The organism is Isoptericola halotolerans, assembly GCF_003003075.1.
In the GTDB taxonomy this organism is placed as follows: domain Bacteria; phylum Actinomycetota; class Actinomycetes; order Actinomycetales; family Cellulomonadaceae; genus Isoptericola; species Isoptericola halotolerans_A.
The window spans coordinates 57,672-113,466 of record NZ_PVTX01000004.1; the positions used below are offsets into that span (position 1 = coordinate 57,672).

Annotated in this window: 55 protein-coding genes and 3 tRNA genes (2 of these 58 only partly in view); 25 read left to right on the forward strand and 33 right to left on the reverse strand. The window is 73.3% G+C overall.

Annotated elements, in window-relative coordinates; genetic code table 11:
* The 3 genes in view from trmB to BCL65_RS07170 are tightly spaced (at most 55 nt apart) and all read right to left on the reverse strand, a layout consistent with a single transcriptional unit that may run on beyond the window.
* A protein-coding gene (gene trmB / locus BCL65_RS07160) for a tRNA (guanosine(46)-N7)-methyltransferase TrmB (protein ID WP_106266580.1) crosses the window boundary here: on the reverse strand, positions 1 to 528 show its 5' portion. 279 nt of this gene lie to the left of the window's left edge; the window shows 528 of its 807 coding nt (coding positions 1-528); the start codon lies at positions 526 to 528; its stop codon lies off the left edge, out of view.
* Positions 529 to 552: 24 nt separating this feature from the next.
* Positions 553 to 960, reverse strand: coding sequence for a pilus assembly protein CpaE (locus BCL65_RS07165; RefSeq protein WP_106266582.1), 408 nt, complete (start codon positions 958 to 960; stop codon positions 553 to 555).
* A 55-nt stretch (positions 961 to 1,015) separates the two neighbouring features.
* A complete protein-coding gene (locus tag BCL65_RS07170; protein ID WP_207767689.1) occupies positions 1,016 to 1,720 on the reverse strand; it encodes a CPBP family intramembrane glutamic endopeptidase in 705 nt (234 codons plus the stop codon).
* A gap of 67 nt (positions 1,721 to 1,787) precedes the next feature.
* Between BCL65_RS07170 and BCL65_RS07175 the strand changes: the two genes are divergently transcribed.
* Both BCL65_RS07175 and BCL65_RS07180 read left to right on the forward strand, forming a co-directional pair.
* Entirely contained in the window at positions 1,788 to 2,438 is a 651-nt protein-coding gene (locus BCL65_RS07175; protein ID WP_106266584.1) for a DUF2975 domain-containing protein, read from the forward strand.
* Entirely contained in the window at positions 2,435 to 2,701 is a 267-nt protein-coding gene (locus BCL65_RS07180; RefSeq protein WP_258176897.1) for a helix-turn-helix domain-containing protein, read from the forward strand. Before BCL65_RS07175 ends, BCL65_RS07180 begins: the two co-directional genes overlap by 4 nt.
* Positions 2,702 to 2,766: 65 nt before the next feature.
* Here BCL65_RS07180 and BCL65_RS07185 read toward each other — a convergent pair.
* The 3 genes from BCL65_RS07185 to BCL65_RS07195 form a co-directional block, all read right to left on the reverse strand.
* A tRNA-Lys gene (locus BCL65_RS07185) sits at positions 2,767 to 2,842 on the reverse strand.
* Between the two features lie 46 nt (positions 2,843 to 2,888).
* A tRNA-Lys gene (locus tag BCL65_RS07190) sits at positions 2,889 to 2,964 on the reverse strand.
* Between the two features lie 86 nt (positions 2,965 to 3,050).
* On the reverse strand, positions 3,051 to 3,347 hold the full coding sequence (locus tag BCL65_RS07195; protein WP_106266586.1) for a GroES family chaperonin: 297 nt from the start codon (positions 3,345 to 3,347) through the stop codon (positions 3,051 to 3,053).
* Positions 3,348 to 3,540: 193 nt separating this feature from the next.
* Between BCL65_RS07195 and BCL65_RS07200 the strand changes: the two genes are divergently transcribed.
* On the forward strand, positions 3,541 to 4,017 hold the full coding sequence (locus BCL65_RS07200; RefSeq protein ID WP_106266587.1) for a peroxiredoxin: 477 nt from the start codon (positions 3,541 to 3,543) through the stop codon (positions 4,015 to 4,017).
* A gap of 57 nt (positions 4,018 to 4,074) precedes the next feature.
* Here the strand turns inward: BCL65_RS07200 and BCL65_RS07205 are convergent.
* Positions 4,075 to 4,156: transfer RNA gene (locus BCL65_RS07205), tRNA-Leu, on the reverse strand.
* A gap of 199 nt (positions 4,157 to 4,355) precedes the next feature.
* On the opposite strand from BCL65_RS07205, the gene BCL65_RS18440 reads away from it, so the two are divergent.
* Positions 4,356 to 7,232: a glycosyl hydrolase gene (locus BCL65_RS18440; RefSeq protein WP_106266589.1), complete on the forward strand. Its 2,877-nt coding sequence runs from the start codon at positions 4,356 to 4,358 to the stop codon at positions 7,230 to 7,232.
* Positions 7,233 to 7,321: 89 nt separating this feature from the next.
* Here the strand turns inward: BCL65_RS18440 and trxA are convergent, their stop codons facing one another.
* Positions 7,322 to 7,699, reverse strand: coding sequence for a thioredoxin (trxA, locus tag BCL65_RS07215; protein ID WP_106266591.1), 378 nt, complete (start codon positions 7,697 to 7,699; stop codon positions 7,322 to 7,324).
* A 169-nt stretch (positions 7,700 to 7,868) separates the two neighbouring features.
* Between trxA and BCL65_RS07220 the strand changes: the two genes are divergently transcribed.
* The gene (locus BCL65_RS07220) at positions 7,869 to 8,438 is read left to right on the forward strand and encodes an NUDIX hydrolase family protein (protein WP_106266593.1); all 570 of its coding nucleotides are present in this window, start codon (positions 7,869 to 7,871) and stop codon (positions 8,436 to 8,438) included.
* Positions 8,439 to 8,495: 57 nt separating this feature from the next.
* Here the strand turns inward: BCL65_RS07220 and BCL65_RS07225 are convergent, their stop codons facing one another.
* Positions 8,496 to 10,142 (reverse strand): ATP-binding cassette domain-containing protein, encoded by a 1,647-nt coding sequence (locus tag BCL65_RS07225; protein WP_106266595.1) that lies wholly within the window; start codon positions 10,140 to 10,142, stop codon positions 8,496 to 8,498.
* A 9-nt stretch (positions 10,143 to 10,151) separates the two neighbouring features.
* Positions 10,152 to 10,721, reverse strand: a complete 570-nt coding sequence (locus tag BCL65_RS07230; RefSeq protein ID WP_106266597.1) for a nucleotidyltransferase family protein — start codon at positions 10,719 to 10,721, stop codon at positions 10,152 to 10,154.
* Positions 10,722 to 10,792: 71 nt separating this feature from the next.
* Here BCL65_RS07230 and BCL65_RS07235 point away from each other — a divergent pair, with 71 nt between their 5' ends.
* From BCL65_RS07235 to BCL65_RS07270, 8 genes are all read left to right on the forward strand, one after another.
* Positions 10,793 to 11,923 carry an XdhC family protein gene (locus BCL65_RS07235; RefSeq protein WP_106266599.1) on the forward strand — a complete coding sequence of 377 codons (1,131 nt, stop codon included), beginning with the start codon at positions 10,793 to 10,795 and terminating at the stop codon, positions 11,921 to 11,923.
* The gene (locus BCL65_RS07240) at positions 11,920 to 13,278 is read left to right on the forward strand and encodes an 8-oxoguanine deaminase (protein ID WP_106266601.1); all 1,359 of its coding nucleotides are present in this window, start codon (positions 11,920 to 11,922) and stop codon (positions 13,276 to 13,278) included. Before BCL65_RS07235 ends, BCL65_RS07240 begins: the two co-directional genes overlap by 4 nt.
* Positions 13,278 to 14,162, forward strand: coding sequence for an FAD binding domain-containing protein (locus tag BCL65_RS07245; RefSeq protein ID WP_106266603.1), 885 nt, complete (start codon positions 13,278 to 13,280; stop codon positions 14,160 to 14,162). Before BCL65_RS07240 ends, BCL65_RS07245 begins: the two co-directional genes overlap by 1 nt.
* Positions 14,159 to 16,972, forward strand: a complete 2,814-nt coding sequence (locus BCL65_RS07250; protein WP_106266605.1) for a molybdopterin-dependent oxidoreductase — start codon at positions 14,159 to 14,161, stop codon at positions 16,970 to 16,972. Before BCL65_RS07245 ends, BCL65_RS07250 begins: the two co-directional genes overlap by 4 nt.
* Before the next feature lie 106 nt (positions 16,973 to 17,078).
* On the forward strand, positions 17,079 to 18,188 hold the full coding sequence (locus tag BCL65_RS07255; RefSeq protein WP_106266607.1) for an ABC transporter substrate-binding protein: 1,110 nt from the start codon (positions 17,079 to 17,081) through the stop codon (positions 18,186 to 18,188).
* Positions 18,189 to 18,194: 6 nt separating this feature from the next.
* Complete coding sequence (locus BCL65_RS07260) at positions 18,195 to 19,043, forward strand: ABC transporter ATP-binding protein (protein WP_106266609.1); 849 nt, start codon at positions 18,195 to 18,197, stop codon at positions 19,041 to 19,043.
* Positions 19,043 to 19,852, forward strand: coding sequence for an ABC transporter permease (locus tag BCL65_RS07265; protein WP_106266611.1), 810 nt, complete (start codon positions 19,043 to 19,045; stop codon positions 19,850 to 19,852). Before BCL65_RS07260 ends, BCL65_RS07265 begins: the two co-directional genes overlap by 1 nt.
* Positions 19,849 to 20,652, forward strand: a complete 804-nt coding sequence (locus BCL65_RS07270; protein ID WP_106266936.1) for an ABC transporter permease — start codon at positions 19,849 to 19,851, stop codon at positions 20,650 to 20,652. The genes BCL65_RS07265 and BCL65_RS07270 overlap by 4 nt, the downstream gene beginning before the upstream one ends.
* 2 nt (positions 20,653 to 20,654) lie before the next feature.
* Here the strand turns inward: BCL65_RS07270 and BCL65_RS07275 are convergent, their stop codons facing one another.
* From BCL65_RS07275 to BCL65_RS07300, 6 genes are read right to left on the reverse strand one after another with little or no spacing between them, the layout of a single operon-like run.
* Complete coding sequence (locus tag BCL65_RS07275) at positions 20,655 to 21,971, reverse strand: Zn-dependent hydrolase (RefSeq protein ID WP_106266613.1); 1,317 nt, start codon at positions 21,969 to 21,971, stop codon at positions 20,655 to 20,657.
* A complete protein-coding gene (locus BCL65_RS07280) occupies positions 21,971 to 23,218 on the reverse strand; it encodes a pyridoxal-phosphate-dependent aminotransferase family protein (RefSeq protein WP_106266614.1) in 1,248 nt (415 codons plus the stop codon). Before BCL65_RS07280 ends, BCL65_RS07275 begins: the two co-directional genes overlap by 1 nt.
* Positions 23,215 to 24,852, reverse strand: coding sequence for an AtzH-like domain-containing protein (locus BCL65_RS07285; RefSeq protein WP_243400874.1), 1,638 nt, complete (start codon positions 24,850 to 24,852; stop codon positions 23,215 to 23,217). The genes BCL65_RS07280 and BCL65_RS07285 overlap by 4 nt, the downstream gene beginning before the upstream one ends.
* On the reverse strand, positions 24,849 to 25,982 hold the full coding sequence (locus BCL65_RS07290; RefSeq protein WP_106266616.1) for an acetamidase/formamidase family protein: 1,134 nt from the start codon (positions 25,980 to 25,982) through the stop codon (positions 24,849 to 24,851). Before BCL65_RS07290 ends, BCL65_RS07285 begins: the two co-directional genes overlap by 4 nt.
* Positions 25,979 to 27,340, reverse strand: a complete 1,362-nt coding sequence (gene allB / locus BCL65_RS07295) for an allantoinase AllB (protein ID WP_106266940.1) — start codon at positions 27,338 to 27,340, stop codon at positions 25,979 to 25,981. Before allB ends, BCL65_RS07290 begins: the two co-directional genes overlap by 4 nt.
* A 46-nt stretch (positions 27,341 to 27,386) precedes the next feature.
* Positions 27,387 to 28,076 carry a helix-turn-helix domain-containing protein gene (locus BCL65_RS07300; RefSeq protein ID WP_165799967.1) on the reverse strand — a complete coding sequence of 230 codons (690 nt, stop codon included), beginning with the start codon at positions 28,074 to 28,076 and terminating at the stop codon, positions 27,387 to 27,389.
* A gap of 131 nt (positions 28,077 to 28,207) precedes the next feature.
* Here BCL65_RS07300 and uraD point away from each other — a divergent pair, with 131 nt between their 5' ends.
* Genes uraD through hpxO form a run of 3 tightly spaced genes read left to right on the forward strand, consistent with a single transcriptional unit; the run spans position 28,208 to position 30,263 of the window.
* Positions 28,208 to 28,732, forward strand: coding sequence for a 2-oxo-4-hydroxy-4-carboxy-5-ureidoimidazoline decarboxylase (gene uraD, locus BCL65_RS07305; protein ID WP_243400869.1), 525 nt, complete (start codon positions 28,208 to 28,210; stop codon positions 28,730 to 28,732).
* Entirely contained in the window at positions 28,729 to 29,064 is a 336-nt protein-coding gene (uraH, locus tag BCL65_RS07310) for a hydroxyisourate hydrolase (protein WP_106266622.1), read from the forward strand. The genes uraD and uraH overlap by 4 nt, the downstream gene beginning before the upstream one ends.
* Before the next feature lie 5 nt (positions 29,065 to 29,069).
* Positions 29,070 to 30,263: an FAD-dependent urate hydroxylase HpxO gene (gene hpxO, locus BCL65_RS07315; RefSeq protein ID WP_106266624.1), complete on the forward strand. Its 1,194-nt coding sequence runs from the start codon at positions 29,070 to 29,072 to the stop codon at positions 30,261 to 30,263.
* A 68-nt stretch (positions 30,264 to 30,331) separates the two neighbouring features.
* Here hpxO and BCL65_RS07320 read toward each other — a convergent pair whose 3' ends face one another.
* Both BCL65_RS07320 and BCL65_RS07325 read right to left on the reverse strand, forming a co-directional pair.
* Positions 30,332 to 32,002 (reverse strand): sodium:solute symporter family protein, encoded by a 1,671-nt coding sequence (locus tag BCL65_RS07320; protein ID WP_106266626.1) that lies wholly within the window; start codon positions 32,000 to 32,002, stop codon positions 30,332 to 30,334.
* Complete coding sequence (locus BCL65_RS07325) at positions 31,999 to 32,322, reverse strand: DUF4212 domain-containing protein (RefSeq protein ID WP_106266628.1); 324 nt, start codon at positions 32,320 to 32,322, stop codon at positions 31,999 to 32,001. Before BCL65_RS07325 ends, BCL65_RS07320 begins: the two co-directional genes overlap by 4 nt.
* 268 nt (positions 32,323 to 32,590) lie before the next feature.
* Between BCL65_RS07325 and BCL65_RS07330 the strand changes: the two genes are divergently transcribed.
* From BCL65_RS07330 to rdgB, 7 genes are all read left to right on the forward strand, one after another.
* A complete protein-coding gene (locus tag BCL65_RS07330) occupies positions 32,591 to 33,055 on the forward strand; it encodes a hypothetical protein (protein ID WP_243400868.1) in 465 nt (154 codons plus the stop codon).
* Between the two features lie 91 nt (positions 33,056 to 33,146).
* On the forward strand, positions 33,147 to 33,482 hold the full coding sequence (locus tag BCL65_RS07335) for a hypothetical protein (protein ID WP_106266630.1): 336 nt from the start codon (positions 33,147 to 33,149) through the stop codon (positions 33,480 to 33,482).
* Positions 33,479 to 35,179, forward strand: a complete 1,701-nt coding sequence (locus tag BCL65_RS07340) for a sodium/solute symporter (RefSeq protein ID WP_106266632.1) — start codon at positions 33,479 to 33,481, stop codon at positions 35,177 to 35,179. The genes BCL65_RS07335 and BCL65_RS07340 overlap by 4 nt, the downstream gene beginning before the upstream one ends.
* Positions 35,166 to 36,506: a histidine kinase gene (locus BCL65_RS07345; protein WP_106266634.1), complete on the forward strand. Its 1,341-nt coding sequence runs from the start codon at positions 35,166 to 35,168 to the stop codon at positions 36,504 to 36,506. The genes BCL65_RS07340 and BCL65_RS07345 overlap by 14 nt, the downstream gene beginning before the upstream one ends.
* A gap of 6 nt (positions 36,507 to 36,512) precedes the next feature.
* The gene (locus tag BCL65_RS07350; RefSeq protein ID WP_106266636.1) at positions 36,513 to 37,358 is read left to right on the forward strand and encodes a LytR/AlgR family response regulator transcription factor; all 846 of its coding nucleotides are present in this window, start codon (positions 36,513 to 36,515) and stop codon (positions 37,356 to 37,358) included.
* 105 nt (positions 37,359 to 37,463) lie between these two features.
* Positions 37,464 to 38,201: a ribonuclease PH gene (gene rph, locus BCL65_RS07355; RefSeq protein WP_106266638.1), complete on the forward strand. Its 738-nt coding sequence runs from the start codon at positions 37,464 to 37,466 to the stop codon at positions 38,199 to 38,201.
* Positions 38,202 to 38,203: 2 nt separating this feature from the next.
* Positions 38,204 to 38,866, forward strand: a complete 663-nt coding sequence (rdgB, locus tag BCL65_RS07360; protein WP_106266640.1) for an RdgB/HAM1 family non-canonical purine NTP pyrophosphatase — start codon at positions 38,204 to 38,206, stop codon at positions 38,864 to 38,866.
* Between the two features lie 98 nt (positions 38,867 to 38,964).
* Here the strand turns inward: rdgB and BCL65_RS07365 are convergent, their stop codons facing one another.
* From BCL65_RS07365 to clpS, 5 genes are all read right to left on the reverse strand, one after another.
* Positions 38,965 to 39,354, reverse strand: a complete 390-nt coding sequence (locus tag BCL65_RS07365) for a DUF3054 domain-containing protein (protein ID WP_243400867.1) — start codon at positions 39,352 to 39,354, stop codon at positions 38,965 to 38,967.
* Positions 39,351 to 40,154 carry an MBL fold metallo-hydrolase gene (locus tag BCL65_RS07370; RefSeq protein WP_106266642.1) on the reverse strand — a complete coding sequence of 268 codons (804 nt, stop codon included), beginning with the start codon at positions 40,152 to 40,154 and terminating at the stop codon, positions 39,351 to 39,353. The genes BCL65_RS07365 and BCL65_RS07370 overlap by 4 nt, the downstream gene beginning before the upstream one ends.
* Positions 40,151 to 40,954, reverse strand: coding sequence for a glutamate racemase (gene murI / locus BCL65_RS07375; RefSeq protein ID WP_106266644.1), 804 nt, complete (start codon positions 40,952 to 40,954; stop codon positions 40,151 to 40,153). Before murI ends, BCL65_RS07370 begins: the two co-directional genes overlap by 4 nt.
* 75 nt (positions 40,955 to 41,029) lie before the next feature.
* Complete coding sequence (locus tag BCL65_RS07380) at positions 41,030 to 41,713, reverse strand: DUF2017 family protein (RefSeq protein WP_106266646.1); 684 nt, start codon at positions 41,711 to 41,713, stop codon at positions 41,030 to 41,032.
* A complete protein-coding gene (clpS, locus tag BCL65_RS07385; RefSeq protein ID WP_106266648.1) occupies positions 41,710 to 42,021 on the reverse strand; it encodes an ATP-dependent Clp protease adapter ClpS in 312 nt (103 codons plus the stop codon). The genes BCL65_RS07380 and clpS overlap by 4 nt, the downstream gene beginning before the upstream one ends.
* Positions 42,022 to 42,084: 63 nt before the next feature.
* On the opposite strand from clpS, the gene BCL65_RS07390 reads away from it, so the two are divergent.
* Positions 42,085 to 43,518 carry a nicotinate phosphoribosyltransferase gene (locus BCL65_RS07390; RefSeq protein WP_106266650.1) on the forward strand — a complete coding sequence of 478 codons (1,434 nt, stop codon included), beginning with the start codon at positions 42,085 to 42,087 and terminating at the stop codon, positions 43,516 to 43,518.
* A 37-nt stretch (positions 43,519 to 43,555) separates the two neighbouring features.
* Here the strand turns inward: BCL65_RS07390 and BCL65_RS07395 are convergent, their stop codons facing one another.
* The 10 genes from BCL65_RS07395 to BCL65_RS07440 form a co-directional block, all read right to left on the reverse strand.
* Positions 43,556 to 45,043 carry a non-reducing end alpha-L-arabinofuranosidase family hydrolase gene (locus tag BCL65_RS07395; protein ID WP_106266652.1) on the reverse strand — a complete coding sequence of 496 codons (1,488 nt, stop codon included), beginning with the start codon at positions 45,041 to 45,043 and terminating at the stop codon, positions 43,556 to 43,558.
* A gap of 119 nt (positions 45,044 to 45,162) precedes the next feature.
* A complete protein-coding gene (locus tag BCL65_RS07400; RefSeq protein ID WP_281495534.1) occupies positions 45,163 to 46,944 on the reverse strand; it encodes a DEAD/DEAH box helicase in 1,782 nt (593 codons plus the stop codon).
* A gap of 74 nt (positions 46,945 to 47,018) precedes the next feature.
* Positions 47,019 to 47,318 (reverse strand): DUF3039 domain-containing protein, encoded by a 300-nt coding sequence (locus tag BCL65_RS07405; protein WP_106266945.1) that lies wholly within the window; start codon positions 47,316 to 47,318, stop codon positions 47,019 to 47,021.
* Positions 47,319 to 47,367: 49 nt separating this feature from the next.
* The gene (gene nagB, locus BCL65_RS07410; RefSeq protein ID WP_106266656.1) at positions 47,368 to 48,150 is read right to left on the reverse strand and encodes a glucosamine-6-phosphate deaminase; all 783 of its coding nucleotides are present in this window, start codon (positions 48,148 to 48,150) and stop codon (positions 47,368 to 47,370) included.
* Between the two features lie 54 nt (positions 48,151 to 48,204).
* Complete coding sequence (locus BCL65_RS07415) at positions 48,205 to 49,515, reverse strand: extracellular solute-binding protein (protein ID WP_243400866.1); 1,311 nt, start codon at positions 49,513 to 49,515, stop codon at positions 48,205 to 48,207.
* Positions 49,516 to 49,592: 77 nt separating this feature from the next.
* Positions 49,593 to 50,591 (reverse strand): ROK family protein, encoded by a 999-nt coding sequence (locus BCL65_RS07420; protein WP_243400865.1) that lies wholly within the window; start codon positions 50,589 to 50,591, stop codon positions 49,593 to 49,595.
* Position 50,592: 1 nt separating this feature from the next.
* Positions 50,593 to 51,510 (reverse strand): carbohydrate ABC transporter permease, encoded by a 918-nt coding sequence (locus BCL65_RS07425; protein ID WP_106266657.1) that lies wholly within the window; start codon positions 51,508 to 51,510, stop codon positions 50,593 to 50,595.
* A gap of 2 nt (positions 51,511 to 51,512) precedes the next feature.
* A complete protein-coding gene (locus BCL65_RS07430) occupies positions 51,513 to 52,469 on the reverse strand; it encodes a carbohydrate ABC transporter permease (protein WP_106266659.1) in 957 nt (318 codons plus the stop codon).
* 89 nt (positions 52,470 to 52,558) lie between these two features.
* Complete coding sequence (locus BCL65_RS07435; protein ID WP_106266661.1) at positions 52,559 to 53,866, reverse strand: extracellular solute-binding protein; 1,308 nt, start codon at positions 53,864 to 53,866, stop codon at positions 52,559 to 52,561.
* A 127-nt stretch (positions 53,867 to 53,993) separates the two neighbouring features.
* The gene (locus BCL65_RS07440) at positions 53,994 to 55,145 is read right to left on the reverse strand and encodes an ROK family protein (RefSeq protein WP_106266663.1); all 1,152 of its coding nucleotides are present in this window, start codon (positions 55,143 to 55,145) and stop codon (positions 53,994 to 53,996) included.
* Positions 55,146 to 55,323: 178 nt separating this feature from the next.
* Here BCL65_RS07440 and BCL65_RS07445 point away from each other — a divergent pair, with 178 nt between their 5' ends.
* Positions 55,324 to 55,795 carry the 5' portion of a DUF4349 domain-containing protein gene (locus BCL65_RS07445; protein ID WP_106286519.1) on the forward strand. Its footprint extends 503 nt past the window's final position, so 472 of the gene's 975 nt are visible here — the first part of the coding sequence; its start codon is at positions 55,324 to 55,326; its stop codon lies beyond the right edge, outside the window.

Consider the following 55,795-nt stretch of genomic DNA (forward strand, 5'->3'; position numbering starts at 1 on the left):
CCACGGGTCCGGGAAGAAGATCCACAGCTCCTCGAGGCTGGCCTCCGGCAACCCGTGGTGCAGCAGCTCGGCGGCGTCGACCTGCATGAGCCGCAGGTTGTCGAGCTCCTGCCCCGGCGCACCGCCGGCGTCCGCCGGGTCCGCTCCCGCGTGCCCCGCTCGCACGATCGCTTGCGCCACGCCCGGGGTGTAGACCTCGACGGCCACGTGGTCGCGCTCCGGGTGCGTGGCAGCGGCGTGCACGATGCACTCACCCAGGCCGGCGCCGATCTCCAGCACCCGCGGGGCGTCCCGGCCGAACTCGGCGACGGCGTCGAACGTCCAGCCCGGGTCGACGGACAGCTCGCGGTGCTCGCGCGGGACGTCGATCAGGTAGCGGTGGCGCCGGGTGTCCCAGGCACGCTGCTGGCCGACGGTGAGGCGCTCGGTGCGGCGCACGTAGCTGAGCGGTCGACGGAAGAAGTTCTCACCGGGCCGCCGCTCGGTCGGCGGGCGCAGATCGTCGGGTCGCGATGGGGTCTCGTGCACCGCACCAGGGTACGGCGCACGGCATCAGTCGACCGACAGCTCCACCAGGGCGAGCAGCGCCTGCCCGTAGGCGTCGGCGGCCTCCGGCGCGGTGAACGTCCGCGGCTGCTCGAGCAGGACGACCTCGACGACGTACCCGCCGCCGTCGTGCCGCAGCGAACGGAAGGTGCTGCCGAGCAGCGAGCGCAGCTGGTCCTCGCGCGGAAGCCAGAGCGTGTCCTCGATGTCCACCGAGTCCAGCGCCCACTCGGTGGTCCCGTTGAAGCCGAGGACCGTGCCCGTCGGGTAGTGGTGCGGTTCGATGGTCAGCGTCGAGACGGTGAACACCTCCGCGGCCAGCTCCGGCGCGTCGATGTGGAACCTGTCGCCGTCCGCAGGCTTCCAGGTCAGCCCGGCGTCACGCAGGCGGGTGGCCAGCTCGGTGGAGATCATCAGTCCATCGTGCCCGCCCGCGGCACGGGCGCAACCCTCGCGTGTCGTGGTCCGCTCAGCCGTACAGGGCCAGCACGCCGACGATCGCCGTGGCGTTCCAGAGCAGGTGCGCCACCATCGGGGCCGTGAGGCGGTCCGTCGCCGTGAACAGCACCGTGTAGACCAGCGCGGCCACGAGGATCGAGACGACGTCGGGCACATTGGCCGGCAGGTGCAGCGCGGCGAAGAGCACCACGGAGACGACGACGGCGACGCGGCGGGCACGACGACGGTCGCGGAAGGCCCGGGGGACACCGCCGACGAGGAACCCGCGGAAGTAGAGCTCCTCGGCGATCCCGCCGCCGACCATGCCGAGCACCAGCGCACCCACGAGCGACCAGCCGTTCGTGCCGACGTTGCGCAGGACCTCCTGGACCTCCGCGTTCGAGGCACCCCCGGCCAACGGGACGAGCACCCCGAACTCGAGGAGGGCACGTGGCGGGACCGTCGCGGCACCGAGGAGCGCGTCGCGACGCCACCTCGTGCGGTCGGCGCCCACGGCCCGCCACCCGAGCCGGTGGCGTCGCAGCCACCAGCCGACGACGAGGACGGCTCCGACGAGCTGGCCCACCGCGAGCAGGACGAGCACCCCGGGCCCGTGGTCGCTGAAGACGTCGACGATCAGCGGCAGCGCGACGAAGCAGGCCGCGACACCCCCGACAAAGGTGGCGACGGTGGCGGCGCGGGACGGGGCCGCCGGTCGGGTCGTCGACGGGTGCACGGCAGGTTCCTCACTCGGGTCGGGTGGCGCAGCGCGAAGCCCTGGCCATATCGATTATCATGATGCTATGCCCTCAGCACATCGATTGTCGATACGGTCCGGCGAACCCTCCACGGCGTCCCGTCCCCCTCGACGGCGGTCCGTCCGCGAGGCGGTGGTCGTCACGCTCACCACGCTCGCCGCCGTCGGGTTCCTCGCGGCCGGCGTGGCGTCGATCGCGGCCGACAACCTCGTCGTCGCCGTGTCCTGGACCGCCGCGCAGGTGCCCGCCGCCGACGGGGCGCTGCTCGTCGGCGGTCCGACCACGTCCACCCTGACCGTCGCCGCACCGACCGGCGTGCAGCGGCTCCTGGTCTTCGCGCCGGCGGCCGTCCTGTGCGCCACCGCCGTGGTGTGCGGCGTGCTGCTGCGCCGGATCGTCCGCTCGGTCGACGCGGGCGACACCTTCCACCGCGACACCCCTCGACGGGTCGCCACCCTGGGTGTCGTGGTGCTCGCGGGCGGACTCGTCGCGGCAGCGGTCACGACGGCGGGACGCCTGACCGCCCTGAGCCCGGCAGCACTCGGCATGGCGACGCCCGCCTCCGCCGTCGCCGCGCCGAACGGCGTGGTCGACGTCCCGCTCACGGCACTGGCCGTCGCCGCGACCCTCTGGGTCATCGCCGCCGTGCTGCGCCGGGGCAGCCGCATGCACGCCGACCTGGAGGGGCTGGTGTGAGCCGGCGGTCCGGTGCCGAGGAGCCCACCGCGCCGCACCGCGTGGTCTCCCACCTCGACGTGCTGCTGGAGGAGCGCGGCATGACGCTCGCCCAGCTCGCCCAGGAGGCCGGCGTCACCGTCGCGAACCTGTCGGTCCTCAAGAACAACCGCGCCCGGGCCATCCGGTTCTCGACCCTGACGGCGGTGTGCGACGTGCTGGGATGCCAGCCCGGCGACCTCCTCCGGGTCGTTCCGCGAGAGGCTGCCGCCCGCCCGGACTGACGGGCACTGACGGACACCGCGCGGCGACGACGAAGGCCCTGCCGCTGGTGCGACAGGGCCTTCGGTGGTGCGCCATCAGGGACTCGAACCCCGAACCCGCTGATTAAGAGTCAGCTGCTCTACCCATTGAGCTAATGGCGCGCGAGCGAGCGCGGACGATGAGCCGCAGCCGATCCGTCGTCCTCGCTGGTGCGCCATCAGGGACTCGAACCCCGAACCCGCTGATTAAGAGTCAGCTGCTCTACCCATTGAGCTAATGGCGCGTAGCGGTGTGAAACATTACCAGGCCCGGGCGCACGACCGGTACCCGGATCCGGGCCGGGCGGCTGTGACCTGCACGACAGCCTCATCAGAGGTACAGGCCGGTGGTCCCCGCGTCGTCGGAGCGCTCCGCCACCGCGTGCACGTCCCGCTCGCGCAGCAGCACGTAGTCGGTGCCGCCGAGGTCCACCTCGGCACGATCCTCGGGGTCGTAGAGCACCCGGTCGCCCACGGCGACCTGACGCACGTGCTCCCCCTTGGCCACCACCGTGGCCCACGCGAGCCGCTTCGGGCCGGTCGCCGTCGCCGGGATGACGAGACCGGCCGACGACTGCCGCTCGGAGCGGTCGGTCTCCGGGTCCACGAGCACACGGTCGTGGAGCATGCGGATGGGCAGCGGCTCTGCCGGTCGCGCCGGACCGGTGCCGGACGCAGTGCTGGACGCCGTGCTGGATGCGGTGCTCGATGATGCGGGGCTCACGGTCCCTACGCTACGCGAGGCACACCTCGCGACCGGCACCACGCCGGGCGGACGCTAGGCTCGGGGCGGCCCAGCAGACCTGTTCGAGGAGCACCACGTGACCCGTCTCGCCGTCGGCGACACCGCGCCCGACTTCACGCTCACCACCGCCGACGGCGGTGCCGTCTCCCTCGAGGAGCTCCGCCTCCAGGCGGAGCGAGGCGTCGTGGTCTACTTCTACCCCGCCGCCATGACGCCCGGCTGCACCACCGAGGCGTGCGACTTCCGCGACTCGCTCGCCGCGCTGCAGGGCGCCGGCTACGCCGTCGTGGGTATCTCTCCCGACGAGCCGGCCAAGCTCGCGCAGTTCGTCGAGCGCGACGCCCTGACGTTCCCCCTCGCCTCGGACCCCGAGCGCGAGGCCCTCGAGGCGTACGGCGCCTGGGGAGAGAAGAAGAACTACGGCCGCACCGTCGTCGGCGTCATCCGCTCCACCGTCGTGGTCGGCACCGACGGCAAGGTCGCGCTCGCCCAGTACAACGTCAAGGCGACCGGCCACGTGGCCCGGCTGCGCAAGGCCCTCGGGCTCGACTGAGCCGACCCGGCCAGGCCGGGCCGGCGGGCCGGCAGGCCCAGCGCTCGCCGCCGATCGTGCCGGAGGCGGGACTTGAACCCGCACGCCCGTGGGCACGGCAACCTAAATGCCGCGTGTCTGCCTGTTCCACCACTCCGGCCAGCGCCACAGTCTAGCCTCGTCGCCGTGCTCGACGGCGAGCAGGTGCGGACGGTGTCACGCAAAAGGTTGCACGTGTCACCCATCTACGCCATGGTGTTGGGATCGCTTCCACACGTCTGCTCGGGGCCGATCAAGGACGTCGGCCGTGGGACGCGGGCGAACGTGCTCGACGAGGCGACCGACCCGCGAGGTGAACGATGACGTTCTCACGACCCGCGCGACACCGGCGCACCGCCCGTGTCGCCGCGCTCGCCCTGATCGCCGGCGGGGCGATCACGGCAGTCGCTCCCCCGGCCACCGCCGACGTCGTCGACGTCGGCTCCGGCAGCTACACCACCGACGCCGTCGGCCCCACGCCCCAGGGGTGCGACGCCGTCGAGGCCGACCCGCGCGCCTTCGTTACCGACGAGGCCCCCGACACCCCGCTGCCCACCAACGACTGGTGGACGTCGCTGGCGTACAAGGTGTTCGACTGCTCGTTCAGCGCACCCCTGCACGCGCACCCGGCCTCCTACCAGCCGTCCGCGGGCGGCCTCGGCGTCTCCTACACCACCGAGGCCGCCATCAGCGGCAGCGGCGCCGGTGTGAGCGAGTACCACTACCCGTACTCCGAGGACCTGCGGGCGGGCGTCGTCGGGCTGGACGCCCCGCACGTCGCCGTCGCCGACTGGACGGACTGGACCGTCACGCCCACGTGGGACGACGGCGACCAGTCGCTGCACGCGACCATCGGCCACGGCATGCCGGTCGCCTGGTTCGAGGCCACCGGCGGCGACGCGCTGCTCACCTTCTCCGGCACACCGGAGGTCTGGCTCGACGAGCCGGGACGCCTGGGCGTGCGGGTCGGCGGCGCCGACTACCTCGCCGTCGTCCCGACCGGCGTCTCCTGGTCCGTGAGCGGCACCTCGGCCACCGCGGGCACCGACCGCTTCGCGATCGCCCTCCTGCCCGACGTCGCCGACGCCGAGCGTGCCGCGCTCGTCGACGACTACACCGCGGCGGGGCGCAACCCCGTCACCGGCACCCGCGCCGACTACTCGTACGAGGCCGCGGACGGCGCGGTCAGCACCACCTACGCGTTCGAGACCACGCCCTGGCCCGGGGCCTCCGACGGCGGCACCGTCGCCGCGCTGTACCCGCACCAGAGCGCCTACCTCACCGGCGGCGTGCCGGCCGGACCCACCTACGTCTCACCGCGTGGTGACATGACGATCCTCACCGGCACGACCGAGTTCACCACGACCACGCCCTACGGCGGCGTGCTGCCGGAGCTGCCGGCCGTGGCGACGTCGGCCGGTGGCGACCGGGCGATGCTGGAGGCCTACCTCGACGAGGTCGGTGATCCGCTCGACCAGCGCAACGCCGACACCTACTGGACCGGCAAGGCCCTCGGCCGCGCCACCCGCATCGTGGAGATCGCCGACCAGCTCGGCCGCACCGCCCAGCGCGACGAAGCCCTCGACGCCGTCCGCGACGTCCTCACCGACTGGTTCACCGCCACGCCGGGCAAGACGGAGCAGGTCTTCGGCTACGACGACCGCTGGGGCACGCTCATCGGCTACCCGGCCTCCTACGGCGCGGACACCGAGCTCAACGACCACCACTTCCACTACGGCTACTACGTCGCCGCGGCCGCCACCCTGGCCCGGTTCGACCCGCAGTGGGCGGCCGACTACGGGCCGATGGTCGACCTGCTCATCCGTGACGCGAACGGCTACGACCGCGACGAGACCCGGTTCCCGTACCTGCGCGACTTCGACGTCTACGCCGGCCACGACTGGGCCTCCGGCCACGGGGCGTTCGCCGCCGGGAACAACCAGGAGTCCAGCTCCGAGGGCATGAACTTCGCCGGCGCGCTCGTCCAGTGGGGCGAGGCCACCGGCGACGACGAGGTGCGCGACGCCGGCGTCTACCTGTACGCCACGCAGGCGGCCGCGATCCAGCGCTACTGGTTCGACGTGGACGGCACCGTCTACCCCGACGCGTTCGAGCACCCCGTGGTCGGGATGGTCTGGGGCGACGGCGGTTCGTACTCCACGTGGTTCAGCGCCGAGCCGGAGATGATCCAGGGCATCAACACCCTGCCGATCACCGGGTCGCACCTGTACCTGGGCCGGTCGCCGTCCACCGTGCGCGACGCGTACGACCACCTCGAAGAGGTCAACGGCGGCCCGCCGACGGTGTGGCAGGACATCCTGTGGAGCTACCTGGCCCTCGGCGACGGGGCTCGCGCGCTCGACCTGCTGACGTCCTCGTCGTTCGAGCCGGAGGAGGGCGAGACGCCCGCCCACACGTACCACTGGGTGGCGAACCTGGCCTCCCTCGGGACGGTCGCGGACGACGTCGGCGCCGACCACGCGCTCGCGGCCGCGTTCGACGGTGACGGCGGGCGCACCTACGTGGCGGCCAACGTCACCGCGGCCCCGCTCACCGTCACGTTCTCCGACGGCACGGCCGTCGACGTGCCCGCGGGCAAGACGGTCGCGACCGGCGCGCACCAGTGGTCCGGTGGCGGCGCGCCGGGCGGCCCCACGCCCGACCCCGACCCGACGCCGGACCCGGACCCCACGCCGGACCCGACGCCGGACCCCGAACCCGGGGACCTCGAGCCCGTGCGACACCTCGGGCAGGACGGCACCCTCGACGCCGCGGCAGGCGCCGACGGACGTCTCGAGCTCGCCGGCGCCGGTGGCCAGAACCGCGACGGCACGCCGCACCAGCCGGTCGTGTTCGAGGCGACCGGCCTGACGGCCACGCACACCGGACAGGGCACGGACTTCTCGTTCGCCGTCGACGCCGGCACCGAGATCGGGCTGGCCGTGCAGGCTCGCGTCACCTACGACCTGGACGGTGACGGCGACGCCGAACGCACCGAGACGTACGCGTACTTCGCGACGGACCCGGTCCCCGGTGACGAGGCCTACACCGCCACCGGGCGCCTGACGTCGTCGCAGGGTGAGCTCGGCGACCTCGACGGCGGCACGGTGCGGGTGGAGCTGTGGAGCGTTCTCGGCAGCGAGAGCCCGACGGTCGCCACGGGGGCGGCGTCGTCGCTCACCCTGCCGTTCTCCTGAGCCACGCCCACCCGGGGCGAGCCCCGCAGGCGCACGACGGCCGCCGTCGGACCTGGTGTCCGGCGGCGGCCGTCGTGCGCCTGCGGGCGTCAGTTCTGCTGCTGGCCGTCGGACGCGGCGGCGATCTGCGCGCGCACCTCGTCCATGTCGAGACCCTTGACGGCCTCGACGACCTGCTTGAGCTGGGGGGCGGGCAGGGCGCCGGCCTGGTTGAACACCAGCACGCCCTCGCGGAACGCCATGAGCGTCGGGATCGCCGTCACGCCGGCGGCCGAGGCGATCTGCTGCTCCGCCTCGGTGTCGATCTTGGCGTGCACGACGTCGGTGTTCGCCTCGCTCGACGCCTCGAACACAGGCGCGAACTGGCGGCAGGGCCCGCACCAGGAGGCCCAGAAGTCGACCAGCACGATGTCGTTGTCCTTGATCGCCTGCTCGAACGTGGTGTCGGTCAGCTCGACGGTAGCCATGCGTAGTCCTCTCGTGGGGGGTTTCCTCTCTGGCACAGCGCACGCACCCGCCCAGGTATTCCGCCGTCGCCCGGCTGCCGCGCGCCGGGGCGGGCCGGCGTGGTCCACGTCACCACGACCGGCCCGCCAGCGGACGCCGCGACCGCCGTCGGGCTGGTAGAAACGAAGGGTGACCGACACCGCCGAGTTCCCTCCGGACGACGAGAACGACCACCCGACCGGGCCGGCCGGGTGGCTGACGCCCGAGGAGATCGCCGCCGTCAGGGCGCAGCTGCCGCTGGTGTACGTCGACGCCGTGCCCGTGCGGGTCGACGAGTCGGGCGACGTGGTCTCGGTCGGGCTGCTGCTGCGTGCCAGCCCGCTCGGCAGCATGACGCGTGCGCTCGTCACCGGCCGCGTCCTGTACCACGAGCGCGTCCGCGACGCCCTGCTGCGCCACATCGAGAAGGACCTGGGCCCCGTCGCCCTGCCGCAGGTGCCGACCTCGCCCCAGCCGTTCACCGTCGCCGAGTACTTCCCGACGCCGGGCATCACGCCCTTCCACGACCCGCGCCAGCACGCGATCTCGCTGGCCTACGTGGTGCCCGTCAACGGCGACTGCCGACCCCAGCAGAACGCCCTCGACCTGGCCTGGCTCACCCCCGAGGAGGCGTGCAGCGACACCGTGCAGGCCGAGATGGTCAACGGCCAGGGCGCGCTGGTCCGTCAGGCGATGGCCCACGTCGGGCGTCTCGACTGACCAGGTCGAGGTAGGGCAGGGCACGTCGAGGTAGCGCAGGGCACGTCGAGGTAGTGCTCACCCCAGGTCGAGGACGGGCCAGGCGGCCAGGTCGGCGCGCATCCGGCGGTCGTGCGTGGCGACCACGACGGCCGCCGACGTCCGCTCGAACGCGATCGTCAGCGCGTCGACCAGGTCCACCGACAGGTGGTTGGTCGGCTCGTCGAGCACCAGCAGGTGGGGTGCGTGCAGCAGCGCGAGCGCGATGTCGAACCGGCGGCGCTGGCCCACGCTCAGCTCGCGCAGGGGGCGGTCCAGCTCCTCCTCGGTGAGCAGGCCCAGCGCCGCCACGGGGACCAGGTGCTCCGGGTCCAGCTCGCCCCGGTCCAGCAGCGCGAGCGCCTCGGCCGCGTAGGCGTCGAACCCGGACTCCGACGAGCGCCGGGCGTCGGCGCCGCCGTCGGGCACCCTGCCCTCCTGCCCGACGACGCCGATCCGCACCCCCTCGCTGGAGGTCCTCGTCCCCCGCGCCAGAGGCAGGGTGCCGGCGAACGCACCGAGCAGGGTGGACTTGCCCGTGCCGTTGGGGCCGACGACGAGCAGCCGGCCCGACGGCGGCACCGCGAGCCGCGTGCCGGGCAGGTCGAGCCGCACCCCGCCGTCGGGCGACTCCACCCGCGGCGAGCGCAGGTCGACGAGCGGCTCGGCCGGGTCCCAGCCCGGCGACAGGGCGGGCAGGTCCGGGAAGGCGAGCTCCAGCGGCGGGGGCGGTACGTCGACCGCTTCGGCCTTCAGCTTCTCGACGAGCCGGTCGGCGGCCTTGACGTGGATGCGTGCGCGCGTCCCGCGGCGGTGCTTCTGGGACCCCTTGGGCGGACGCCACTCGTCCGAGAGGCCCTCGTAGGACCGGTCGAGCCGGAACGCGAGCTCGTCGGCGCGCTGCTGCTCGGTCCGGTAGCGCTGCTTCCACCGCTGCAGGGCCTGGTTCTTCGCGAACCGGTAGGAGAGGTAGCCGGGCTGCCCGTACAGCACCGGCACCCCGTCCATCGACGGGTCGAGGTCGTACACCGCGGTGACGACGTCGTCGATGAGCTCGCGGTCGTGCGTGACGAGGACGACGCCGCCGTGCCACCCGACCACCGTCTCGGTGAGGTAGTCCAGGCCGGAGTCGTCGAGGTGGTTGGTCGGCTCGTCGAGGAGCAGCAGGTCGGCCCGCTCCGCGAGCCGGCAGGCCAGCCGGACGCGGTAGCGCTGCCCGACGGACAGCGTCTCGAGCGCCCGGTCCCGGTCGCGGACGGCGCCGAGCCGGGTGAGCGCCTCGTCGACGCGGCGATCGGCGTCCCAGGCGGCGAGGTGCTCGGCGCGCGAGAGCAGGGTGCTGAGCTCGGCCAGGTCGCCCGACTCGTGGTCGAACGCCGCAGCGGCGGCCTCCAGGTCGGCGGCGAGCCGCCGTAGGTCGGCCAGCGTGGCGTCGACCAGGTCGCCCACCGTCACGCCCGGCGGCGCGGTGAGCTCCTGCTCCACCATCCCGACGGACCCGGTGCGTCGCACCTCGCCCGACGACGGTACGAGGTCGCCGGCGAGCAGGTGCAGCAGCGTGGACTTGCCGGACCCGTTCTCCCCGACCACGCCGAGCCGGACGCCCGCCGAGACCCTGAGGTCCACCCCGGCGAGGACGGGACGGCCGGGGTACGCGAACGCGAGATCGGTGGCGACGAGATGCACCGCACCAGGTTAGGCGCGGTCGACGTCCCGACCCGACCACAGGTCTCCGCACTCGACAGCCAGCGCGCCGTGGCCGGCCAGGTATCGGCCCGCTCCGGTGTCGCCGGCCAGCACGGCGCGTACCCCCGCCCAGTGCGCGCGACCCAGCAGCACGGGGTGTCCGGGGCGCCCGCCGTACACGGCGCGGGCCAGGACGCCCGCCGGCGTGGTCGCCACGCGCGCGGAGCGGTCGAGCACGCGCCGCACGGCTTCCGGCGACGCGTCGGGAGTGTCGACGGGCGTGACCACCAGGGCGTCGGTGTCGCTCGTGGCGGCGGCGTCGAGGCCGGCGCGCAGGGTGGCGGCGAGCCCGTCGGCCCAGTCCTCCACGCCGAGCGCGCGGGCCGGCGGCGGCACCAGGGCGGCGACCTCGTCCCCGCGCGCGCCGACGGCCACCAGCACGTCGTCGCACCCGGCGTCCTGCAGCATCCGCACGGCGCGGAGCACCCAGGGTTCACCCGTCGTCGTACGCGCCAGGCCCTTGGGTCCGCCGAACCGGGACCCTGCTCCCGCGGCGAGGACGAGCCCTTTCACCCGCACGGGCTCTCCCTTCGTTGCCGCGTCATCGCAGCGTAGCCCGCCGGAAACATGCTCTCGGCACACTTCAGTCCATGCTTGACATGGCGCGGGACCTGCTCCCCCTCGTGCGATCCGGGACGGCGGTCGCCACGGTGACGGTGGCACGCGTCGCCAGCAGCGCCCCGCGCGGGGTCGGCGCGGCGATGGCGGTCACCGGTGACGGCGCCGTGCTCGGGTCGATCTCGGGCGGCTGCGTCGAGGGCGAGGCCGTCGTGCTCGCCCACGCGGTCCTCGCCACGGGCCGGGCGCAGACCGCGCGGTTCGGGTTCGACGACGCCACCGCCCACGCCGCGGGCCTCGCCTGCGGCGGGCAGGTCGACGTCGTCGCCCAGCGGCTCGACCTCAGCGACACCCGCACGATGCGGGCGCTGGAGGACGCCGCGGCCGACCGGCACGCCGCCGTCGCCGTCGTCGTCTCCGGACCCGAGACCGGCCGCACGCTCGACGTCGCGACGGCCATCGACGCGACGGCGGCAGCCGCGCTCTCGGACCGCGCCAGCAGGCTGCTTCCCGGCGCGTCCCGGGGCGAGGACCTGCTCGTCCTGCAGCACGCACCCCGCGCCCGCCTGATCATCCTCGGCGCCGGTGAGCACGCCGCCGCGCTGTGCCACGTCGGGGCGGCGGCCGGGTTCGCCGTGACCGTCTGCGACCCGTGGGAGACGCTGCTGACCACCGCGCGCTTCCCGGCCGCGGACCAGCTCGTGGCCGCGCTGCCCCACGAGTACCTGGGCCGGCTCACCGGGTCGGAGACCGACGCCCGCACGGCCGTGTGCGTCCTGACGCACGACGAACGCCTCGACGTCGCCGCGATCCGGCGCGCCCTGTCCCTGCCGGTCGGGTTCGTGGGGGCGATGGGTGCCCGCGCCACGGTCGCCCGCCGCGCCGCACGGCTGCGGGACGCCGGTATCGACGACGTCGACCTCGCACGCCTGCACTCACCGCTCGGCCTGGACCTGTCCGGCTCCGCACCCGAGGAGACCGCGCTGTCGGTCCTGGCGGAGATCGTCGCCTCGCGGCACGGCGGCTCCGGCCGTCCGCTGCGCGAGGCGACCGGGCCGATCCACCGCGACCGGGTGACCCCGTCCCCCGCCGGCCCCGTCCCTCGCGACGGCGCGCTCCCCGACGGCTCCGCGCCGTCCTGCACCGGAGGTACCCACCCATGACCCGCACCGTCCTCGAGAACGGCTACGTCGCCACCGTCGACGCCGCGCGCACCGAGCACGCCGTCGGCCACGTCGTGCTCGACGGCGGCGAGATCGTCGCCGTCGGTGCCGGCCGGGCGCCGGAGCACCTGCGCGCCGACGCCGACGTCGTCGACGCCTCGGGTTGCCTCGTCACGCCGGGGCTGATCAACACCCACCACCACCTGTACCAGTGGTTGACCCGGGGGTACGCCCAGGACTCGATCCTCTTCGACTGGCTGACCGCGCTGTACCCGCTGTGGTCACGCATCGACGCCGGGCTGACCGGCACGGGCGCGGCTGGGGCGATGGCCGTGCTGGCGCGGTCGGGCTGCACCACCGTGGGAGACCACCACTACGTGTTCCCGCAGGGTTCCGGCGACATCGTCGGCGCGATCGTCGAGGCCGCGTCCCGCGTGGGCGTCCGGCTGCACGCCACCCGGGGGTCGATGGATCTCGGCGCGTCCCAGGGCGGGCTGCCGCCGGACTTCGCCGTGGAGACGACGGACGCGGCCCTCGCCGCGTCCGCCGAGGCCGTCGAGCGGTACCACGACGCCTCGCGGGACGCGATGGTCCGCGTGGCGATCGCCCCGTGCTCGCCGTTCTCGGTGACGCCGGACCTGCTGCGCGAGGCCGCGGTGCTCGCCCGGTCGCTCGGCGTGCGCCTGCACACCCACGCCTCGGAGACCGTCGAGGAGGACGCCTACTGCCTCGAGCACTTCGGTACGTCGCCGACGCAGTACCTCGAGGACCAGGGCTGGCTCGGCCCGGACGTGTGGATGGCGCACTGCGTGCACCTCGACGCCGCGGCGATCGGGCGGTACGCAGCCACCGGTACCGGCGTGGCGCACTGCCCGTCGTCGAACGGCCGGCTCGCGGCGGGCATCGCGCCCGTGCGGTCCCTGCTCGACGCCGGGGTCGCGGTGGGCCTCGGCGTGGACGGTGCCGCGTCGAACGAGTCGGGACAGCTCGGCGTCGAGATCCGCGAGTCCGTGCTCATGAACCGGCTGCGCACCGGAGCAGACTCGATGAGCGTGCGCGACGGGCTGCACGTCGCGACCATGGGCGGCGCCCGCGTGCTGGGTCGCCAGGACGAGATCGGCTCGCTCGAGGTCGGCAAGCTCGCCGACGTCGCCGTCTGGCGGGTCGACGGCGTCGAGCACGCCGGCATCCTCGACCCCGTCGCCGCGCTGGGGCTGGGTGCCCTGCCCCCGCTGAAGCGCCTGTACGTGGGCGGACGCACCGTGGTCGAGGACGCCACGCTCGTCACGACCGAGGAGCCGAAGCTCGCCCACGAGGTGGCCCTCGCCTCGCGCGAGCTCGCCGAGCGGCTCTGATGGACATCACCTCCGTCACCGGGTTCCGCACGGCCCGCACCCGGGACGACCTCGCCCTCGCCCCGGGCGAGGTGTTCCTCGGTGGCGGCACCTGGCTGATGAGTGAGCCGCAGCCCGGCACCACCGGGTTCGTCGACCTCACCACGCTCGAGTGGCCCGCCCTGGAGGTCCGCGACGAGGGCCTGCGGATCGCGGCGACCTGCACGATCGCGACGCTGCGCGCCTGGGCCGAGGGACGCGGGCCCGTCGCTGTCCCGGCCGACTGGTCGGCGGTGTCGATGATCCCCGACGCCGCCGACGCCCTGCTGGCCTCCTTCAAGATCTGGAACACCGCGACCGTCGGCGGGAACGTCTGCCGAGCGTTCCCCGTGGCCGCGATGGTGTCGCTGGCCGTCGCACTCGACGGCGTCGCGGAGGTCTGGGCGCCCGACGGCCGGAGCCACCGCCTGCCGGTCGCCGAGCTCGTCACCGGCGCCGGGCGGACCGCGCTGGGACCCGGCGAGGTGGTGCGCGCGATCGAGCTGCCCGCCCACGCCCTGCGGTCCCGCGCCGGGCTGCGCAAGATCGCCCTGGCCGAGCTCGGACGCTCCGGCGCCGTCGTGACCGGCCGCCTCGACACGGACGGCGCCGCCGTCTTCACCGTGACGGCCGCCGTCGAACGCCCCGCCGTGCTGCGCTTCGCCGCGCTGCCCGACGCCGACACGCTCGCCGCCGCCGTCGGCGGCCTCGCGGGCTACTACTCCGACTCCCTCGGCGCGGCGGACTGGCGCCGCGGGGTGAGCGTCGTGCTCGCCGCACGTCTGCAGCGAGAGCTCGCCGGCCCCTCCGCCGACCACGACACCGAGGACCCCGAGGACCCCGAGGACCCCGAGGACCACGCATGAAGATCGACGTCAACGGCACCGTGCACGACACCGCGCCCCGTCCCGGGCAGTGCCTGCGCACCCTGCTGCGCGAGCACGGGCACACCGAGGTCAAGAAGGGCTGCGACGCGGGCGACTGCGGGGCCTGCGCCGTGCTGCTGGACGGCTCCCCGGTGCACTCGTGCGTCGTGCCCGCCCCGCGGGCCGATGGCGCCCGCGTCACCACCGCCGCGGGCCTCGCCCCGGGTGGCGAGCTGCACCCCGTGCAGGAAGCGCTGATCGAGGAGTTCGGCTTCCAGTGCGGGTTCTGCACGCCCGGCATGAGCGTCACCGCCTCCTGCCTCACCGCCGACGACCTGCCCGACCTCGACCGGCGGCTCAAGGGCAGCCTGTGCCGCTGCACCGGCTACCGCCCGATCCGCGCGGCGATCCGTCACGCGCTGGGCGACGGCGGCGCGACCCCGCCGGGCGCGGACGGCCGGGCCGCGCAGGAGGGCGGGGCCGACGACGGCGGTCCCGCGGCCGGCGTCGGACGCTCCGTCTCCCCCGAGCCCGCCCGGCGCGTGGTCCAGGGGCGCGAACCGTTCACGTTCGACACACCGGAGGCCACCGGCACCCTGGTGCTGCGCGTCCTCGGGTCGCGCCATGCCCACGCGCGGATCAGCGAGATCGACACCGCCGCCGCCCGCGCGCTGCCCGGCGTCGTGGCCGTCCTCACCCATGCCGACGCTCCGCAGAAGCGGTTCTCCACGGCGCGCCACGAACACCGCACCGACGACCCCGACGACACCCGGGTGCTCGACGACACGGTCCGGTTCGTCGGCCAACGGATCGCCGCCGTGGTCGCCGAGACGGCCGAGATCGCCGACGCCGCGCTCGGCCTCATCGACGTGACCTACTCCCCGCTGCCGTCCGTGCTCGACCCGGAGGAGGCCCGGCGACCCGACGCCCCGGTGATCCACCCCGACCGACCCGCCGAGGCCCTGGCCGACCCCGACCGGCCGAACGTGCTCGGGAGCCTGCACGCCGGCATCGGCGGCGACGTCGGGGCGGCCCTCGCCGCGAGCGCCGTCACCGTCGGCGGCACCTGGCACACGGGCCGCGTGGCGCACGCCCAGCTCGAGACGCACGGTGCGCTCGGGCGGCTCGACGACGACGGACGGTTGGTGATCCGTTCCAGCACCCAGGTGCCGTTCCTCACCCGTGCCGAGATCGCCCACGTCTTCGACCTGCCGACGGAGCGCGTGCGGGTGTACGCCGCCCGGGTCGGCGGCGGGTTCGGCGGCAAGCAGGAGATGTTCGTCGAGGACCTCGTGGCGCTCGCGGTGCTCACCACGGGCCGGCCGGTGTCGTACGAGTTCTCGCGCACCGACGAGTTCCGGCGCGCGGCGCTGCGCCATCCGTTCCGGGTGGAGGTGACTCTCGGGGCGACGGCGGACGGGGTGCTGACCGCGATGCAGGTCGACGTGCTCAGCAACACCGGTGCGTACGGCAACCACGGCATCGGCGTGCTGTTCCACTCGGTGGCCGAGTCGATCAACGTCTACCGCTGCGCCGTGAAGCGCGTCGACGCCGAGTCCGTCTACACCAACGCGGTGCCCTCGGGTGCGTTCCGCGGGTACGGGCTCGGACAGGTGATCCTCGGTGTCGAGTCGGCGATGGACCTGCTCGCCCAGCGTCTGGAGATCGATCCGTTCGAGCTCCGCCGCCGCAACGCGGTCCGCGACGGTGACCCGCTGCTCACGGTCGACGACGAGCCCGAACCGGACCTGCGGTGGGGCAGCTACGGGCTCGACCAGTGCCTGGACCTGGCCCAGGACGCGCTGCGGCGCGGCAACGGGGTGGAGGCGCCGGCCGGCTGGCACGTCGGCGAGGGCATGGCGATCGCGTTCATCGCGGGCGCGGCCCCGGGTGGCCACCACGCGCACGCCTCGGCGTCGCTGCGACCGGACGGCACGTTCGCGCTCTCGGTGGGCACGGCCGAGTTCGGCAACGGCACCAGCACGGTGCACCGGCAGATCGCGGCGTCGACCCTGGCCGCGACGCCGGACCGGATCGAGCTGCGCGCCTCGGACACCGACCTGGTGGAGCACGACACGGGCGCGTTCGCGTCGGCGGGCACGGTGGTGGCGGGCAAGGCGCTCTCGCGCGCCTGCACGGCGCTTCGCGGTCTGATGGTCGACGTCGCCCGGCAGGTGGCCGACGACGGTGCACCAGCAGCGGGGGCGGAAGCGCGGGCGGAGCTCACCGCCGAGGGCGTCCGGGTCGGCGAGCGGCTGGTCGGCTTCGCCGAGATCGTCGCGGCGGCGGGCGGCCCGGGCCACCAGGAGCTGACGACCCACGGCAGCGACGACGGCAAGGAACGCAGCCTGGCGTTCAACGTGCACGCGGTGCGGGTCGCCGTCGACCCGGACACCGGATCGGTGCGGGTGCTGCAGTCGGTGCAGGCCGCCGACGCCGGGTTCGTCATGAACCCCGCCCAGTGCCGCGGCCAGGTCGAGGGTGGCGCCGCGCAGGGTCTCGGCAGCGCCCTGTACGAGGAGGTGCTGCTCGACGAGTCGGGCGCCGTGGCCAACCCGGCGTTCCGGACCTACCGCGTCCCGCAGTCGGCGGACGTCCCGGACACCGAGGTCTACTTCGCGGACACCTTCGACGCGATCGGACCGTTCGGGGCGAAGTCCATGAGCGAGTCGCCGTACAACCCGGTGGCTCCTGCCGTCGGCAACGCGATCGCGCGGGCGATCGGCCGACGGCCGTACCGCCAGCCCTTCACCCGCGAGCGGGTGTGGCGGCTGGCCCAGCAGGACGCGGACATCCACGCCACAGGGTGAAGTGATCGCTTAACCGACCGGTAACGCCGTCACGCTCGGGGCGAAACGTCGGCTGGCTACGTTGCCGTTCGTCCCTGTCGGTCGAGGTCGAGCGGAGTTCCACCCCATGGCAGTTCACAGCACCCCTGCGCGACGTGCCCGAGCCGGTGCCGTCGCCGCGATCGCCGTCGGCGCCCTCACGCTCGGCGCCTGCGCCGGCGAGGAGCCGGCCGCGTCCACCGCCGAGGGCGACGACGCGTCGTACGGCGAGATCAGCGTCCAGTACTCCTGGATCAAGAACGAGGAGTTCGCCGGCGAGTTCTACGCCGACGAGAACGGCTACTACGACGAGGCCGGCTTCGACGAGGTCGTGGGGATCTCCGGCCCGGACACCGGCGTCGCCAAGCTCCTCTCCGGCACGGTCGAGGTGGCTCTCAGCGACGCCGCCTCCATCGGCGCCGCGATCGCCGAGCAGGAAGCGCCGCTGAAGATCATCGGTGCCACGTTCCAGAAGAACCCCTTCACGATCCTGTCGCTGGCCGAGGGTGCCGACATCTCCTCCCCGGAAGACATGGTGGGCAAGACCATCGGCGTGCAGGACTCCAACGCCTCGGTGTTCGCCGCGCTGCTGAAGGCCAACGACATCGACGAGAGCGAGGTCACGGTCGTCCCCGTCGACTTCGACCCGACGCCCCTGATGAACGAGGAGGTCGACGGGTTCATGGCCTACCTCACCAACGAGGCCCTGACCGTCGAGCTCGCCGGCTACGACGTCACCAACCTCGCCTACGCCGAGAACGGCGTGCCGTACGTCGCCGAGACCTTCAGCGTCACCGACCAGTACCTGGCCGAGAACCGCGATCTGCTCAAGGCGTTCCTGACCGCCGAGATCAAGGGGTGGACGGACGTGTTCACCGAGCCGGCCGACGACACCGTCGCGCTCGTCGAGAAGTACTACAGCGCCGCGGCCAGCGAGTCCGAGGACGGCCTGGAGGCCGTCTTCGGTGCCCTCGACCCCGAGAAGACGGCGATGGGCCTGGAGGCCGAGAAGGAGCTCATCTCCACCTCCGAGACCGAGGCGAACGGCCTGTTCACCATCTCCGAGGAGCTCCAGCAGGAGACGGTCGACTCGCTCGCCGCCGCCGGGTGGGACGTGAGCACCGACGAGCTCTTCGACACCTCCATCATCGACGAGATCTACGCCGAGCAGCCCGACCTCGTCGACTACCTCCCGTAGGGAACCATGAGCCACGACACCACGTCGAGCGCCCTCTCCCCGGGGCTGCCGCAGGAGCCTGCGGCAGCCCCGGGGGGCACGGGCATCCACATCGACGGCCTGACCAAGACGTTCCGCACCGGTCGCCGCCAGGCCGTGACCGCACTGCAGGACGCCCACCTGCACACCGAGAAGGGCTCGTTCCTCGCGCTCCTCGGGCCGTCCGGGTGCGGCAAGTCGACGATCCTGCGGGTGCTCGCCGACCTCGAGCACCCGACGTCCGGCGAGGTGTTCGTCGACGGCAAGACCCCGGCACAGCTGCGGCGGGACAGCGAGCTCGGCATCGCCTTCCAGGACCACGCGCTGCTGCCCTGGCGCAGCGTGCTGACCAACATCCGCCTCGTCTTCGAGATCGCGGGCCGCACGGTCGACAAGGCCTACGTCGACGAGCTCGTCCAGCTCGTCGGGCTGACCGGCTTCGAGAAGGCCAAGCCGGCCCAGCTCTCCGGCGGCATGCGCCAGCGGGTGTCCATCGCCCGCGCCCTCGCGCTCAAACCGTCGGTGCTGCTGCTCGACGAGCCCTTCGGCGCGCTGGACGACATGACACGGCAGAGCCTCAACCTCGAGCTGCTGCGCATCTGGACCGAGAAACCGGCCACCACACTCCTGGTCACGCACGGCATCTCCGAGGCGATCTTCCTCTCGGACCGGGTCGCGGTCATGTCGGCCCGCCCCGGGCGCATCAAGGAGATCATCGAGGTGGACCTCCCCCGCCCCCGCACGCCCGAGATGATGCGGACCCCCGAGTTCCACGCGCTCGTCGACCGGGCGTCCGAGATCCTGTTCGGCACACGCGGCGCTGCTGCGGAGGTCTGATGCCACAACGCACCCGCATCCCCGGCTGGCTCGCCGGTCTCATCGGCGCCGTCGCCCTGATCGGCGCCTGGTGGGTCTTCTCCGCCACGATCTTCCAGCCCCCGCCCGGGACCACGTTCACGCCGGTCCCCTCGCCGTGGGTCGTGTTCGCCACGATCGCCGACGACGGCCTGGCTGCCTACCGCGGGGTGTTCTCGGTGACGATCACCGAGGCGCTCATCGGCTTCGCGTGGGGCAACGGCGTCGCGCTGCTGCTCGCCGCGACCGTGCTGCTGGCGCCTCGCATCGAGACCGTGGTCACCCAGATCGCCGTGGTCAGCTACTGCCTGCCGGTCGTGGCCGTCGGCGGCATCGCGATCGTCGTCCTCGGCGGGGCACCGCGGCCCGGCGAACCCAGCGCGACGGCGATCTTCCTCGCCGCGCTCGCCGTGTTCTTCACCACGGTCGTCGGCGCGCTGCTCGGCTTCAAGTCCGCGGACTCCGCGAGCCTCGACGTCGTGCGGGTGTACGGCGGCACCCGGTTCACCCAGCTGCGCAAGGTACGGCTCGTCGCCGCGACCCCCGCGATCCTCAACGCTCTGCAGATCGCCGTCCCCTCGGCGTTCCTGGGCGCGGTGCTCGGGGAGTACATGGGTGGGATCGACCAGGGAGTCGGCATCACGCTGATCCGGCTCCAGGGCGAGCTCGACTCGCCCCGCGTGTGGGCCGTGTTCCTGCTCACCGCCGCCGTCGCCCTCGTCGGCTACGGCATCGTCGGCCTGATCTCACGACTGGCCACCCCGTGGGTGGCGGGACGGAGCACCTCATGAGCGCCGTGTCCTGGCGCCCCGTCGGCCGCGCCGTCGTCAACGCCCTGCTGACCTTCGCGATCGTCCTGTCCCTCTGGTGGGCCGTCGTGAACCTCACGGGGATGTCGCCCTACGTCGCCAAGGGACCGGCGCAGGTGTGGGAGTTCCTCGTGGCGGGCGAGGACGCCGCGGCGAACCGGGCCGACCTGACGCCCCTGCTGGTGCGCACCCTGCAGGACGCCGCCCTCGGCTTCGTCGTGGGCATGGGGGTCGCGGGCGTGCTCGCCGTGACGTTCTCGCTGTCCCGCACGGTCGAGGCGGGCGTGATGCCCCTGGCGCTCCTGCTGCGCGCGATCCCCCTCGTCTCCATCGCGCCGGTGATCATCCTCATCACGGGCCGCGGGACCCAGGCCTCGGTCGCCGTCATCGGCTCCATCGTCGTGCTGTTCCCCGCCCTCGCGTCGATCCTCTTCGGGCTCGACCGGGCGAGCGGTCAGAGTCTCGACCTGGTGCACGTCTACGGCGGCACCCGCCTGACCGCGATGCGCAAGGTCAACGTCCCCGGCGCGCTGCCGTCGCTGTTCGCTGCGGCGCGCGTCTCCGTCCCGGGAGCGGTCACCGGTGCGCTGCTCGCCGAGTGGCTGTCCACCGGCACCGGCATCGGCGGGTCCATCGTGAAGTTCACGGCGTCCGCCCGCTTCGACGACCTGTGGGCCTCCGTCGCGCTCATCACCATCGTGACGCTGCTGCTCTACAACCTGGTCCAGGTCATCGAGAACGTGGTGCTCTCCCGGATGGCGATGACGACGGCGCAGCGCTGACCTCAGCCGCGGGCGGCCGCGAGCTGCAGCACCGCCTCGGCGAGCGCCCGGGTGCCGGAGGCGACGTCCGCGGCGGAGACGTCCTCGTCCGGGTGGTGACTGATGCCGTCGGGGTTGCGCAGGAACAGCATGCCGACGTCGGCCACCGCGCCCAGGGCCATGGCGTCGTGGCCGGCTCGGCTGAAGATCGTGGCCGGGCCGTCGACGCCACGGTCCAGCGTGGAGACGATGCCCTCGCGCACGACGTCCTGCAGCAGGGGCGCGCAGAACACCGCGGGGGCGCTGTGGATCTCGCGGGCCCGCCAGCGCAGACCGCGGCGTCCCATGATCGTGTCGAGCTCGCGCTCGATCGCGCCCCACACACGGTCCCGATCGCCGTCGAGCTCGCCGCGCAGGTCGAGGCTGAGGTGCGCCTCACCGGGGACCACGTTCACGGCGCCCGGGTAGGTCTCGAGCTGTCCGACGGTGCCGATCATGTGGTGCTCGGCGCGGCAGATCCGTTCGACCGCCAGGGCGGCCTCGCTGGCTCCCAGCAGGGCGTCGCGACGGCGGTCGTACGGCGTGCCGCCGGCATGGCGCGCTTCCCCTTCCACGACGAGCTGGAACCGCCGTGCCGACGCGATCGAGGACACGACGGCGAGGGACTCGCCGCGTTCGTCGAGCTCCGGTCCCTGCTCGATGTGGGCCTCGAGGTAGCCGGCGAGCTCCTCGGGGCGGCGCGCCGCCTCCCCGACGCGGGCCGGGTCGAGGCCGAACCCGACGAACGCCTCGTGCAGCGTGACGCCGTCGTCGTCCGTCAACGACCACCAGTCGGGGTCCCAGGTCCCCGCGACGGCGGACGACCCGAGCAACGCCTTGCCGAAGCGGGTGCCCTCCTCGTCCGAGAAGGCCACGACCTCGAGCGCGAACGGCAGCGGGGACCGCCAACCCGTCCCGTCGGGGCAGGGCGCGCGCAGCATGCGCACGACCTCCAGCCCCATGAGCACGCCGACGATCCCGTCGTACCGCCCGGCGTCGGGCACGGTGTCGAGGTGCGAGCCGAGCATCAGCGCGGGCACGTCGGGATCCGGTGTCCCGGACGGGGTGACGCGGTCCAGCCGCCCGACCTGGTTGCCGGCGGCATCCTGGCGCGTGGTCATGCCGACCTCGCGCATCCACTGCGCGGCGAGCCGGTTCACGCGGGCGTGCTCCTCGGAGAGGTAGACACGTTCGATGCCGTCGTCCGTGGCGGTCACCCGTGCCAGCTCGTCGCAGCGGTCCATGACCCGCCGGGCGGCGGCGGCGACGGCGCCCGGGTCGGTCCGCAGCAGCGCGGCCATCACGCCCCCCGGTAGACGTCGGCGGCAGCCTCGGTCCCGCCCCCGGCGGGCACGGTGCACCCGAACCTGCGCAGCACCACCTCGAGCGCGGCCAGCGTGGTCAGGACCGCGGCCTGGCGGGCGTTGTAGCCCATGGTGCCGATGCGCCACACCCGCCCGTGCAGCGGGCCGAACGACGTGCCGATCTCGATGCCGAAGTCGGTCAGCATCGCCGCGCGGGCGGCGTCGCCCGGCACACCCTCGGGGATCTCGACGGCGACGACGTTGTGCATCTTGTGCGCGACGTCGCCGAACACGTCCAGCCCGAGGCCTCGCACGCCGGCGAGCATCGCGTCGCCGGCGAGCCGGTGCCGCTCGACGACGGCGTCACGCCCCTCGCCGACGACGACCCGGGCGCACTCGCGTGCCGCGTACAGCATGGAGGTGGCCTCGGTGTGGTGGTTGAGGCGGCGCGGGCCCCAGTAGTCGAGGATCATGCCGAGGTCGAAGTAGTTGGACCGCACGAAGTCGGTCGCGTCCGGGTCGCCCTCCTCGCGGATGCCGGCCTCGACGCGCTTGCGCGACTGCACGACCTCCACGGCCCGCGGCGACAGCGTGATCGGCGCGGAGCCCGAGGGCCCACCGAGGCACTTCTGCAGGCCGGCCGTGGCGGCGTCGAGCCCCCACGCGTCCGCCTCGAACGGGTTACCGCCCAGGGAAGCGGTCGCGTCGGAGTAGAACAGCACGCCGTGCCGGGCGCACAGCGCCCCGATCTCGTCGAGCGGCTGGTTCATCGTGGTCGACGTGTCGCCCTGGACGAGCGCGAGCAGCGTCGGGCGGACACGCCGGATCGCCTCCTCGATCATCGAGACGGGGAACACCTGCCCCCACGGCACCTCGATGGTGTGCACCTCGGCCATCGCGCGCTCGGCGACCTCGGCGAGCAGCAGCCCGAAACGGCCGAACACCGGCACGAGCACCCGGTCCCCCGGACGCACCAGCGAGACGACGGCGGCCTCGATCCCGGCGCGCGAGGTGCCGTCGACGAGCACGGTGGCGTCGTTCGTCGTGCCCCACACCTGGCGGTACAGCTCCTGCGTCTCGGCCATCGACGCGGTCATGAACGGGTCGTACTGGCCGACCAGCGGCGCCGACATCGCGCGCAGCACGCTGGGGTAGGCGGACACCGGCCCGGGCCCCATGAGGAGACGGGTCGGGGGATCGATCGGCCCGGGCAGACTCGATCCGGGCACGCTGGTACCGGTCATGCGGGGAGACCTCCGGTCGTGGTGGTGGTGGTGTCCGTGGCGGGGCCGAGGGCGCGGGCGAGGCGACGGGCCAGGCGGACGAGGGCGACGTCGGCCCCCGCACGCGCGACGAGACTCACGCCCACGGGGACGGCGCCGAGCGGCGAGATGACGGTGAGCAGGGGGACGGACAGGGCCGGCAGGCCGGCGACGGCCGCCGGAGTGGTCAGGCGCAGGGTCGCGGCGCGGACGGCATCGACCTGGTCGCCGCCGCCGGCACGCGACGGCGCCGGGCCCGGCACGGTGGGCAGGAGGAGGACCGCGTCCTCGACGATCCCGCGCAGCAGGTCGCCCCGGGGCGTCAGGGCCGCCCGGGCATCGGCCTCGTCCTCGGCCGTGATCCGGGCGGCGGCACGGAACCGTTCGGCCACGGCGGGTCCGAGCGCCCCCGGGTGCTCCTGGATCCACGGGCCGTGGTGACTCCACGCCTCGGCTCCCTGGACGGTGCGGAAGGCCGTCAGGTAGGCGTCGGGGTCCCCGATCGAGACGGTGCCGAGCTGCGGCGGCTCGGCGGTCTGCGCGAGCGTGTCGAGCATCTGCTCGAACGCCGCGCGGGTCTCCGGCTCCGCCAGCGCGAGCAGGTCGGTGGGCACGACGAACCGCCACGGCAGGTCGTGGCCGGAGTCGCCGTCCACGCTCTCGGCGGCCCGCGCTCCGGCATCGCCCAGGCACCAGTCGACGACCCGCTGCAGCGCATCGCCGTCGCGGGTGAGCCAGCCGACGGTGTCGAACGACGGCGCCAGCGGGAGCAGCCCCTGGCGTGGCACCAGGCCGTGCGTCGTGCGCAGCCCCCACAGGCCCTGGTAGGACGCCGGTACCCGCACCGATCCCGCGGTGTCGGTGGCCAGGCCGATCTCGGCCTGGCCGGTCGCGACGGCGGCTGCCGGCCCGCTGGAGGAGCCACCGGGCAGCGCACCGGGCAGCGCACCATGGGGCGGGGTGCCGTAGTGGGTGTTGTCGCCGGCGATCGAGTACGCGAACTCGTCGGTCCGCGCGATGCCGCGCACCACCGCGCCGCCGCGCAGCAGGTCGCTGACCGCAGGAGCCGTCGAGGTCTCCGGGCGGCGGCCGTCCAGGTAGGTGGGGTTGCCGGCGCCGACGGGGTGGCCCGCGATCGCGAAGAGGTCCTTGACCGCCACGGTCAGTCCGGCCAGCGGGCCGTCCGACGCGCCGGGGACGAGCGGGTCGCCGACGGTGCGCCAGATCCGCCGGTCGAGCGCCGCCGCCCGTGGGGTGACGTGCGCGGCCGTGATGCGCCAGGAGCCGTCCGTGCGCTCCCACACCTGCGTCTGCAGGCCGGTGCCGCCGGCGTCGTAGCGCGACACGGAGACCAGCAGGGCGACGTCGGGCCCCAGCTCGCGGTACTCGATGCGCTCGATGTGTCGTGGCGGCACTCCCCCACGGGTGCCGCGGAACGCGGAGATCGCCGCATGGCCCACGAGCAGCCCGGCGCCGTCGCCGCGCATCGTGGCCTCCCCGGGGGCGAAGGCGGCGCCGAGGTGGTCGAGGTCGTTCGCGACGACCGCCGCCTCGTAGCGCGTGAACGCCGCGAACAGGTCGGCCGGCACGGCGTCGGCGCCCATGGTGCCGTTCACGCCCCGCTCCCGTCGCTCGGGTCTCCGGAGCGGTCGGCATCGCCGACGGGCACGCCGTCGAAGTCGGACTCGCGGATGCGGGCGTGGACACCGCAGACGACGTCGACCACCTGGGAGATGTCGAAGTCGGTCGCCGCGCTGAGATACGCGTAGGCCAGGTGCTCGTCGAGGCCCCACCGCGCCCGTAGCAGCGCGATGGCGGCACGCACGGCCCGGCGCATCGCCTCGTCGAGGTCCTCGTCGAGCCCGGTGGGCACGAGGTAGCCGCCGGCGCGCGCCAGCGGCCCGGTGACCTCACCGAACTCCGCGAGCGCCTCCGCCCGCGGGACGACGTCGAACCGCAGCGTCGCGCGCAGCGACGCCTCGAGCGCGGTGAGCGCCACCTCGCCGTCGCCCTGGGCGAAGTGCGGGTCGCCGACGTAGACGAGCGCGCCGTCGACCTGCACCGGCAGGTAAAGCTCGGCGCCCTCGACGAGCAGGTTGATGTCGATGTTGCCGCCGTGCAGGCCGGGCGGCACGGAGTGCGGCCGTTCGTCGCCGGGCACGGCGACGCCCATGATCCCCAGGAACGGCGCGAGGGGGAACTCGACGTCCCGCGAGCCGCCCTCGGTCACGGGCAGCGTGCCGACGAGCCGTCCGTCGCGCGCGGCGACGGGACAGAACACGCTGACGTTGCCTGCCCCGCGCGGCAGCTCGCCCGCGAGCGCCCCCTTGCCGTGCCGGTTGGAGACGACGCCGTACGGCACCCGGGGTGCGAGACGTTCGACGGTGATGCGCAGCAGGTCGCCGGGCCGCGCGCCGGTGACGTGGACGGGGCCGGTGACGAGGTGCGGGCCGTCTCGGTCCGGGTCGCGGGCGAGCTCGGTGGCGATCGTGACGGCGTCGTCCAGCACGGCCTCCGGCGGCACGCCGTGGGCGGCGAAGTAGGCGCGTGGATCCTTGCCCTGGTCCTCGAGGAGGCCCTCGTGGCTCACGGTGTCGAGACAGACCGACTCGCCGGGCAGGATCGTCAGGACGGGGGCGTCGGCCGCGCAGGGCAGTCGTCCCCAGGTCACCGTGCGGGGTGTGGCGGGCAGGTAGTGGTCGCCGGGCCGCTCGCCGTGGCCGGGCTGCAGGATCGGTGTCGTCATGCCGCGACTCCCGTCCGCGCGGTGAGCAGCCGTCCGGCCGGCGGGCCGGTGACGCCGTGCGCGTCGGAGTACACCTGCTGCCCGCGCAGCCACGTGCGGCGGACGCGGCCGCGCAGCGCCCGGCCGTCGTAGGCGGTGATCGGGTTCTTGTGCAGCAGGGCGCGCGCGTCGACGACGAACCGGTCGTCGACGCCGAGCTCGGTCAGGTGGGCGGGCGCCCCGGGCACGATCGCTCCGAGGCCCTCGAGCCCCGCGACGCCCGCAGGCCCGGTGGTGAACCAGGGCACCACGGTCTCCAGGTCGATGCCGCGGGTGCGGGCCTCGGTCCACACGGCCGACAACCCGACCTGGAGACCGGAGATCCCGCCCCAGGCGAGCCCGAAGTCACCGCCGCCGGCCTGCTTGCGCTCCACGGTGGAGGGCGAGTGGTCGGAGACGACGGCGTCGATGGTCCCGTCCAGAAGACCCGCCCACAACAGGTCGCGGTTGGCGGTGTCGCGGATCGGCGGGCAGCACTTGAACTCGGAGGCGCCGTCGGGGATCTCCTCGGCCGTCAGGGTGAGGTAGTGCGGGCAGGTCTCCACGGTGAGGTCCACGCCGTCGGCCCGGGCGGCGCGGATCGCGGGCAGGGACCCCCCGTCGCTGAGGTGCAGGATGTGCGCGCGGGCACCGTGGCGGCGGGCGGCGGCGACGACGGCCGCGACGGCGGCGGCCTCGCTCGCCGGGGGCCGGGAGCGCAGGAACCCGTCGTAGGCGCGGCCGAGCGCGCCGTCGCCGTGGATCAGGGCCGGATCCTCGGCGTGCACGATGAGTCGCGAGCCGAGGCGCGCGACCTCGGCCATGGCCGCGTCGAGCGCTGCGAGGTCGAGGTGCCCGAACTCCGCCACGCCGGACGGGGCGAGGAAGCTCTTGAACCCGTAGACCCCGGCCTCGTGCAGCCCGGTGAGCGAGCCGAGGTTCTCGGGGACGGCGCCGCCCCAGAAGCCGACGTCGACGAGCGCGGCGGGAGCCGCCACGGCCTGCTTGGTCGCGAGCGCCGCGACCGTCGTGGTGGGCGGCAGCGAGTTGAGCGGCATGTCGACGATCGTGGTGACACCACCGGCGGCCGCGGCGGCGGTGGCCGTCCCGAACCCCTCCCACTCCGTGCGGCCCGGGTCGTTGACGTGCACGTGGGAGTCGACGAGCCCCGGCAGCAGCACGGCGTCGCCGGGCACGCGGAGCTCGTGCGCACCCGGCACGGCGGCCTCCTCGGAGAGCACGTCGACGATCCGACCGTCCTCCACGACCACCGCCGCGGGCCGGAACGCACCGCCGACGAAGGCCCTCTCGGCGCGGACGACCTGACGAGGTCCGGTCATGGCAGCGTTCGTGGCGACGTTCATAGGGCCACATCGTGCCGTGAAGTTATTGCTTAACTTCGGCGTCCGGGTTTCGAGCCGGTAACACCGCAGGCCCTGCACCCCCGGGAGAGGCCTCGACCGTGAGCCAGAGCGCGACCGCCACCACCCCGGTGTCGTTGACGACCCGGTGCGGGCGGGTGGCGGCGAACGACAGCGAGCCCCCCGGACCGAGGCGCACCGCACCGTCGGTGAACTCGAACACGAGCTCCCCGGCCACGACGTGACCGCTCTCGTACCCCGCGTGCACCAGCATCGAACCGTCGGCGCTCGACGACGAGCCGGGCGGGTACGTCGACTCGAACCAGGTCACTCCCCGCAGCGGCGCCGGCGAGAGCCTGCGATACGTGACCCCCTGCTCCAGCTGGGCCGGGGTCGTGTCCTCGCCGTGCGCGACGAGCACCCCGGGAAACGGCTCGGCCACCTGCGCACCGTCGTCGTCGGGTCGCCCCACGACCACCTCGACGTCGTCGAAGATGGCCGACATCGGCACCCCCAGCACGCCGACCAGCTCGACGAGGCGCGAGACCGACGGCTTCATCACCCCGGTCTCGATCTGGGACAGCGCGCTCGAGGAGATGCCCAGCTCCTGGGCCACCGAGGCCAGGGACCGGCCGGACGCGGTGCGCAACGCGCGCAACCGGGCACCGATCTGTCTCGGCAGGGGCGGGTCGTCCACGTGGCCTCCAGTCGTCACGGGTGCCGACATCGTAGGCATGGCCCGCGCCGTCAGTGACCACTTCACGAGATGGTGACACGGATGTCACCTCCCGCGTGATCGCCCCGGCTTCAATGAGGCCGTCGCCCGCACCCGACGAGAGGAGCAGTGTGCACATCGACGAGTTCGACCACCTGACGGCCACGGCAGCCCGGTCCGACGTGGCCGTGTGGGCAGCCGTGCCCACCTGGGTCGACGCCGTGGTCGCGGGCCGCCCGTACGGTTCGGTCCGCGCGCTGGCCGCGCACGCCGAGGAGCTCGCCGCCCGGTGGGGCCGGACCGAGCTCGACGCAGCCCTGGCCCACCACCCGCGCATCGGCGAGAAGCCTGCCGGGACCGGCGCGGAGGCCGCGGCGTCCCGCCGTGAGCAGGCGAGCATGGCTCACGCCGGCACGGACGTCGAGTCGCGGATGGCCGCCGGCAACCGGGCCTACGAGAAGCGGTTCGGGAGGGTCTTCCTCGTCCGGGCCGCAGGCCGCACGCCGGCCGAGATGCTCGCCGAGCTCACCCGCCGGCTCGAGAACGACGAGCCCACCGAGGTGGCCGAGGCCTGCGACCAGCTCGCCCAGATCGCCCTGCTGCGCCTGCGGGCCACCGTCAGCGACACCCCCGAAGCCTCCGAGGAGCACCCGTGAGCCACCTGACCACCCACGTGCTGGACACGACCGCCGGGGTCCCGGCGTCCGGCGTCGAGGTCGTGCTGACCGACTCCGGCGGACAGCACCTCGCGCACGCCACGACGGACGCCGACGGCCGCACGGGGCTCGGCCCCGAGCCGCTGCCGGCCGGGCGCTACACGCTGACCTTCGCCACCGGCCCGTACTTCGCCGAGCGCGACGTGGAGACGTTCTACCCCGAGGTGACCGTCACGTTCGTCGTCGCGGTCGCCGACGACGGCACGAGCCGGCACCACCACGTGCCGCTGCTGCTGAGCCCCTTCGCCTACTCCACCTATCGCGGGAGCTGACCACCGTGAAGATCATCGTCATCGGGGCCGGCGTCGCCGGGACGAGCGCAGGCATCGCCCTGCAGCGGCTCGGCCACGACGTCGTCGTGCACGACCGCATGCGCGAGAACAAGCCGGTCGGCGCGGCGCTGTCGCTGTGGTCCAACGGTGTCAAGGTGCTCAACTGGCTCGGTGTGGGCGGCCAGGTCGCCGCGCTCGGAGGCGCCATGGACGACATGGCGTACCTGGACGGGCCGTCCGGCGAGACCCTGTGCCGGTTCAGCCTGGCCCCGGTCACCGAGGCCACGGGGCAGCGGCCCTACCCCGTGGCGAGGGCCGACCTGCAGCAGCTGCTCATGGAGACGTTCGGCACCGAGAACATCCACCTGGGCAAGCAGCTGGTGGCGGTCGCCGACGACGGCGAGCAGGTCACCGCGACGTTCGCGGACGGCTCCACCGATACCGCCGACCTGCTCCTCGGCGCGGACGGTGCCCGGTCCGTGGTCCGCGACCACGTCACCGCCGCGACCGACGGCGGGGCGCGTCCCCGGCGCACGTACTCGGGCTACACCAACTACAACGGCCTGATCGCGGCGGACGCCGCCGTCGGCCCGCCGAACCAGTGGACGACGTACGTCGCCGAGGGCAAGCGTGCCGCCGTGATGCCCGTGGCCGACGATCGCTTCTACTTCTGGTTCGACGTGCCGCAACCGTCCGGGCTGCCGTACGGACCCGCCGACGGCACGAGCCCGCTCGTGGACGCGTTCGGGCACTGGGCCCCCGGCGTGCAGGCCCTCCTCGCGGCGATCGAGCCCGAACGGTCGCTCAACCGGGTCGAGATCTGGGACATCGACCCGTTCCACACGTGGGTCCGCGGCCGCGTCGCGCTGCTCGGCGACGCCGCGCACAACACCGCCCCCGACATCGGCCAGGGTGCCTGCCTGGCCCTCGAGGACACCTTCGCGCTCGCCATCAGCCTCGCCACGAACACCGTGAGCGTCGAGGACTCCCTGCGACGCTACGAGCGCAGCCGCACCGAACGGGCCGCCGACCTGGTGCAGCGGGCTCGCGCCCGCGGCCACGAGACCCACGGCTACGACCCCGCCCGGACCGCGAGCTGGTACGAGAGCCTGCGCGGCACCGACGGCACCGGCATCCTCCGCGGCATCATCGGGAACATCACCGGCAGCCCGGTCAACCTGGGCGTCGGCACCCTCTGACACCCACCGGTCCCGGACGGGACGGACGGGGTTCCCTGCGGAGCGGGGAGCCCCGTCCGTCACCGGGACTACTCGGGAGCAGGCGCCTCCACCCGCGCGGCCGGGTAGCGGATGCCCTCGACCATCTCCTGGACGTGCTCCGACGGTGGCGCGGTGAGCTTCGACACCACCACGGTGACGATGATGTTCACCAGCGCACCGATCGCACCGATGCCCTCGGGCGAGATGCCGAAGACGTGCTCGTGCGCCGACGTCCCGAACACGTCGAGCGTGTAGATCATGTACGACGCGGTGAACACCAGGCCGGAGATCATGCCGGACGCGGCACCGATCGCGTTGGCACGCTTCCAGAAGATCCCCAGCACGAGGATCGGGAAGAACGTCGACGCGGCCAGTCCGAACGCGAAGGCGACCACCTGGGCCACGTACGCCGGCGGGTTGATGCCGCCGTAGATGGCGACCACGACGGCGAGCCCCATGGCGATGCGGCCCACGAGCAGGCGCCGCGACTCCGAGGCCTCCTTCTTGACGACCCGGAAGTAGAGGTCGTGCGAGACGGAGGACGAGATGACCAGCAGCAGGCCGGCCGCCGTCGACATCGCGGCCGCCAGGCCACCGGCGGCGACCAGTCCGACGATCGGCGCGGGCAGCCCGGCGATCTCCGGCGTGGCCAGCACGAGGATGTCGTTGTTGACGATGAGGTCGGCACCCGACTCCGGGTCGTTGCTCAGCGAGGTGATCGTCGACGCGCTGTCGGAGACGGTGACCAGGCCGGTCGCGGCCCAGTTGTTCACCCAGGCAGGCAGGGAGGCGACGGCCACGCCGTCGACCGACTGCATGAGGTTGAGCTTGGTGAACGCGCCCACGGCCGGTGCCGTGGTGTACAGCAGACCGATGAAGAGAAGCGCCCAGAACGCGGAGAAGCGCGCCCCGCGCACCGACCTGGTCGTGTAGAACCGGATGATCACGTGCGGCAGGCCGGCGGTGCCGATCATCAGCGACATCGTCACGAGGAACACGTCGAGCTGCGGCCGGGCGGCGAACGCGTCGGTGTACTGCGACAGCCCGAACTGCTCGCTCAGCGCGTCGAGCTCGGCGAGGATCTGGCCGAACGTCACCTGTGGCACGGGGAAGCCCGTCATCTTCTGCGCGATGGTCCACGCCGGGATGAGGTAGGCGACGATCATCACGGTGTACTGGGCCACCTGGGTCCAGGTGATGCCCTTCATGCCACCCAGCACCGCGTACAGGAAGATGATGGCCGCGGCGACGGCCACGCCGCCCTCGATGGACAGGTTGAGGAAGCGGCTGAAGACGATGCCGCCACCGCGCATCTGCCCGACCACGTACGTGAAGGACACGATGATCGCGGCGACCGCGGCGATGAGCCGCACGTACTCCGAGTACCGGTCACCGACGAACTCCGGCACGGTGAACTTGCCCCACTTGCGCAGGTAGGGCGCCAGCAGCAGGGCCAGCAGCACGTAGCCGCCGGTCCAGCCCATGAGGTAGACCGAGCCGTCCGACCCCATGAAGGCGATGAGCCCTGCCATGGAGATGAACGACGCCGCGGACATCCAGTCCGCCGCGACGGCCGCACCGTTGGCGACGGCCGGGATGCCCTGGCCGGCCACGTAGAAACCCTTGGTCTCCTTGACGCGGCTGCGCCACGCGATGGAGAGGTAGATCGCGAACGACAGCCCGACGAAGACGAGGGACCAGACCTGGATCTCGCTCACAGCCGATTCCCCTCTCCGTCGCGCTCGGCGACGCCGTACTCGTCGTCGAGCCGGTCCATGCGCAGCGTGTACACCAGGATCAGGATGATGAAGGTGTAGATCGAGCCCTGCTGGGCGAACCACAGCCCGAGCGGGAAGCCGAGGATCACGATGTTGTTGAGCTGCTCGATCAGCAGGATCCCGCAGACGAACGAGACCACGAACCAGATGCTGAGCAGCACCACCATCAGCCGGAGGTTCTTCTTCCAGTACTCCTGCCGCCAGCCGTTCGCCGGCGGCGGCCCAGGATCTGGTGAGCTCTCGCGCACGCTATCGGTCATCGGACGCTCCCTTCATCGCGTTCACCCCGGGCGCCGTCGCCCGGAGAACGTCCCCGTACCGGTCGAGCGAATCGCACCGTTCGTGCTGCTCACAAGGTTTCGCCGCCCGACGGCGGGGACCGTCCCGCGAGCGGCTCCCCCCGCCCCGTGACCGGTGCGAAGCACCCTGGCGACCGTTCGCGGGGCGTGACGGACCGCTCGCCGGACGAACGGGACCGTTCGCCGACCCGCGGGGTCGCCGAGGGGCGGGCGCGCCTACAGTCGGTCCATGGCCTCGACGACGAGCACCCCCCTCGGCAACCTGCTCCGCGCAGGCGGCCGTGCCGGGAAGCCGCGCAAGCAGATCCTGCACCCCGGCAGCGTCGGGCTCCTGGTCGGCGCCCTGACCGTCATCGTCGGGAGCATGCTGCCCTGGGTGATCACGCCCGTCGGGACCATCAACGCCCTGGCTGGACCTGGCTGGTTGACCATGTGCGCCGGCTTCATCGCCGTCGCGGGCGCCCTGATCCCCCGGCGCTGGGTCGCCCTGTCGCACAGCTTCATGGCCGGCGGCACCGCCGCCTTCGTGGCGGGCTGGCAGCTCCTGCGGCTGGTGCAGGTCAGCGAGGCGACGGACGCCTGGGGGCAGGCGATGCCGGGCATCGGGCTGGTGATGACCGTCGGTGGCGCCGTGATCCTCCTGACCACCGGCGTCCGGCTGGTCCGGACGCCCGCCGTCGCGCCGTCGTCGTGAGCGGACGCCCGCCGAGCGGGGGGCCCGGGGCGGGTGCGGGACCCGACGCACCCCTGTCGGCAGGAGCCCAGGCTCCGTAAGGTGCTTGTCCATGGACGACGACGTCGACGCCCGGCACACGCCGGCAGAGGTGGACGCCACCTTCCGCACGCTCCGGCGTGTGGCCGTGGGCTACTTCGTCGTGTTCCTCCTGGGTGTCGCGGCCTTCCCGGTGCTCTCGCTGACGCTGGACTGGTGGTCGCAGGCCCGGCTCGTGGGCGGCATGAGCCCCGGGTTCCTCGTCGCGGCGTTCGGCCTCTACCTGTTCTTCGCCGTCCTCGGCATCGCGGTGTCGCGCCTGACCTCGGCGGTCGAGCACCGCATGCTCGACGACACGCGCGACGACGGCTTCCCTGTCACCCTCGAGCCGCCCGGCGAGGTCCCGTGACCGGACCGAGCGCGCTGACCCTCGCCGCGGTGCTCGTCCTGCTGACCGTGGTGGCCGTCGTCATGCGGCCGCGCGGCGCCTCGACCGTCGACTTCTACCTGGCCGGGCAGCGCGTCGGCGTGGCGACGAACGCCTGGGCCATCTGCGGGGACTACTTCTCGGCGGCGTCGTTCCTGGGGGTGGCCGCCGCCGTCTACGCCACCGGCCTCGACGGCGCCTGGTACGCCGTGGGGTTCGCCGCCGGGTTCGTGCCGGTGCTGCTCTTCGTCGCGGCGCCGCTGCGCCGGTTCGGCGAGTTCTCGATCCCGGACTTCCTCGGCCGACGGCTCGGCTCGGAGAAGGTCCGGCTGGTGGCCGTCGGCGTGGTCCAGCTCGTCATCCTGTCCTACCTCGTGCCGCAGGCCGTGGGATCGGGCATCACGTGGGAGCTGCTCGTGGGTTCCGGCCTCCTCGGGCTCTCGCCGTACGCCACCGGGATCCTCGTCTCCACGGCGGTGGTCACCGGCCTGGTCGCGTTCGGCGGCATGCGCGGCACCACCTGGACGCAGGCGGTGCAGTTCCTGCTCCTGCTCGGCGCGCTCGTCTGGCTCGCCGCCACCGTGCTGGGCGAGGGCTTCCACTACGGCGACGCCGTCGCCGACCTCTCGACGGAACCCCTGGTCAACCCGGCGGACGACGGCGGCCTGGCCACCGAGCAGAACGCCCTGCACCCCGGCGACGCCGCCGTCTTCGGCCAGCCGGGCGCCCGCTACGGCGGTCTCGGACAGTTCGCCCTCATCGTGACCCTGGCGATGGGCACCGCCGGGCTGCCGCACGTCATGAACCGCTACTTCACGTCCCCGACCGGCGCCGCCGCCCGCACCACCACCGTGTGGGTGCTGTGCCTGGCCGGAGTCTTCTACTCCCTGGCGGTCATGCTCGGCACGGCGGCACGCGAGATCGTGCCGGCCGCCGTCGCGGACCACCCGTGGCTCGCCGAGCTCACGGTGGACGGGGTGCTGCGCGTCCCGGAGCACGCGCTGCCGGTGCTGGGCCGGATCTACGGCGGCGACGCCGGCCTCGGCGTGGTCGCCGCCGGTGCGCTCATCGCGGTGATGTCGACCATCGCGGGGCTGCTGCTCGCCGCCGCGGCGTCGTGGGGGCACGACGTCTACGAGCGGCACATCAACCCCCGGGCCACCCAGCGCCAGGCGGTCCTCGCCGGCCGGATCACCACGCTGGTCACGGCGTGCGCCGCCGCCTGCCTGGGACTGGCGCTGCGTCCCGAGACCTTCGCCGCCGCCACACCCTCGATCGTCGCGACCATGGTGACGTGGGCCTTCGCGGTGGCCGGGTCGGCCCTGACGCCGGTCTTCCTGCTCGCGATCTGGTGGCCCCGCACGACGGCCCGGGGGGCGGTCGCCGGCATGATCACCGGCATGGTCGTCGCGGTGGCGATGTTCACCGCCGGTCTGTCCGCAGACGGCGGGCTGCTGCGCGACGCGCTGGTCACCCCGACGCTCGTCGCGGCCCCGCTGGCCGCCGCCGTCACCGTGCTGGTCTCGCGGCGCACCACGCCGCCGCCGGACGTGGAGAAGTCGTGGCTGATCATGCACGGCACGGCCGCCGACCGGCACGCCGAGCGCCTGGCGCGGCTCGTCGTGGCGGAGAACCGGCGGCGACGTGCCGCCCGGAGGACACGGCGTGCGCGGGGGTAGCGCGCTGCTGGCCGGTGTCCTGGTCGCGGCCTGGGCAGCGGTGTACCTGATCACGCAGGTGCTGGTCGCTCCCCCGCTCGGGGTGCTGCCGACCCTGGCGTCGGGTCTGGTGGTGAGCACCGTCGTCGTGCTCGGCTACCCGTCCGCGCTGCGCGGACCGCGGGGCGGCCCGCTCGGCGGCTCCGCCGCCCGCGCGAGGTCGTGGCCCCCCGCCCGCCGGCCCAGGGACCCGCGGGGCATGCGCGACGGGCTGACCATCGCGGCCGCCGGCCGGTCGATGCCGCTGCGCAACGGGCTCACGCCCGACGCCGCCCGCCGCACCGCCCAGCTCATCCGGCCGCTGCTCGGCGGCGACGCCATCGCGATCACCGACACCGAGCAGGTGCTCGCGTTCGTCGGGCCCGGGTCCGACCACCACCACGTGGGCGGCACGCTGCAGACCCGGGTGTCCCGGCTGGCCCTCGGCAAGAAGCGCACCGTCGTCGTGCACGCCCGCGACGGGATCGGCTGCCCGGAGCCGGGCTGCCCGCTGCGCACCGCCGTCGTCGCGCCGCTGGCCGTGGCCGACCGCGTGGTGGGCACCCTGAAGGTCTACCGGGTGCACGACGAACCGGCGCCGCGCGTGCTCGTCGACGACATGGCCTCGATGCTCTCCCTGCACCTGGAGCTGGCCGAGATGGACCGCGAGCGCCACCTCGCCTCCGACGCCAAGCTCGACGCCCTGCGTGCGCAGATCAACCCGCACTTCCTGTTCAACATCCTCAACACGATCGCGTCGAAGTCACGCACCGATCCCGACGAGTCCCGTCAGCTGCTGCTGCGGCTGAGCGACTTCTTCCGCTACGCGGTGCGTCAGGACGGTCACTTCGCGGAGTTCAGCCAGGAGTACTTCTTCGTGCGGACGTACGTCTCGCTGGAGCAGGCCCGGTTCGGCGACCGGCTGCGGGTGCGGTACGACCTGGACCCGCAGGTGCTCACGTCACGGGTGCCCGTGCTGGTCATCCAGCCCCTCGTGGAGAACGCGATCAAGCACGGGATCGCGGACTCGGTCACGGGCGGGACGGTGCACCTGCGCGCCCGGGTGGACCCGTTGACGCGGACCACGTCGATCCGGGTGAGCGACGACGGCGCCGGCATGGCCCCCGAGGTCCTGGACCGTCTGCTGGCCGGCAAGCGCCCGGGCACCGCCGGCCCGCAGCACTCGGGCGTCGGGCTGTGGAACATCTCCCAGCGGCTCGACTCGCTGTTCGGCGACCGCTACTCGTTCGACGTCGCCTCGACCCCGGGGAAGGGCACCACCGTGGACCTGCAGATCCCGCTAAGGTGACGCCCGATGCGACCCAAGGCCCTGATCGTCGACGACGAGGCACCGGCACGGGCCGAGCTGCGCTACCTGCTCGAGGAGATCGGGCAGGTCCAGGTCGTGGGCGAGGCCACGAACGGCGAGGAGGCCCTGCTCCTGCTGGGCTCGCTCGACTACGACCTCGTGCTCCTCGACGTGCGCATGCCCGGCGGGTCCGGCCTGGAGGTCGCCGCGGCGCTGCGCCGGCAGCCCGACCCCCCGAAGGTCATCTTCACCACGGCCTACCCGGACCACGCCGTCGACGCCTTCGACCTCGCCGCGGCGGACTACCTCCTCAAGCCGTTCGACGCCGACCGCCTGCGGCGGGCGCTCGAGCGCGCGCTGCGCCCCGACGACGGCACGTCGGCCGGTGCCGGCCCCGGCAGCGCGGCGTCCGCCCCGCCGTCGGGCGGCGCGGTCCCGGGTGGCGACACCGCGAGCTCCGCCGCCGGCGCCGCGGGCTCGGCCGGGACGGCGGACACCCCGACGCGGGGCGACGTCGAGCCGTTGGTGCGCATCCCGGTGCAGAAGGACGGGCGCACGGTGCTGGTCGACGGTGCGTCGATCGTGTACGCCAGCGCGGCGCGCGGGTACTCCTACCTCAAGCTGGCCGACGAGCGCCTGCTGGTGACCATGTCCCTCAACGAGCTGGAACGACGGCTGCGCGGGCACTTCTTCCGGGCGCACCGCTCCTACCTGGTCAACCTGGACCACGTGCGCGAGCTGGTGCCCGACTTCCAGGGCGCGCTGGTGGTCGTCATGGCCGACCGGCAGCGCTCGCGCGTGGAGGTCTCGCGACGGCACGCCCGCGAGCTGCGCCGCCGCTTCGGCATGTGATCCCCCCACTCCTCCCCCGGTGCCGAGCGTCGAGGTCCGGACCGTTTTGCGGGCCCATTGCGGGCCGAACCTCGACGTTCGGCGGGCCCGGATAGGGTGTGGCGCATGACTTCCCCTCGTTCTGACGGCCGCACGCCCGACCAGCTCCGCCCCGTGACGTTCGCCCGCGGCTGGAGCGAGAACGCCGAGGGCTCCGTCCTCGTGGAGTTCGGCAAGACCCGCGTGCTGTGCACCGCCTCGTTCACCGAGGGCGTGCCGCGCTGGAAGAAGGGCTCCGGCGAGGGCTGGGTCACCGCCGAGTACGCGATGCTGCCCCGCGCCACCAACTCCCGCAGCCAGCGCGAGTCCGTCAAGGGCAAGATCGGCGGACGCACCCACGAGATCTCCCGGCTCATCGGCCGGTCGCTGCGGGCCGTCGTGGACGTCACGGCGCTGGGCGAGAACACCATCGTGCTCGACTGCGACGTGCTGCAGGCCGACGGCGGCACCCGGACCGCGGCCATCACCGGCGCCTACGTGGCCCTGGTCGACGCCGTCGCCTGGGGTGCCCGCCACGGGCACGTCAAGGGCGGCAAGCAGGTGCTCACCGACTCCGTGGCCGCCGTGAGCGTCGGCATCATCGACGGGGTGCCGATGCTGGACCTGCCCTACGTCGAGGACGTCCGCGCCGAGACCGACATGAACGTCGTGACCACCGGCTCCGGCTCCTTCGTGGAGGTGCAGGGCACGGCCGAGGGCGTCCCCTTCCACCGCAGCGAGCTGGACGCGCTGCTCGACCTCGCCACGGCCGGCACCGCCGAGCTGACCGCGCTGCAGCAGGCGGCGCTCGCCCAGGAGCTCTGAGCGTGGCCACCGTCGCGGTCCCGCCGTCGGCCCGGGTCGTCCTGGCGACCCACAACCGCAAGAAGCTCGTCGAGCTGCTGGCGATCCTGCGGGCCCAGCCCGGGCTGGACACCCTGCCGGACGACGCGGTGGTGACCGCCGGCGACGTCGGAGCGCCCGAGCCGGTCGAGGACGGGGTGTCCTACGCCGAGAACGCGCTGATCAAGGCGCGGGCGCTCGCGAGGGCCACCGGGCTGCCCGCCGTCGCGGACGACTCCGGGCTGAGCGTCGACGTGCTGGGCGGGGCCCCGGGGATCTTCTCGGCGCGCTGGGCCGGCCGGCACGGGGACGACGTCGCCAACCTGGGCCTGCTGCTCGCCCAGCTCGGCGACGTGCGCGACGAGCACCGAGGAGCGGCGTTCGTGTGCGCGGCGGCGCTGGTCACCCCGGACGGTCACGAGGAGGTGTGCCTCGGCGAGATGCCGGGCGTGCTCGTGCGCGAGCCGCGCGGGACGAACGGGTTCGGCTACGACCCGATCCTCGTCCCCGCAGAGCAGGAGCCGGGGCCGGACGGCCGGCCCGGCACGCGCACGTCGGCCGAGCTGACGCCGGAGGAGAAGAACGCGATCAGCCATCGCGGCAAGGCGTTCCGTGCGCTGGCCCCGGAGATCGCCACCGCGCTCTGACCCGCACCCCTGCGCTCGCTCATCGCTGTGGGCGCGATTCTTGGGCTCGATACCCGTACAGAACGGACATCACGGGCCAGAGATCGCGCCCACAACGCTCAGGGGCGACGGCGGGCGAGCGTGGCGACCAGACGCCAGCCGAGCATCGTCACGCCGAGGAACACCGCCGTCACCAGGGCGAAGGACCACGCGAACCCGCCGCCGAACAGCGGCCGCAGCGCCAGTCCCAGCACCACGGTGGCGCACCAGACCACCACACCGGTCGGCCGGGGCCGCGCCGGCGTCCGCCAGGCGCGGCTCGCCGCCCACCCGGCCGCCAGCCCGACGCCGAACGGCGCACCGACCGCCAGCACGTGCGCCGCGGAACCACCCGAGTCGTGGTTCGCCGTCCCGACGAGGGCGAACACCAGGACGCAGGCGACGTCGGCGACCACGGCGGGCCAGACGCGCAGCCGCCGCGCGGTCACGGCACGCTCGGGCGCCGTCACAGCTCGTAGACCACGCCGGTGCGGGCCACGTCCAGCGGCCCGTCGTACTCGCCGCGCGCCTCGGCCAGGGTGTCCGCGGAATCGGTCCAGACCGTCAGGTGGGTCAGCAGCAGCCGCCCCGCCGCGGCCTCGGCCGCCACCTTCCCGGCGCGGCGCCCGGTCAGGTGGATCCCGCTCACGCCGTCGTCGCGACCCTCGAGGAACGCCGCCTCGCACAGCAGCAGGTCGGCGCCCCGGGAGGCCTCGACCAGCGCGTCGCAGTGGTCGGTGTCCCCGGAGAACACCAGGGTCGCCCGCTCCCCCGGCCGGTCCGACGACGGACCGGTCACTCGCATCCCGTACGCCTCGACCGGGTGGTTGACGGCGAACGGCTCGATCGTCAGCGGCCCGACGTGCACCGGCGTGCCGGGCTGCCACGTCCGGAACGCGTACTCGGCGTCCATGTTCTCGCCGCTCTCGAGGCCGTACATCGCCGCCGCGCGCTCCCGCGTGGTCGACGGTCCGTGGACGGCCAGGTGACGCGGCTGCCCGGTGCGGTGCGATCCCCGCTCCGGGTGGTACCGCAGGTAGACGTACAGCCCGGACAGGTCCGCGCAGTGGTCGGGGTGCAGGTGCGAGATGCCCACGGCGTCCACGTCCAGCGGGTCGACGTAGCGCTGCAGCGCACCGAGCGATCCCGAGCCGAGGTCGAGCACCACGCTCCAGTCCCGCTCGCCGTCGTGCGCCTGGACCAGGTAGCAGGAGGCCGGGGACTCGGGTCCGGGCAGGGAGCCGGACACGCCGACGGGTACCAGCCTCATGCCGCCTCCACGAGGTTGACCTCGGGCCCGAGGAACCGCCGCGCGAGCTGCTCGAACTGCTCCGGCCGGCCCGTCGTGGCGAACCGGTGCACGGGCGCCGGGGCGTCCAGGGTGCGCTCCAGGTCGTGCGCCACCAGCTTGCGGTAGACGTCCATGGCGGTCTCCTCCGCCGAGGAGACCAGCGTGACGTCCTGGCCCATGACGTAGGAGATGGGTCCCGACAGCAGCGGGTAGTGCGTGCATCCCAGCACCAGGGTGTCCACGCCGGCCGCCTTGACCGGCGCCAGGTACTCCGCGGCGATCTCCAGCGCCTCGGGGCCCGACGTCGTGCCCTCCTCGACGAGACGGACGAACTCGGGGCACGCCTTGCTCGTGAGCTCCAGCCCGGGGGTCACGGCGAAGGCGTCGTCGTACGCCAGCGAGTCCACGGTGGCCTTCGTGCCGATGACGCCGATGCGTCCGGACCGCGAGGCGACGACGGCGCGGCGCGCGGCCGGCAGGATCACCTCGACCACCGGGATGCCGCGGCGCACGGTGTACCGCTCCCGGGCGTCGCGCAGCGCCACCGCGGAGGCCGAGTTGCACGCGATGACGAGCATCTTCACGCCGTCGTCGACGAGCCGGTCCATGACCGCGAGCGCCATCGCGCGCACGGCGGCGAGCGGCTTGGGCCCGTAGGGGCCGTTCGCCGTGTCGCCGATGTAGTGCAGCTGCTCGTGCGGGAGCTGGTCGAGCACCGAGCGGGCGACCGTCAGACCGCCCACCCCGCTGTCGAAGATCCCGATGGGGGCGTCGTTCACGGCTGGCAGCCTAACGGCGCAGGGCGCTGAGCACCGGGTTCGTGATCCGGGACACGCGTGGTGAGGGCCACAGCCTCACTCGTCGGCACCGCGGCCACGGGCCCGCAGCTCGGCGAGCAGCTCGTCCATCAACGACTCCTGGGCGAACCCGGCGGCCACGAAGACCCCGCCCCAGTACGAGCGCTGCTCGGCGTCCAGACCGGCGGCGTCCGTCTCGTCCGGGTCCGCGCCCTCGGCGTCGTCGTCCTCCACGATCCCCAGCCCCGTGAGCACCTCGTGGTGCAGGTGCTCGACGTCGGCGTCGTCGTCCAGGCCCAGACGTTCACCGAGCACCAGCCGCACGTCCGTGAGCGCCCCGGCGAACTCCTGGGCGGTGTCGCGGGCGACCACCACCTGACCGTCGGACGACCCTGCGCCCGCACCGCCGTCGTCCACGGTGTCCGCGAACGCCCGCAGGCGGGCGACCTTGCCGGCCGCGAGGTCCGTCTGGGTCAGGTGCCGGAACTCGGCCGCGACGTCCGCGTCCTCCCGGTGCGCGTCCGGCAGGAGCCGCTGCACCGCCGGGTCCCGGGGAACCCGGGCCACCCCGGTGAACGCCACGCCGGCGTCCGCCACGTCGGCGTCGGTCACGTCGTCCGGGAGCCCGGCGTCGGCACGCAGCAGGTCGGCGACGTCGCGGGCGACCCGCGCCAGCACCTCGCGCTCGACCGGAGCCCAGCGGGCGACGAAGCCGGCCGGGGTCGAGCGGAACGGCGTCATGCGCCCGCCTCCGTGCCCGACGCGCCGGACTGCTGCAGCGTGGCCCACAGCCCGTAACCGTGCATCGCCTGCACGTCCACCTCCATGCGCTCGCGTGGCCCCGTCGAGACGACGGCCCGGCCTTCCTCGTGCACCTGCATCATGAGCCGGTGCGCCTCGGCCTGCGGGTGGCCGAAGTAGCTCTCGAAGACGAAGGCGACATAGCTCATGAGGTTGACCGGGTCGTTCCACACGATCGTCACCCAGGGGTCGGCCAGCCCGGACACCTCCTCGGTCCGGGTGTCCTCCTGCGTCGCCGAGCTCGTCATCGCCACGCCACCAGCCTAGGTGCTCGTGCTGCTCCGGGGCCCGCCGCACCCTACGGTAGGGGCATGAACGACGCGATCCGGGGCAAGGGCGCCTCGCCGCCCGAGTCCCTCGCCTCCCCGCTGTCGCTGCCGGCCGCCCCGCTGCCGACGCTGCGACCCTCGCTGGCGCTCCTGACCGACCGGTACGAGCTGACGATGCTGCAGGCGGCGCTGGCCGACGGCACGGCCCACCGGCACTGCGTCTTCGAGGTGTTCACCCGGCGCCTGCCCGCCGGGCGGCGGTACGGCGTGCTCGCCGGCACCGGCCGGGTGCTCGAGGCGCTGCCCGCCTTCCGGTTCGGGGAGACCGAGCTCGCCTACCTCGAGCGCGCCGGCGTCGTCGACGACCGGACGCTCGACTTCCTGCGCGGGTACCGGTTCACCGGCACCATCACCGGCTACCCCGAGGGCGAGACGTTCTTCCCCGGGTCCCCGGTGCTGCAGGTGGAGGGCACCTTCGCCGAGGCGGTGCTCCTCGAGACGCTCGTCCTGGCGATCCTCAACCACGACTCCGCCATCGCCTCGGCCGCGTCCCGCATGACGAGCGCCGCCGTCGACCGGCCCGTGCTCGAGATGGGCTCGCGCCGCACCCACGAGCAGGCCGGCGTCGCCGCGGCGCGCGCCGCCGTCGTCGCCGGGTTCGCCGGCACCAGCAACCTCGAGGCCGGCTTCCGCTACGGCCTCGACACCATCGGGACCGCGGCGCACGCCTTCACCCTGCTGCACGACGACGAACCCGCGGCCTTCGCGTCGCAGGTCGAGGCGTTCGGGCCCGGCACGACGCTGCTGGTCGACACCTACGACGTGCCGCGCGGCGTCGAGCGCGCCGTCGAGGCCGCGGGCACAGGACTCGGTGCCGTGCGGCTGGACTCCGGCGACCTGGGCGCGCTCGCGGTGGAGGTGCGCGAACAGCTCGACGCGCTCGGCGCCACGGACACCAAGATCGTGGTCACCTCGGACCTGGACGAGCACGCGATCGCGGGCCTCGCCGCCGCCCCGGTGGACGTCTACGGGGTCGGCACGTCCCTGGTGACGGGGTCGGGCGCGCCGACCTGCGGCATGGTCTACAAGCTGGTGGCCCGCACCGACGGTGCGGGCAGGATGCAGCCGGTGGAGAAGGCCTCGACGCGCAAGTCGAGCCAGGGCGGACGCAAGGCGGCCGCCCGCCGGCTCGACCGCGACGGCCGTGCGGTCGAGGAGGTGCTCGTCACCGGCCCCGACGAGCAGGTGGTCACCTGGGAGCCGGACGGCAGCGAGGGCGGCGCCGAGGACGGCCGGCTGCGACGCCTGCACGTGCCGCTGGTGACCGACGGCGCCGTGGACTCCCGCTGGGTGGGCGCCTACGGCGTCGCCAACGCCGCCACCCAGCACCGGACGTCCCGGGCGGAGCTGCCGCGCGGGGCACGGCGCCTGTCCCACGGCGACGCGGCGATCCCGACGGTCACCTGGCGTCTGTGAGGGACACGGGCACCCTGCCCCGCGCGGCGGCGGAACCTCAGTTCCGCAGCGTCAGCAGACCCGGGCGGTACGGGAGCAGCCCGTAGTCCACCCCGTCGGAGTTGGGGTCGCGTCCCTGGTAGAGCAGCTGCAGGTGGCACGGGTCGACCGTCATGGTCTGGTCGGCGCTGGTGCGCAGGAGCTCGCCGTGGCTGATGTCGTCCGTCCAGGTGGCGCCGCTGTTCGCCCGGCCGGCGAAGGGCTCGGCCTCCGTGGCGGCCTGCGGGGTCCACCGCCCGTCGAGGCTGTCGGCCGTGAAGGACCGGAAGTAGCGGCCGTTCGCGCCGATCGCCTCGACGATCATGAGGTACTCCCCGGTCCCCTCGACCCGGTAGACCTGGACCGCCTCGAACAGGTTGTTCGTGGTGTCGCTCATGACCACGTCGTACGACGACCCGAAGTTCCCCGGGAAGTCCCCGATCGGCATCCGGGACCGGTAGATGTTGCCGTTGTCCCCGGCGAAGAACAGGTACATGTGGGTGTCGTCGGCGATGAGCGCCTGGTCGATCGGGCCGGTCCCGGAGTTCTGGATGGACCCGGTGAAGAGCGGGGCGGGCTGCGACCAGCCGTTGGCGTCCGTCGGGTCGTCCGACGTCCGGTAGATGAAGGGCCAGGCGCCCCACTGGTAGGCGAGGACCCACGTGCCGGCCGGCTCGAAGTAGAACAGCGACGGCGCCACCGTCGAGGACTGCATGCCGTGCTGCGCGGCGGAACCCATCTGGGACCAGTCCCCGAAGACGTCGAAGTTCATCGAGCCCCAGGAGTCACCGAAGTCGTGGGTGGTGGCGTAGACGAGGTGACCGCCGTCGTAGGGGGCCGTGGTGAAGTCCTTGAGCGACGCCCACCCGGGACCCGGCTGCGCGAGCGGTCCGGTCGAGGACCAGTCGTAGGACGACGGGAGCTCGCACGTGGATCCCCCGCCGCCGTCCCCGACGACCTGCAGGTCGTCGATGCGGAAGTCGTCGGTGCCGCTGGTCGTCTCGACGTAGAGGGACGCGGACTCCAGCGATCCCGTCCAGGACACCGTGGCCTCACCGGTGAGCTCCGCCCAGCCCCCGGGGCTGACGGCGCCCTGCGCGAGGGTGACGTAGTCGGTCGTCCCACCGGCGGTGACGCTCAACGTGACCTTGCCGTCCGGCGTCCCGGTCTCGGTCCGCATCCAGAGGCTCGTGGAGTAGGTCGTGCCGTTCGACAGGGCGGCCGTCACGTCCTGGGCCGGGCCGTTCCAGGAGGCGGTCCGTCCCGTGGACCGCAGCGCCATGCTCCCCCCGTGCACGGGCCACCAGCCGGGGTCGACCGACCCCGCCCCGAAGGCGGTCCAGCCGTTCGTGCCGTCCTCCATGTCGCCGTTGGTGACGAGGCTCTCGGCGGCCAGGGTCGTGGGTGATCCGGCCACGGCCGGATCCCCGGCGTACGCCACCGTCGGGGTCAGCGCCAGCGCGGCGACCACCCCCAGGGCGAGGCGGCGGGCGATGGACTTCTGCATGCTGTGCTCCTCTTCTCACGCCGATGTGATCGCTCACATCCTGCGGGGAGCACGGTTCCGTCGCCATCTGGTGAAACGTTTACGTCGTGGTCAGGCGCCCAGTCCACGGACGCCCGCCACTACTTCTTGCCGACGAACCAGCCCCGCACCATCTCGACGCGCTCGTCGAGCTGGGCGGCGGTCGCCAGCGGTACCTCCGGACCGCCGCAGCGTCGTCGCAGCTCGGTGTGCACCGACCCGTGCGGACGCCCGGACTTGCGCGCCCACGCCGAGACCAGCTTGGAGAGCTCCTTGCGCAGCGCCGCCGCGCGACGGTGCTCCTGCTCGGACTGCTCGAGCGCCGCCTCCGACGCCGTCGCCCCCGATCGCCCGCTCGTCTGGGCGGCCTGGTGCTGGCGCAGCAGCGTGGTGACCTGGTCGGCGTCGAGGAGGCCGGGAAGGCCGAGGAAGTCCTGCTCCGCCGCCGAGCCGATGTCACCACCGGTGCCGAACTCACCGCCGTCGAACAGGACCCGGTCGAAGGTGGCCTGGGCCTCGAGCGCCTCGAAGGAGCCGGTGAGCTCCCCCGACGCCTTCTCCTCCTTGTTGGCCGCGGCGAGCAGCGCCGCCTCCGGGTCGTACTCGATGCCCTGTTCCTCGGCCGTCTGCGGGCGGTCCAGCGCGTGGTCGCGCTCGATCTCCATCCCGTTCGCCAGCTCGAGCAGCAGGGGCACGCTGGGCACGAAGATGGACGCCGTCTCGCCGCGCTTGCGGGCGCGGACGAACCGGCCCACGGCCTGGGCGAAGAACAGCGGCGTGGACGTGCTGGTGGCGTAGACGCCGACGGCGAGGCGCGGCACGTCGACGCCCTCGGAGACCATCCGCACCGCCACCATCCACCGCTGCGTGCCCGCCGCGAACTCGTCGATGCGGGCGCTCGCGCCGTCGTCGTCGCTGAGCACCACGGTGGGGCTCTGGCCGGTGACGCGGGCCAGGTGCCCGGCGTACGCCCGGGCGTCGGTCTGGTCGGAGGCGATGACCAGCCCACCGGCGTCGGGCACGGACCGGCGCACCTCCGTGAGGCGCTTGTCCGCCGCGGCGAGCACGGACGGGATCCACTCGCCGTTCGGGTCGAGCGCCGTGCGCCACGCCTGGGCGTGCATGTCCTTCGTCATCGCGTCGCCGAGCCGCGCCGCGACCTCGTCGCCCGCCCGGGTGCGCCACCGCATCTCGCCCGAGTAGGTCATGAACAGCACGGGCCGCACCACGTGGTCGCGCAGCGCCTCGCCGTAGCCGTAGGTGTAGTCCGCCCGGGAGCGCCGGATCCCCTCCCGGTCCGCCTCGTAGGTGACGAACGGGATCGACGCGGTGTCGCTGCGGAACGGCGTGCCCGTCAGCGCGAGCCGCCGCGTGGCGTCCTCGAACGCGTCCCGGACGGCGTCGCCCCAGCTCAGCGCGTCGCCGCCGTGGTGCACCTCGTCCAGGATGACGAGCGTCCGGGCCGCCTGCGTGCGGGCGCGGTGCAGCGCCGGCTTGGCCGCCACCTGGGCGTAGGTGAGCGCGACGCCGTCGTAGTGGGACCCGTGGCGGCCCTGGGAGTTCTTGAACGACGGGTCGATGCGGATGCCGACCCGGGCCGCGGCGTCCGCCCACTGGTGCTTGAGGTGCTCCGTGGGCGCGACGACGGTCACCCGGCGCACGATCCCGGCGTCCAGCAGCTCGGTGGCGACCCGCAGCGCGAAGGTCGTCTTGCCGGCGCCCGGCGTCGCCACCGCCAGGAAGTCCCGCGGCGACCGCTCGTGGTACAGCGCGAGGGCCTCCGCCTGCCAGGCGCGCAGGTTCGACGCGGTGCCCCAGGGCGCCCGGCGCGGGAACGCCGGGCTGAGCTGGGACGCCGCTGCCACGGACGGTGACCGCGGCAGCGGCTTGGCCGCCTCGTGCGGCTCGGAGGCGGCTTCGAAGAGGTCGACGGACTCGGGCTCGGGGAGGGACGCGCTCACGTGGTGGAGTCGCCGTCGCCGTCCTGCGGCGCGCGCAGGCCGTCGTAGATCTCCTTGCAGACGGGGCACACGGGGAACTTCGAGGGGTCGCGTCCCGGGACCCAGACCTTGCCGCAGAGCGCGATCACCGGCTTGCCGGACATCGCCGACTGCATGATCTTCTCCTTGCGCACGTAGTGCGCGAAGCGCTCGTGGTCGCCCGGTTCCGCCGACTGCTCCCGCGTGTCGGGGCGCTCGAGGACGCTGGTACCCGGTCCGGTGTCCTGCGAGGGAGGGGTGGAGAGGGGCTCGCTCATGGCCTCCATCTTACGTGCCGGCCACCGACACCGACCGCGCGGCCGGCCGCTACAGACCCTGCCAGCCGGGCTTGGACGCGTACGTCTGGCGGTAGTACCCCGCGAGCTGCAGGCGTGACGCCGCGGCCTCGTCGACCAGCACCGTCGCGTGCGGGTGCCACTGCATCACGGTGGCCGGCCACAGCGCCGAGACCGGGCCCTCGACGAGCTGGTGCACCGCCTCGGCCTTGTGCTTCCCCGTGGCCAGCAGCACCAGGTGCCGGGCCTCCATGATCGTGCCCAGCCCCTGCGTCAGGCAGTGCCGCGGCACCTGGTCCACGTCGTCGTCGAAGAACCGCGCGTTGTCGACCCGGGTCTGCTCGGTCAGCGTCTTGATCCGGGTGCGCGAGGCCAGGGACGAACCCGGCTCGTTGAAACCGATGTGACCGTCGGTCCCGATCCCGAGGAGCTGGAGGTCCACGCCGCCGGCCGCCGCGATCGCCTCCTCGTAGGCGGCGCACGCCCCCGGCAGGTCGTCGGCGAGGCCGTCGGGGCCCGTCACCTGGTCGGCGGGCCAGTCGACCCGGTCGGCGATCTCGGTGGCGATGACGTTCCGGTAGCGCTCGGGATGATCGGCCGCCAGCCCCACGTACTCGTCGAGCATGAACCCTCGCGCCCGGGCGAACGACAGCCCTTCCGCGTCGTGCCGCCGGGCCAGCTCGTCGTACACCTTCAACGGGCTCGACCCGGTGGCCAGGCCCAGCACCGCGTCCGCCCGGCGTCGCAGCAGCGCCTCGATCGCGTCGGCGGCCAGGACCGCCAGCTCCTGGGCCGGAGCAATGACTACCTCCATCGCCCTCTCCTTCCTGTTCGTCGCCGCCGGCCACCACGGGCCGACGGCGGCCGGTCACTCGTCCTCGACGTCGCCGTCGAGCATGGGGGTCATGATGCCGTCGTACTTCTCGGCGAGCGCGGGGACGCTGCCGCCGCGGGCGATCTCCTTGAAGAGCTCCTCGTAGATCCCGCGCGACTCGATGTCCGCCCAGCCCGGGGCGGGCGGCGTGAGCTTCGACGCCTCCGCGGTCGCCACGAGGGTGCGGCCGAACTTGTCCCCCGCCATGAGCTCGGTGAACTCGGTGTTGGCCGGGCCGAGACCGGACTCGGCGAGCATCGTCTGGTAGTCGTCGGAGTAGACGATCCTCAGCAGGTCCTCGGAGAGGTCCGCGTTGCGCGTCAGCGCGGAGACCGCCATGTTGGACCCGCCCGCGAACACCGGCGCGACGCCGCCGTCCACGCCGGGCAGCGCGAAGATGCCGAACCGGTCGGTGTCCGCCATGCCGTCGCGCACCTCCTCGTTGTTCTCGTCGCGCACGAGGTCGCCGATGGACCAGCGGGCCCAGGACGGCGCCATGATGGTCGCCGCCGCGGGCTCGCCGCCCCCGACCCCGTCGTTGAGGAAGTCCCAGTAGGCGACGTCGACCTCCGTGGCCGGCAGGTAGGAGGCGTTCTGGTAGATGTCCTGCCAGGCCTCCAGGCCCGCGACGGTGTCCGGGTCGGACAGCGTCGAGACCCAGGCGCCGCCCTCCTTGACCGCCAGCTCGCCACCGTGGGCGAAGACCCACGAGATCCCGTTGCGCCAGTCCTGCCCGCCCATCGCGAACCCGGCCTGGTTGCCGTCACGGAGCGCCTTGACGGTCTCGCCGAACTCGTCGAGCGTCTTCGGCACCTCGGCGCCGGCCGCCTCCCAGACGTCCTTGCGGTAGAAGACGTAGCGGGAGCCGAAGTAGTACGGCAGGGCGTACACCGTGCCGTCCACCGAGCCCGCCTCCACGAAGGACTGCAGCAGGTCGTCCCCGCCGAGCTCCTCGTACAGCTCCGGGGAGATCTCGCGGAACGCGCCGTCGCCGGTGAAGGTCGGCGCCTGGGTGTTCCCGAGCTCGACGACGTCGGGCGTCGCCGCCGGGTCGCCGAGGGAGGCCTCGAGGTCCTCGACGAGCGTGGGCCACTCCTTCTGCTCGATCGTCAGCGTCGCACCCGGGTTGCGCTCCTCGAACGTCTCCACGAGAAAGCTGCGCAGGTCGTCACCGGTGTCCGCGCCCACCAGCCAGAGGACGATGTCGTCAGACGACTCGGGGACGACCTCCTCGGGACCGCAGGCGGACAGCACGGGAGCGAGCGCCAGGGCCGCCGTCAGGGCGGCGGCGCGTCGTCGGATCACAGGGGGGTTCCTCTCGGTCGTGGCGGAAGCGTGTGCCGGCGCGCGCAGGGTCCCGCCGCCGGGCCGCGGGCGGGCGGTCAGCCGGCGAGGTCGCGGGCGTGCGCGACGGCGCCCCGCCCGACCACCGCGGCACCCACCGCGCCGACGGCGACCCGGCCCGGCGCGAGCCGCACCCGACCGGGCAGATCGAGCGAGCGCAGGAACCCGGACGCCGCCGACTCGTCGACCAGGGCGTCCCGGACGACGTCGAGGAGCGGCTGCCCGAGCTGGGACACGCCCCCGCCGAGCACCACGTGCTGCACGTCGACCGTGAGCACGAGCATGCGCACGGCCGCGGCGACGGCCCGCGCGTAGGTCGCGCGCGCCACGAGGGCGTCGGGGTCGCCCGCGGCGGCCGCCTCGAAGAGCTCGACCGGGGCGGGGCGGCCCGTGGCCGTCGGCCACAGGGCCGTCACCGCGGAGCCGGAGGCGTACAGCTCCAGGCAGCCGCGCTGGCCGCACGCGCACGGTGGGCCGGCCGGGTCGACGGGCACGTGCCCGATCTCGCCGGCGGCGCCGTGGCTCCCCCGCCGCAGCCGCCCGTCGAGTACGATGCCGGCCGCGAGCCCCGTCCCGAGCGCCAGGAACGCGAGATCGGTGGGGGTGCGGTCCCCCGCCTCGGCCTCGACCAGGTGCGCCGCACCCACCGCGGCCACGTTCAGGTCGTTCTCCACCCCGACCCCGACGCCCCCGAGGCGTGCCGAGAGCAGGGTCGAGAGGTCGAGCGCGGCGCCGTCGAGCCCGAGGTTGACCGCGTGCCGGACCGTGCCGGCGCCGGCGTCCACGAGGCCGGGCACCCCGACCCCGACCCCGGTCACCGCGTCGAGCGTGACGCCGGCCTGCCGGACCACGCCCTGGACGGCGCGGGCCGCGCCGTCGACGACGCCCACCGGGCCGAGCGCGGTGCTCAGCCGGGACTGGGCCAGGACCTCGCCGTCGTCACCGAGCAGGACGGCCAGCGTCTTCGTGCCCCCGATGTCCAGGCCCACGCTGAGGCGGGGCGACGCCATGGGCGTCGCCGCTGCGATGTTGCTCACGTCAGCCCTTCACCGCTCCCGAGACCAGTCCACCGGTCATGCGGCCCTGCACGAAGAGGAAGAAGATGATGACGGGGATGGCGACGAGCACGGAGCCGGCCATCAGGGCGCCGTAGTCCGTCGCCTTGGTGGCCTGCTGGAAGGTCCGCAGCCACACGGGCAGCGTCATCGACTCCGGCCTGGACATGATGACCAGGGCGAGCACGAACTCGTTCCACGCCTGGATGAAGGCGAACACGCCGGTCGAGACGAGCCCCGGCGCGAGCAGCGGGAAGGTGACCTTCCAGAAGGCCCGGGTGCGCGAGCAGCCGTCGATCATGGCGGCCTCCTCGAGCTCGACCGGCACGGCCGTCACGAACCCGCGCAGGGTCCAGACGGTGAAGGGCAGCACCATCGCCACGTACAGGATGGTCAGGCCGAGCACCATGTTGAGCATGCCCCAGCCGTCGATGAGCTGGAAGTACGTCAGCAGCATCGCCTCGCCGGGGATCATCTGAACCACGAGGATCGCCACGATGAACTGCTTGCGTCCCCGGAACCGGTACCGGCCGATGGCGACCGAGGCGAGGAACGCGATGACGAGCGCGGCGACCAGGGTCAGGAACGTGACCGTGAGCGAGGTCTGGAGCGCGGGCACGAAGTCCGCACGGGTGTCGTCCGTGACGGCCCGGACGTAGTTGTCGACCGTGAAGTCGGAGCCGGGGAAGAAGGTCGGGACGGTGGCCCGGACGAGGTTCGTCGGCAGGAACGACGAGGAGACCATCCAGTAGACCGGGAACACCGAGCAGACGAACACGACGACGGCGACGACGCCGAACAGGACGTTCGCCACGACGCGCTGCGGCGGGACCGGGCGCTTGGTGCTGACGACGACGGGGGCCGGCGTCGTGGTCGGGGCGGGGAGGATGGAGGCAGCCATGGTCAGTCGTCCTCCTTGAGCGTCTGGCGCACGTAGTACAACGAGATGAGGAGCATGATGAAGACCATCACCACGGCTGCTGCGGCCGCGAAGCCGAAGTCACCGCTGGCGGTGCCCTTCTGGTAGATCCACACGCCCAGGGTGGAGGTCTTCTCGTAGAGCCCGCCGATGCCCTGCAGGGCGTAGACCTGGGCGAAGACCCGCAGGTCCCAGATCACGGACAGGACGATCAGCACGATGATGATGCTGCGGACGAACGGCACCTGGATCTGGAAGAAGCGCTGGCGGGCGTTGGCGCCGTCGAGCTGCGACGCCTCGAGCGTCTCGGCAGGGACCTGCGTGAGCCCCGCGTACATGGTGAAGGCGATGAACGGCACGCCCATCCAGACCACGATGAGGCCGAGGACGAGGAAGAACGAGAGCGGCTCGATGAGCCACGAGTGGCCGGCCCAGTCGGACCCGGTGATCTGGGTCAGCAGGTAGTTGACGACGCCGTAGCGGGTGTCGAACATCCAGCCCCAGACCATGACGGTCGACAAGGCGGGCATGGCCCAGGCCAGCAGCAGGCCGACGGTGACGAGCATCCGCATCGCCTTGCCGAGGCGGATCATCAGCAGGGCGACGAGCGTCCCGAGGGTCATCGTCAGCACCACCGCCACGATCATGAACGCGACGCTGCGGCCGAGGACGGCGTAGAACTCGCCGGAGGTCAGGACCTCGGCGTAGTTGTCCAGGCCGACCCACTCGGGCGGGGCGCCGAACGCCTGGGCACGGCCGTACTCCTGGAAGGACGTGACGATGAGCTTGAGGATCGGCCAGGCGACGAGGATCGCCAGCACGGCGAGCGCCGGCGCGAGCAGCGCGTAGGGGAACGGCGAGGACTTCTTGGTCCGCAGCTCCTGCGGTGGCCGGACGAAGGCCTCCGGAGGCGCCTTCGGCGCGGCAGGGGTGGTGGTCACGGGGTGCTCCGGGGTCGAGCGGGTGGGGAGAGGGGGGACGGTGCCGGTGGCCGTGAGGTCACCGGCACCGTCCGGCGTGCTGACGGGTGTCAGCCGTTGAGCGTCCCCTCGATCGCGGCGTCGAGCTCGGCCGCGATGGTGGCGACGTCCTCGCCCTGGGCGAGCTTGACGAACGAGTCCTCGAGCACGCCGGAGGCCTCGACGTCGGCCCACATGGGCGACGCCGGGGTCAGCTGCGCCGCGGCGGCCGCAGCGGCCGACGCCTGGCTGAAGGCGTCGTCGGCCATGAACTGGGCCTGCGACACCTTGGCCGGGACGAGGCCGTTGCCGGCGAGGATCTCCTGGTACTCGTCGGAGAGGATGATCTCGAGGGCGCTCCGGGCGAGCTCCGGGTTCGGGGCGTTCGCCGGGATGGCGATGTTCGAACCACCGGCGAGCACCGGGGCGTAGGTGCCCTCCTCGGCACCGGGGATGGCGAACGCGGAGAGCTTGTCCTCGGCGCCGTACGTCTCGACGCAGCCGGGCACCTCGGCGTCCTCGGGCGCAGCGATCGACCAGCGCACCCAGCTCGGAGCGGTGAGGTAGCCGATCTCACCGGCGCAGAACGGGACCTGGGGGTCCGTCTCGTCCGAGTCGGCCGGAGCGTGGTTCGCGTTGAGCATGACGTCCTGCAGCTGCTCGAGGCCGGCGATCGACTCGGGCGAGGAGAAGCCGCCGGTCCAGGTGCCGGCGTCGTCGACGGTGGCGATGTCGCCGCCGTTGGCCCACACGAAGACCATGCCGTTGCGCCAGTCCTTGCCCGGCGTGTAGAGCCCGGAGACCTTGTCCGTGGCCAGCGACTTGATGTTCTCGACGTACTCGTCCCAGGTGGCGGGGACCTCGAGGTCGCCGGTGACCTCGGTCGAGTAGATGCCCACGCGGGCGCCCGAGTAGTAGGGAGCGGCGTAGAACTTGCCCTCGTAGGTCCCGGACTCCACGAAGCCGGGCAGCAGGTCGTCGCCGCCGAGCTCCTCGTAGCTGTCGGTGAGGTCGAGGAACGCGCCGGCCGAGGTGAAGGCCGGGGCCTGGGTGTTGCCGATCTCGACCAGGTCGGGGCTGTCGGAACCGGAGAGCGCGGTCGTGTACTTGTCGACCAGGCCGGTCCAGGACTGCTCCTCGATCGTGAGCGTGGAGCCCTCGTTCTCGGCCTCGAACGTGGTCGTGAGGTACTCGCGCGCCTCCTCGGGGGTGTCCGTACCGACGAGCCAGACACGGATGTCGCCCGCGGGAGCTTCTTCGGCCGCGGTCTCACCGCTCTCGTCGGCGGGGGTCTCGGAGTCACCCGAGGCGCAGGCGGACAGGGCGAGGGCCAGGGTGATGGTCGACGCCGCGGCGACGACGTTGCGTGTTCTCTTCACTGCTTCGGTTTCCTTCCAAATAGGGGTAAGCGGGGGCCGGTACCAGGTGGCACCGGCTGTTGTCGGTCGGTGGTCGGTCGGTGGAGCTCGTCAGGGACTGCTGGTGGGAGCCGGGTCGGGAGTCATGTCAGGAGACTCCGAGCTGGGCGCCGAGGACGAGCACGGCAGCGCCGGCGAGGACGACGTCGTCGTCCAGCGAGGCCATGCGGAGGTTGAGGCCGGCGGCGGTGGCCGGCATGGTGCGGGCGACGAGCGTGTCGTGCGCGGCGGTGCGCAGCGACCCGGCGAGCAGCTCCGAGGGCCCGGAGAGCAGCACCTCGGCGAGGTTCAGCGCTCCGACGACGGGGGCCAGGGCCTTGCCGAGGGTGCGCCCGACGTCGGCGAGGACGGCGTCCGCCGCCTCCCGGTCGAGGCCCTCGACGGCGCGCCGCAGCGCGGGTGTCGACAGGACGGTCTCCAGGCAGCCGCGACGCCCGCAGGCGCAGGGCTCGCCGTCGTCGACGGCGGTGACGTGCCCGAGCTCGCCCGCCGCGTCGGCCGCGCCGTGCACCCGCGCGCCGTCGACCATGACGCCGGCACCGACACCCTGGCCCACGGTGAGCACGAGCATCGAGTCGGCCGCGCCGCCGTAGGTGTACTCGGCGAGCGCCGCGGAGTTCGCGTCGTTGGCCACGTGCACCGGCAGGCCGAGCCGGTCGGTCAGGATCGCCGCGAGGGGCAGGTCGCGCCACTCGACGTTCGGCGCCTCGACGACGCGCCCCGAGTGGTCGACGACGCCCGGCGAGCCGATGCCCACGCCGATGACGGGACGGGTGGCCGCTGCGATGAGGCGTCGGGTGAAGCGTGCCAGCAGCTCGACGAGCTCGTCACCGCGACGGCTCCCCACCTCGAGCGACCGCCGGTCGACGGCCTCGCCCGTGAGGGTGAGCACGGCACCGCGCATCACGGTGTCGTCCGAGAGGTCGACGGCGACGATCTGGTAGGCGTCCGTGCGCATCCCGACGAGGATCGCCGGCTTGCCCACGCGGCGCCCTGGTTGGGTGCCGAGCTCCTCGACCAGGTCCTCCGCGAGGAGCACCCCGACGAGGTCGGAGATGGTGACGCGCGTCAGGCCCGTCGCCCGGGCCAGACCGGCGCGCGACGTCGGCCCCTCGTGGAAGAGGTGCTGCAGGACGAGCGACCGGTTGTGCGCCCGTGCGTGCTCGGGGAGCACCTTCGAGGTGGCCCGCAGGCCGCCGCCCAGGCCTCGCTGGCTGGTGCGCGTCGTCGTCGTGGTCATGTTTGTTAGTAGAGCGTCTTAACAGACGTGGTGTCCATCACCCGTCCACCTTCGTTACCTGATCGTTACCGGCGTCCCGTCCCACTCTCCGGGACCGAGGTCACGGTCGCGCCACGGTCCCATCACGATCTCGATCACGGCGCGCGTCCGGCCAGGTCAGCCGCCTAGAGTCGTGGCCATGCCGATCCGATCCCTGCCTCGCCGCGCCGCGGCTGCCGCCGTCGCCGCGGTCCTGACCCTCGGGCTCGCGGGCTGCTCCGGCTCCGGGGCGGACAGCGCCGGGGAGGCCGACGCGGGCGTGTCCGCCGCGGAGGATGCGGCCGGCGAGGCCGCCGCCGTCGCCGACGAGACCGCCGCCACGGACGGCGAGGCCTCCACGGTCGTGGACCGGGAGGTGGTCGTGACCGGCCACGTGACGCTGGTCTCGGAGAACCCGTCGACGACGTCGGCCGAGCTGGTCCGCCTCGTGGAGCAGGCGGGCGGGCACGTCGAGGAGCGGCACGAGAGCCCGGGCGAGGAGGGCTCCTCGGGGTGGGCCGAGCTCACGGTCCGGGTGCCTGCCGACCGGACCTCGAGCGCCGTCGACGCCCTGCGCGATCTCGGCACGGTGCAGGACATCGAGATGTCCAGCGCGGACGTCACGAGCCAGG

Coding starts and splice junctions, on each gene's coding strand:
- BCL65_RS07195 (WP_106266586.1), bottom strand. CDS start 3,347: ATGCTCCACGACCGTGTGCTCGTGGACCCGGAGACCGACCGCTCCGAG.
- BCL65_RS07425 (WP_106266657.1), bottom strand. CDS start 51,510: ATGGCTGCCTCCATCCTCCCCGCCCCGACCACGACGCCGGCCCCCGTC.
- BCL65_RS07260 (WP_106266609.1), top strand. CDS start 18,195: ATGAGCCACGACACCACGTCGAGCGCCCTCTCCCCGGGGCTGCCGCAG.
- BCL65_RS07265 (WP_106266611.1), top strand. CDS start 19,043: ATGCCACAACGCACCCGCATCCCCGGCTGGCTCGCCGGTCTCATCGGC.
- BCL65_RS07405 (WP_106266945.1), bottom strand. CDS start 47,318: ATGAGCGAGCCCCTCTCCACCCCTCCCTCGCAGGACACCGGACCGGGT.
- BCL65_RS07390 (WP_106266650.1), top strand. CDS start 42,085: ATGAACGACGCGATCCGGGGCAAGGGCGCCTCGCCGCCCGAGTCCCTC.
- BCL65_RS07370 (WP_106266642.1), bottom strand. CDS start 40,154: ATGAGGCTGGTACCCGTCGGCGTGTCCGGCTCCCTGCCCGGACCCGAG.
- BCL65_RS07235 (WP_106266599.1), top strand. CDS start 10,793: ATGCTTGACATGGCGCGGGACCTGCTCCCCCTCGTGCGATCCGGGACG.
- BCL65_RS07380 (WP_106266646.1), bottom strand. CDS start 41,713: ATGACGCCGTTCCGCTCGACCCCGGCCGGCTTCGTCGCCCGCTGGGCT.
- BCL65_RS07395 (WP_106266652.1), bottom strand. CDS start 45,043: ATGCAGAAGTCCATCGCCCGCCGCCTCGCCCTGGGGGTGGTCGCCGCG.
- BCL65_RS18440 (WP_106266589.1), top strand. CDS start 4,356: ATGACGTTCTCACGACCCGCGCGACACCGGCGCACCGCCCGTGTCGCC.
- BCL65_RS07240 (WP_106266601.1), top strand. CDS start 11,920: ATGACCCGCACCGTCCTCGAGAACGGCTACGTCGCCACCGTCGACGCC.
- BCL65_RS07280 (WP_106266614.1), bottom strand. CDS start 23,218: ATGACCGGTACCAGCGTGCCCGGATCGAGTCTGCCCGGGCCGATCGAT.
- BCL65_RS07175 (WP_106266584.1), top strand. CDS start 1,788: ATGCCCTCAGCACATCGATTGTCGATACGGTCCGGCGAACCCTCCACG.
- BCL65_RS07290 (WP_106266616.1), bottom strand. CDS start 25,982: ATGACGACACCGATCCTGCAGCCCGGCCACGGCGAGCGGCCCGGCGAC.
- BCL65_RS07275 (WP_106266613.1), bottom strand. CDS start 21,971: ATGGCCGCGCTGCTGCGGACCGACCCGGGCGCCGTCGCCGCCGCCGCC.
- BCL65_RS07270 (WP_106266936.1), top strand. CDS start 19,849: ATGAGCGCCGTGTCCTGGCGCCCCGTCGGCCGCGCCGTCGTCAACGCC.
- BCL65_RS07440 (WP_106266663.1), bottom strand. CDS start 55,145: ATGACCACGACGACGACGCGCACCAGCCAGCGAGGCCTGGGCGGCGGC.
- nagB (WP_106266656.1), bottom strand. CDS start 48,150: ATGGAGGTAGTCATTGCTCCGGCCCAGGAGCTGGCGGTCCTGGCCGCC.
- BCL65_RS07325 (WP_106266628.1), bottom strand. CDS start 32,322: ATGACCGATAGCGTGCGCGAGAGCTCACCAGATCCTGGGCCGCCGCCG.
- allB (WP_106266940.1), bottom strand. CDS start 27,340: ATGACCGGACCTCGTCAGGTCGTCCGCGCCGAGAGGGCCTTCGTCGGC.
- BCL65_RS07250 (WP_106266605.1), top strand. CDS start 14,159: ATGAAGATCGACGTCAACGGCACCGTGCACGACACCGCGCCCCGTCCC.
- BCL65_RS07335 (WP_106266630.1), top strand. CDS start 33,147: ATGGACGACGACGTCGACGCCCGGCACACGCCGGCAGAGGTGGACGCC.
- BCL65_RS07350 (WP_106266636.1), top strand. CDS start 36,513: ATGCGACCCAAGGCCCTGATCGTCGACGACGAGGCACCGGCACGGGCC.
- BCL65_RS07330 (WP_243400868.1), top strand. CDS start 32,591: ATGGCCTCGACGACGAGCACCCCCCTCGGCAACCTGCTCCGCGCAGGC.
- clpS (WP_106266648.1), bottom strand. CDS start 42,021: ATGACGAGCTCGGCGACGCAGGAGGACACCCGGACCGAGGAGGTGTCC.
- BCL65_RS07165 (WP_106266582.1), bottom strand. CDS start 960: ATGATCTCCACCGAGCTGGCCACCCGCCTGCGTGACGCCGGGCTGACC.
- BCL65_RS07245 (WP_106266603.1), top strand. CDS start 13,278: ATGGACATCACCTCCGTCACCGGGTTCCGCACGGCCCGCACCCGGGAC.
- rph (WP_106266638.1), top strand. CDS start 37,464: ATGACTTCCCCTCGTTCTGACGGCCGCACGCCCGACCAGCTCCGCCCC.
- trxA (WP_106266591.1), bottom strand. CDS start 7,699: ATGGCTACCGTCGAGCTGACCGACACCACGTTCGAGCAGGCGATCAAG.
- BCL65_RS07255 (WP_106266607.1), top strand. CDS start 17,079: ATGGCAGTTCACAGCACCCCTGCGCGACGTGCCCGAGCCGGTGCCGTC.